Origin of the sequence: Vitreimonas sp. (assembly GCF_035627415.1) — a bacterium.
Taxonomy (GTDB): Bacteria; Pseudomonadota; Alphaproteobacteria; order Caulobacterales; family Aquidulcibacteraceae; genus Vitreimonas.
In genome coordinates this window covers 221,408-273,604 of sequence record NZ_DASPLU010000006.1, presented here as the reverse complement: position 1 = coordinate 273,604, position 52,197 = coordinate 221,408, and the positions used below count along the sequence as shown (strand labels likewise).

At 66.5% G+C, this 52,197-nt stretch carries 66 protein-coding genes and 1 tRNA gene (2 of these 67 only partly in view); 27 read left to right on the top strand and 40 right to left on the bottom strand.

What is annotated here, in order from left to right; all coding sequences use genetic code 11:
• Positions 1–133, bottom strand: the beginning of a protein-coding gene (locus tag VEA80_RS04590; RefSeq protein WP_325059519.1) for a hypothetical protein. It extends 302 nt beyond the left edge of the window; 133 of the gene's 435 nt are visible here — the first part of the coding sequence; its start codon is at positions 131–133; its stop codon lies beyond the left edge, outside the window.
• Between the two features lie 11 nt (positions 134–144).
• Complete coding sequence (locus VEA80_RS04585) at positions 145–441, bottom strand: type II toxin-antitoxin system Phd/YefM family antitoxin (protein WP_325059518.1); 297 nt, start codon at positions 439–441, stop codon at positions 145–147.
• A gap of 224 nt (positions 442–665) precedes the next feature.
• Here VEA80_RS04585 and VEA80_RS04580 point away from each other — a divergent pair, with 224 nt between their 5' ends.
• Positions 666–1,145: a S26 family signal peptidase gene (locus VEA80_RS04580; RefSeq protein WP_325059517.1), complete on the top strand. Its 480-nt coding sequence runs from the start codon at positions 666–668 to the stop codon at positions 1,143–1,145.
• A gap of 278 nt (positions 1,146–1,423) precedes the next feature.
• Here the strand turns inward: VEA80_RS04580 and VEA80_RS04575 are convergent, their stop codons facing one another.
• Entirely contained in the window at positions 1,424–2,095 is a 672-nt protein-coding gene (locus VEA80_RS04575; protein ID WP_325059516.1) for a hypothetical protein, read from the bottom strand.
• Between the two features lie 12 nt (positions 2,096–2,107).
• On the opposite strand from VEA80_RS04575, the gene VEA80_RS04570 reads away from it, so the two are divergent.
• The 4 genes from VEA80_RS04570 to VEA80_RS04555 all read left to right on the top strand — a co-directional run bounded on the left by VEA80_RS04570 (position 2,108) and on the right by VEA80_RS04555 (position 5,370).
• A complete protein-coding gene (locus tag VEA80_RS04570) occupies positions 2,108–3,172 on the top strand; it encodes a DUF3363 domain-containing protein (protein WP_325059515.1) in 1,065 nt (354 codons plus the stop codon).
• A gap of 456 nt (positions 3,173–3,628) precedes the next feature.
• Entirely contained in the window at positions 3,629–3,925 is a 297-nt protein-coding gene (locus tag VEA80_RS04565; protein ID WP_325059514.1) for a hypothetical protein, read from the top strand.
• Positions 3,873–5,123, top strand: a complete 1,251-nt coding sequence (locus VEA80_RS04560) for a hypothetical protein (RefSeq protein ID WP_325059513.1) — start codon at positions 3,873–3,875, stop codon at positions 5,121–5,123. The genes VEA80_RS04565 and VEA80_RS04560 overlap by 53 nt, the downstream gene beginning before the upstream one ends.
• Positions 5,124–5,295: 172 nt before the next feature.
• Positions 5,296–5,370: transfer RNA gene (locus tag VEA80_RS04555), tRNA-Gly, on the top strand.
• A gap of 12 nt (positions 5,371–5,382) precedes the next feature.
• On the opposite strand, the gene VEA80_RS04550 is transcribed toward VEA80_RS04555, so the two are convergent.
• Positions 5,383–6,159, bottom strand: coding sequence for a sterol desaturase family protein (locus VEA80_RS04550; RefSeq protein ID WP_325059512.1), 777 nt, complete (start codon positions 6,157–6,159; stop codon positions 5,383–5,385).
• A gap of 4 nt (positions 6,160–6,163) precedes the next feature.
• A complete protein-coding gene (locus VEA80_RS04545; protein ID WP_325059511.1) occupies positions 6,164–7,705 on the bottom strand; it encodes an FAD-dependent oxidoreductase in 1,542 nt (513 codons plus the stop codon).
• A 121-nt stretch (positions 7,706–7,826) separates the two neighbouring features.
• Between VEA80_RS04545 and folE the strand changes: the two genes are divergently transcribed.
• On the top strand, positions 7,827–8,465 hold the full coding sequence (gene folE / locus VEA80_RS04540) for a GTP cyclohydrolase I FolE (RefSeq protein ID WP_325059510.1): 639 nt from the start codon (positions 7,827–7,829) through the stop codon (positions 8,463–8,465).
• A gap of 58 nt (positions 8,466–8,523) precedes the next feature.
• Entirely contained in the window at positions 8,524–9,216 is a 693-nt protein-coding gene (locus VEA80_RS04535; protein WP_325059509.1) for an RNA polymerase sigma factor, read from the top strand.
• Between the two features lies 1 nt (position 9,217).
• Here the strand turns inward: VEA80_RS04535 and VEA80_RS04530 are convergent, their stop codons facing one another.
• The 3 genes from VEA80_RS04530 to VEA80_RS04520 form a co-directional block, all read right to left on the bottom strand.
• Positions 9,218–10,102, bottom strand: a complete 885-nt coding sequence (locus tag VEA80_RS04530) for a hypothetical protein (RefSeq protein WP_325059508.1) — start codon at positions 10,100–10,102, stop codon at positions 9,218–9,220.
• A 112-nt stretch (positions 10,103–10,214) separates the two neighbouring features.
• Complete coding sequence (locus tag VEA80_RS04525; protein WP_325059507.1) at positions 10,215–11,198, bottom strand: lipid A deacylase LpxR family protein; 984 nt, start codon at positions 11,196–11,198, stop codon at positions 10,215–10,217.
• 23 nt (positions 11,199–11,221) lie between these two features.
• Entirely contained in the window at positions 11,222–11,461 is a 240-nt protein-coding gene (locus VEA80_RS04520; RefSeq protein ID WP_325059506.1) for a YdcH family protein, read from the bottom strand.
• Positions 11,462–11,677: 216 nt separating this feature from the next.
• On the opposite strand from VEA80_RS04520, the gene VEA80_RS04515 reads away from it, so the two are divergent.
• The 4 genes from VEA80_RS04515 to VEA80_RS04500 all read left to right on the top strand — a co-directional run bounded on the left by VEA80_RS04515 (position 11,678) and on the right by VEA80_RS04500 (position 13,514).
• Complete coding sequence (locus tag VEA80_RS04515) at positions 11,678–11,857, top strand: YdcH family protein (RefSeq protein ID WP_325059505.1); 180 nt, start codon at positions 11,678–11,680, stop codon at positions 11,855–11,857.
• A 120-nt stretch (positions 11,858–11,977) separates the two neighbouring features.
• Positions 11,978–12,268 (top strand): hypothetical protein, encoded by a 291-nt coding sequence (locus VEA80_RS04510; protein ID WP_325059504.1) that lies wholly within the window; start codon positions 11,978–11,980, stop codon positions 12,266–12,268.
• A gap of 33 nt (positions 12,269–12,301) precedes the next feature.
• Positions 12,302–13,138 carry a TIGR02587 family membrane protein gene (locus VEA80_RS04505; protein ID WP_325059503.1) on the top strand — a complete coding sequence of 279 codons (837 nt, stop codon included), beginning with the start codon at positions 12,302–12,304 and terminating at the stop codon, positions 13,136–13,138.
• Positions 13,131–13,514: a hypothetical protein gene (locus VEA80_RS04500; protein ID WP_325059502.1), complete on the top strand. Its 384-nt coding sequence runs from the start codon at positions 13,131–13,133 to the stop codon at positions 13,512–13,514. The genes VEA80_RS04505 and VEA80_RS04500 overlap by 8 nt, the downstream gene beginning before the upstream one ends.
• 3 nt (positions 13,515–13,517) lie before the next feature.
• Here the strand turns inward: VEA80_RS04500 and msrB are convergent, their stop codons facing one another.
• Positions 13,518–14,039, bottom strand: coding sequence for a peptide-methionine (R)-S-oxide reductase MsrB (gene msrB, locus VEA80_RS04495; RefSeq protein ID WP_325059501.1), 522 nt, complete (start codon positions 14,037–14,039; stop codon positions 13,518–13,520).
• Positions 14,040–14,129: 90 nt separating this feature from the next.
• Here msrB and msrA point away from each other — a divergent pair, with 90 nt between their 5' ends.
• Positions 14,130–14,738 (top strand): peptide-methionine (S)-S-oxide reductase MsrA, encoded by a 609-nt coding sequence (gene msrA, locus VEA80_RS04490; protein WP_325059499.1) that lies wholly within the window; start codon positions 14,130–14,132, stop codon positions 14,736–14,738.
• A gap of 10 nt (positions 14,739–14,748) precedes the next feature.
• Here msrA and VEA80_RS04485 read toward each other — a convergent pair whose 3' ends face one another.
• The gene (locus tag VEA80_RS04485) at positions 14,749–15,375 is read right to left on the bottom strand and encodes a cell cycle transcriptional regulator TrcR (protein ID WP_325059498.1); all 627 of its coding nucleotides are present in this window, start codon (positions 15,373–15,375) and stop codon (positions 14,749–14,751) included.
• 240 nt (positions 15,376–15,615) lie between these two features.
• Between VEA80_RS04485 and VEA80_RS04480 the strand changes: the two genes are divergently transcribed.
• Positions 15,616–16,128 (top strand): translation initiation factor 2, encoded by a 513-nt coding sequence (locus VEA80_RS04480; RefSeq protein WP_325059497.1) that lies wholly within the window; start codon positions 15,616–15,618, stop codon positions 16,126–16,128.
• Positions 16,129–16,232: 104 nt separating this feature from the next.
• On the opposite strand, the gene VEA80_RS04475 is transcribed toward VEA80_RS04480, so the two are convergent.
• Complete coding sequence (locus tag VEA80_RS04475) at positions 16,233–16,577, bottom strand: hypothetical protein (RefSeq protein ID WP_325059496.1); 345 nt, start codon at positions 16,575–16,577, stop codon at positions 16,233–16,235.
• A gap of 14 nt (positions 16,578–16,591) precedes the next feature.
• Positions 16,592–17,602: an SDR family oxidoreductase gene (locus VEA80_RS04470; RefSeq protein ID WP_325059495.1), complete on the bottom strand. Its 1,011-nt coding sequence runs from the start codon at positions 17,600–17,602 to the stop codon at positions 16,592–16,594.
• A 100-nt stretch (positions 17,603–17,702) separates the two neighbouring features.
• Between VEA80_RS04470 and VEA80_RS04465 the strand changes: the two genes are divergently transcribed.
• Complete coding sequence (locus tag VEA80_RS04465; protein WP_325059494.1) at positions 17,703–17,885, top strand: hypothetical protein; 183 nt, start codon at positions 17,703–17,705, stop codon at positions 17,883–17,885.
• A gap of 77 nt (positions 17,886–17,962) precedes the next feature.
• Here VEA80_RS04465 and VEA80_RS04460 read toward each other — a convergent pair whose 3' ends face one another.
• Complete coding sequence (locus VEA80_RS04460) at positions 17,963–18,940, bottom strand: NAD(P)H-quinone oxidoreductase (RefSeq protein WP_325059493.1); 978 nt, start codon at positions 18,938–18,940, stop codon at positions 17,963–17,965.
• 60 nt (positions 18,941–19,000) lie between these two features.
• Between VEA80_RS04460 and VEA80_RS04455 the strand changes: the two genes are divergently transcribed.
• Positions 19,001–19,201 carry a DUF1192 family protein gene (locus VEA80_RS04455; RefSeq protein WP_325059492.1) on the top strand — a complete coding sequence of 67 codons (201 nt, stop codon included), beginning with the start codon at positions 19,001–19,003 and terminating at the stop codon, positions 19,199–19,201.
• 82 nt (positions 19,202–19,283) lie between these two features.
• Positions 19,284–19,778, top strand: coding sequence for a DUF1465 family protein (locus VEA80_RS04450; protein WP_325059491.1), 495 nt, complete (start codon positions 19,284–19,286; stop codon positions 19,776–19,778).
• 115 nt (positions 19,779–19,893) lie between these two features.
• Here VEA80_RS04450 and rpmE read toward each other — a convergent pair whose 3' ends face one another.
• Both rpmE and VEA80_RS04440 read right to left on the bottom strand, forming a co-directional pair.
• A complete protein-coding gene (gene rpmE, locus VEA80_RS04445; protein WP_325059490.1) occupies positions 19,894–20,127 on the bottom strand; it encodes a 50S ribosomal protein L31 in 234 nt (77 codons plus the stop codon).
• A 67-nt stretch (positions 20,128–20,194) separates the two neighbouring features.
• Complete coding sequence (locus tag VEA80_RS04440; protein ID WP_325059489.1) at positions 20,195–20,359, bottom strand: hypothetical protein; 165 nt, start codon at positions 20,357–20,359, stop codon at positions 20,195–20,197.
• 87 nt (positions 20,360–20,446) lie between these two features.
• Here VEA80_RS04440 and VEA80_RS04435 point away from each other — a divergent pair, with 87 nt between their 5' ends.
• On the top strand, positions 20,447–20,851 hold the full coding sequence (locus VEA80_RS04435; RefSeq protein WP_325059488.1) for a hypothetical protein: 405 nt from the start codon (positions 20,447–20,449) through the stop codon (positions 20,849–20,851).
• Here the strand turns inward: VEA80_RS04435 and VEA80_RS04430 are convergent.
• A complete protein-coding gene (locus tag VEA80_RS04430) occupies positions 20,848–22,074 on the bottom strand; it encodes a cation:proton antiporter (protein ID WP_325059487.1) in 1,227 nt (408 codons plus the stop codon). The genes VEA80_RS04435 and VEA80_RS04430 overlap by 4 nt on opposite strands.
• Before the next feature lie 138 nt (positions 22,075–22,212).
• Between VEA80_RS04430 and VEA80_RS04425 the strand changes: the two genes are divergently transcribed.
• A complete protein-coding gene (locus tag VEA80_RS04425; protein WP_325059486.1) occupies positions 22,213–22,698 on the top strand; it encodes a hypothetical protein in 486 nt (161 codons plus the stop codon).
• Here VEA80_RS04425 and VEA80_RS04420 read toward each other — a convergent pair.
• Complete coding sequence (locus VEA80_RS04420) at positions 22,690–24,024, bottom strand: AarF/ABC1/UbiB kinase family protein (RefSeq protein ID WP_325059485.1); 1,335 nt, start codon at positions 24,022–24,024, stop codon at positions 22,690–22,692. The genes VEA80_RS04425 and VEA80_RS04420 overlap by 9 nt on opposite strands.
• Before the next feature lie 250 nt (positions 24,025–24,274).
• On the opposite strand from VEA80_RS04420, the gene VEA80_RS04415 reads away from it, so the two are divergent.
• Positions 24,275–25,768: a sigma-54 dependent transcriptional regulator gene (locus tag VEA80_RS04415; protein WP_325059484.1), complete on the top strand. Its 1,494-nt coding sequence runs from the start codon at positions 24,275–24,277 to the stop codon at positions 25,766–25,768.
• 3 nt (positions 25,769–25,771) lie between these two features.
• Here VEA80_RS04415 and VEA80_RS04410 read toward each other — a convergent pair whose 3' ends face one another.
• The 5 genes from VEA80_RS04410 to ykgO all read right to left on the bottom strand — a co-directional run bounded on the left by VEA80_RS04410 (position 25,772) and on the right by ykgO (position 28,283).
• Complete coding sequence (locus VEA80_RS04410) at positions 25,772–26,143, bottom strand: hypothetical protein (RefSeq protein ID WP_325059483.1); 372 nt, start codon at positions 26,141–26,143, stop codon at positions 25,772–25,774.
• Positions 26,144–26,229: 86 nt separating this feature from the next.
• Positions 26,230–26,511: a DUF2312 domain-containing protein gene (locus VEA80_RS04405; protein ID WP_325059482.1), complete on the bottom strand. Its 282-nt coding sequence runs from the start codon at positions 26,509–26,511 to the stop codon at positions 26,230–26,232.
• A 45-nt stretch (positions 26,512–26,556) separates the two neighbouring features.
• A complete protein-coding gene (locus VEA80_RS04400; RefSeq protein WP_325059481.1) occupies positions 26,557–27,516 on the bottom strand; it encodes an alpha/beta hydrolase in 960 nt (319 codons plus the stop codon).
• Positions 27,513–28,079: a tetratricopeptide repeat protein gene (locus VEA80_RS04395; RefSeq protein WP_325059480.1), complete on the bottom strand. Its 567-nt coding sequence runs from the start codon at positions 28,077–28,079 to the stop codon at positions 27,513–27,515. Before VEA80_RS04395 ends, VEA80_RS04400 begins: the two co-directional genes overlap by 4 nt.
• Before the next feature lie 78 nt (positions 28,080–28,157).
• The gene (gene ykgO, locus VEA80_RS04390; protein ID WP_322810119.1) at positions 28,158–28,283 is read right to left on the bottom strand and encodes a type B 50S ribosomal protein L36; all 126 of its coding nucleotides are present in this window, start codon (positions 28,281–28,283) and stop codon (positions 28,158–28,160) included.
• A 143-nt stretch (positions 28,284–28,426) separates the two neighbouring features.
• On the opposite strand from ykgO, the gene VEA80_RS04385 reads away from it, so the two are divergent.
• Positions 28,427–29,890: a lytic murein transglycosylase gene (locus VEA80_RS04385; protein ID WP_325059479.1), complete on the top strand. Its 1,464-nt coding sequence runs from the start codon at positions 28,427–28,429 to the stop codon at positions 29,888–29,890.
• An 87-nt stretch (positions 29,891–29,977) separates the two neighbouring features.
• On the opposite strand, the gene VEA80_RS04380 is transcribed toward VEA80_RS04385, so the two are convergent.
• Positions 29,978–31,258 carry an MFS transporter gene (locus tag VEA80_RS04380; protein ID WP_325059478.1) on the bottom strand — a complete coding sequence of 427 codons (1,281 nt, stop codon included), beginning with the start codon at positions 31,256–31,258 and terminating at the stop codon, positions 29,978–29,980.
• A 189-nt stretch (positions 31,259–31,447) separates the two neighbouring features.
• Between VEA80_RS04380 and motA the strand changes: the two genes are divergently transcribed.
• From motA to VEA80_RS04360, 4 genes are all read left to right on the top strand, one after another.
• The gene (gene motA, locus VEA80_RS04375) at positions 31,448–32,314 is read left to right on the top strand and encodes a flagellar motor stator protein MotA (protein WP_325059477.1); all 867 of its coding nucleotides are present in this window, start codon (positions 31,448–31,450) and stop codon (positions 32,312–32,314) included.
• 146 nt (positions 32,315–32,460) lie between these two features.
• Positions 32,461–32,697 (top strand): hypothetical protein, encoded by a 237-nt coding sequence (locus tag VEA80_RS04370; RefSeq protein ID WP_325059476.1) that lies wholly within the window; start codon positions 32,461–32,463, stop codon positions 32,695–32,697.
• 71 nt (positions 32,698–32,768) lie between these two features.
• On the top strand, positions 32,769–34,655 hold the full coding sequence (gene mnmC, locus VEA80_RS04365) for a bifunctional tRNA (5-methylaminomethyl-2-thiouridine)(34)-methyltransferase MnmD/FAD-dependent 5-carboxymethylaminomethyl-2-thiouridine(34) oxidoreductase MnmC (RefSeq protein WP_325059475.1): 1,887 nt from the start codon (positions 32,769–32,771) through the stop codon (positions 34,653–34,655).
• A 22-nt stretch (positions 34,656–34,677) separates the two neighbouring features.
• On the top strand, positions 34,678–35,445 hold the full coding sequence (locus tag VEA80_RS04360; RefSeq protein WP_325059474.1) for a WecB/TagA/CpsF family glycosyltransferase: 768 nt from the start codon (positions 34,678–34,680) through the stop codon (positions 35,443–35,445).
• Here VEA80_RS04360 and VEA80_RS04355 read toward each other — a convergent pair.
• The 4 genes from VEA80_RS04355 to VEA80_RS04340 all read right to left on the bottom strand — a co-directional run bounded on the left by VEA80_RS04355 (position 35,379) and on the right by VEA80_RS04340 (position 38,734).
• Entirely contained in the window at positions 35,379–36,761 is a 1,383-nt protein-coding gene (locus VEA80_RS04355; RefSeq protein ID WP_325059473.1) for an MFS transporter, read from the bottom strand. The genes VEA80_RS04360 and VEA80_RS04355 overlap by 67 nt on opposite strands.
• 73 nt (positions 36,762–36,834) lie before the next feature.
• On the bottom strand, positions 36,835–37,623 hold the full coding sequence (locus VEA80_RS04350) for an inositol monophosphatase family protein (protein ID WP_325059472.1): 789 nt from the start codon (positions 37,621–37,623) through the stop codon (positions 36,835–36,837).
• Positions 37,624–37,717: 94 nt separating this feature from the next.
• Positions 37,718–37,996: an Atu4866 domain-containing protein gene (locus tag VEA80_RS04345; RefSeq protein ID WP_325059471.1), complete on the bottom strand. Its 279-nt coding sequence runs from the start codon at positions 37,994–37,996 to the stop codon at positions 37,718–37,720.
• 9 nt (positions 37,997–38,005) lie between these two features.
• Positions 38,006–38,734, bottom strand: a complete 729-nt coding sequence (locus VEA80_RS04340; protein ID WP_325059470.1) for an SDR family oxidoreductase — start codon at positions 38,732–38,734, stop codon at positions 38,006–38,008.
• Between the two features lie 190 nt (positions 38,735–38,924).
• Between VEA80_RS04340 and VEA80_RS04335 the strand changes: the two genes are divergently transcribed.
• Positions 38,925–39,830 (top strand): AraC family transcriptional regulator, encoded by a 906-nt coding sequence (locus tag VEA80_RS04335; RefSeq protein ID WP_325059469.1) that lies wholly within the window; start codon positions 38,925–38,927, stop codon positions 39,828–39,830.
• Here VEA80_RS04335 and VEA80_RS04330 read toward each other — a convergent pair.
• The 3 genes from VEA80_RS04330 to VEA80_RS04320 are packed head-to-tail and all read right to left on the bottom strand — an operon-like array spanning position 39,804 to position 42,084.
• Positions 39,804–41,006 carry a TIGR03862 family flavoprotein gene (locus tag VEA80_RS04330; RefSeq protein WP_325059468.1) on the bottom strand — a complete coding sequence of 401 codons (1,203 nt, stop codon included), beginning with the start codon at positions 41,004–41,006 and terminating at the stop codon, positions 39,804–39,806. The genes VEA80_RS04335 and VEA80_RS04330 overlap by 27 nt on opposite strands.
• A complete protein-coding gene (locus VEA80_RS04325; protein WP_325059467.1) occupies positions 40,999–41,397 on the bottom strand; it encodes a VOC family protein in 399 nt (132 codons plus the stop codon). Before VEA80_RS04325 ends, VEA80_RS04330 begins: the two co-directional genes overlap by 8 nt.
• Before the next feature lie 9 nt (positions 41,398–41,406).
• Positions 41,407–42,084 carry a dienelactone hydrolase family protein gene (locus VEA80_RS04320; RefSeq protein WP_325059466.1) on the bottom strand — a complete coding sequence of 226 codons (678 nt, stop codon included), beginning with the start codon at positions 42,082–42,084 and terminating at the stop codon, positions 41,407–41,409.
• An 84-nt stretch (positions 42,085–42,168) separates the two neighbouring features.
• On the opposite strand from VEA80_RS04320, the gene VEA80_RS04315 reads away from it, so the two are divergent.
• A complete protein-coding gene (locus VEA80_RS04315) occupies positions 42,169–43,140 on the top strand; it encodes a retroviral-like aspartic protease family protein (protein WP_325059465.1) in 972 nt (323 codons plus the stop codon).
• Here the strand turns inward: VEA80_RS04315 and VEA80_RS04310 are convergent.
• From VEA80_RS04310 to VEA80_RS04265, 10 genes are all read right to left on the bottom strand, one after another.
• On the bottom strand, positions 43,137–44,369 hold the full coding sequence (locus VEA80_RS04310) for a multidrug effflux MFS transporter (RefSeq protein ID WP_325059464.1): 1,233 nt from the start codon (positions 44,367–44,369) through the stop codon (positions 43,137–43,139). The genes VEA80_RS04315 and VEA80_RS04310 overlap by 4 nt on opposite strands.
• Positions 44,370–44,411: 42 nt before the next feature.
• Positions 44,412–45,416 carry a DUF2167 domain-containing protein gene (locus tag VEA80_RS04305; RefSeq protein WP_325059463.1) on the bottom strand — a complete coding sequence of 335 codons (1,005 nt, stop codon included), beginning with the start codon at positions 45,414–45,416 and terminating at the stop codon, positions 44,412–44,414.
• A 44-nt stretch (positions 45,417–45,460) separates the two neighbouring features.
• Positions 45,461–46,279: an alpha/beta hydrolase gene (locus tag VEA80_RS04300; protein ID WP_325059462.1), complete on the bottom strand. Its 819-nt coding sequence runs from the start codon at positions 46,277–46,279 to the stop codon at positions 45,461–45,463.
• Positions 46,272–47,369, bottom strand: a complete 1,098-nt coding sequence (ychF, locus tag VEA80_RS04295; RefSeq protein WP_325059461.1) for a redox-regulated ATPase YchF — start codon at positions 47,367–47,369, stop codon at positions 46,272–46,274. Before ychF ends, VEA80_RS04300 begins: the two co-directional genes overlap by 8 nt.
• 22 nt (positions 47,370–47,391) lie before the next feature.
• Positions 47,392–48,258, bottom strand: a complete 867-nt coding sequence (locus tag VEA80_RS04290; RefSeq protein ID WP_325059460.1) for an NAD-dependent epimerase/dehydratase family protein — start codon at positions 48,256–48,258, stop codon at positions 47,392–47,394.
• On the bottom strand, positions 48,258–49,001 hold the full coding sequence (locus VEA80_RS04285) for a hypothetical protein (protein WP_325059459.1): 744 nt from the start codon (positions 48,999–49,001) through the stop codon (positions 48,258–48,260). Before VEA80_RS04285 ends, VEA80_RS04290 begins: the two co-directional genes overlap by 1 nt.
• Entirely contained in the window at positions 48,998–49,609 is a 612-nt protein-coding gene (pth, locus tag VEA80_RS04280; RefSeq protein ID WP_325059458.1) for an aminoacyl-tRNA hydrolase, read from the bottom strand. Before pth ends, VEA80_RS04285 begins: the two co-directional genes overlap by 4 nt.
• 42 nt (positions 49,610–49,651) lie before the next feature.
• Positions 49,652–50,287, bottom strand: a complete 636-nt coding sequence (locus VEA80_RS04275) for a 50S ribosomal protein L25/general stress protein Ctc (RefSeq protein WP_325059457.1) — start codon at positions 50,285–50,287, stop codon at positions 49,652–49,654.
• A 70-nt stretch (positions 50,288–50,357) separates the two neighbouring features.
• Positions 50,358–51,260: an alpha/beta fold hydrolase gene (locus tag VEA80_RS04270; protein ID WP_325059456.1), complete on the bottom strand. Its 903-nt coding sequence runs from the start codon at positions 51,258–51,260 to the stop codon at positions 50,358–50,360.
• Between the two features lie 43 nt (positions 51,261–51,303).
• The gene (locus VEA80_RS04265; protein ID WP_325059455.1) at positions 51,304–51,786 is read right to left on the bottom strand and encodes a TIR domain-containing protein; all 483 of its coding nucleotides are present in this window, start codon (positions 51,784–51,786) and stop codon (positions 51,304–51,306) included.
• A 319-nt stretch (positions 51,787–52,105) separates the two neighbouring features.
• On the opposite strand from VEA80_RS04265, the gene VEA80_RS04260 reads away from it, so the two are divergent.
• Positions 52,106–52,197, top strand: the 5' end (the start) of a protein-coding gene (locus VEA80_RS04260) for a DVUA0089 family protein (protein ID WP_325059454.1). The gene runs 2,143 nt beyond the window's last position; only the first 92 of its 2,235 coding nucleotides appear in the window; the start codon lies at positions 52,106–52,108; its stop codon lies beyond the right edge, outside the window.

The window sequence follows — 52,197 nt, the reverse complement described above, 5'->3', positions numbered from 1 at the left end:
CGCCATCCGCCAGGAGCACCAGAACGACGACCGGACGATCCTTCGCGCCCTCTTCCTGACCGCGCTTGGCCTCATGCTTCCAGAGGAAGCTGTAATGCAGAACCATGCCGGCTTGCGGCGCCTTCGGGATCATCTACGCAGACGTCACGAGCCCGGGCGGGCGTCGTCATCCATCAAGTGGTCGAGCGCCTGCGCTTCGGGCGAGGGGGGCGCATTAGCAAGCGCTTGGAAGAGCTCCGCGGCCTCGTCGGGCGTCGTCTCGTTGATCACCACAACTCGCCGGAAGGAGGCCCGCATTCGCTGATACTCAGCGGCCGAAAGCACCACGAGTTCGTCGCGGCCATATCGGGTGACGACGATCGGCGCCTGTTTGGCGGCGTCGGTGTAGCGACCGAAATTGTTCTGGAATTCTGCCGCCGAGATTTTGGTGGTCGCGCTCATAATCCCTAAGTTAGCTAATATCCCCAAAAAGTCAAGCATATCCGCTCCGCTCGGCGAGCCGCCAACCCCCCAAAAAAAAGGCGACGCCATATAGCTGTTCTCGTGGGACTTTTCCTTTGGGGATCCGGAACCCCAAGCGCCCCAAAGCAGTCCGCGGCGTGGAACCTGCTTGAGTCGGCCCGATGAGCAAACGAGCCCGATCGGTCCTGCTGCTGGGCGGCGGCGTGGCCGCCGCGCTGGCGGCTGCCGCGCTCGCGGCGCCGCGCGACCTCTTGATTTACAATCACAGCCCGTCCGTGCCGGAGGGTTTTTACGTGCGCACAAGCGCGCCTATCGCCGTGGACGCCTTCGTCACCGTCCGGGCGCGAGACGTGGCGCCGCAGGAGGCTCATCGGCGTGGTTTCGACGACGCCTCCGATCGCTTCATTAAGCGTGTCGCCGCCGCCGCCGGCGCTCATGTGTGCGGTGATGGTCAGCGTCTCACGATAACAGGCGACGATCGGGGTGGTCGTGAGCACATTGCTGTCCGCGTCATCCTTCAGGATCGCGACGACGATACTCGCCGTCCCGTTGGTTGGCGGGGCTGCCGCACATTGGCTGCCAGCGAAGTTCTCCTCTTGGGCGATTCCGATGACAGCTTTGATGGACGCTACTGGGGGCCTGTGAGCGTTGATCTGATCGAAGGCGTGTGGCGCAAACTCTGATCGAGTTGCGCACATGAGATAACGGCGTGCAACACGGTGCTACACGCGCCGGCGTTACGTGCGACCGAAAAAGCGACTCTGCAAATGAAGAGGAGATCGGGGTCGCGGCAATCAGGTGGTGGAGAGCAAGATAAAGGGCGCGGCAGGTTTTCGTCTGGAGCTTGCAACGCCTGGCGTTTTCATGCGGCAAGGCGGACTCTGGCGCCGCGAAAAGCACCGCATCGGTGCGATTCCAATGACGAACGCCGCCGCACATGCCGAAGGCATCGATTTCAGAACTATTGGCTGCTTCGCCGTTGATGCGGCCCAACGAACGCGATCACCAGCTGAGCGCGGCGCGCGAACTCAATGTGTTTCGCGACGACGACATTCTCAACGGCAAGGTGCACAAGCGCGCGTCTTCGCAGCAAGCACGCAGCGGAGGGCTCGGCGCCAAGCTCTCCAAGCTCATGTCGGAGCGCAAGGGGAGCGGTCGCCGCGCTCGCCTTCGAGGCGGAAAAGCAGCATTCGCATCGGATCCTCGGCAACGCGTCATCGCCACTGTCTTCTACCAAGGCCACGGCGGAGCTGCGGCGGCTCGCCTGATCGCCCACGGCAAGTATCTTGAGCGCGACGGCGCAGGCCCTGATGGCGACAAGGGCCAGTTCTATGACCGCGATCGCGACGAGGTCGATGCGAACCCGCGCTTGGAGGAATGGGCGCGGGAGGACAAGCGCCACTTCCGCCTGATGCTGGCGCCCGAGAGTGGAATCCGCATCGAGGGCCTCAGGGATTTCACCCGCGCTACCATGGCGCGGATGGAGCGCGATCTTGGTGCACCGCTCGATTGGGTTGCGGTTGATCACCACAACACCGACAACCCGCACGTCCACATCATCTTGCGCGGTCGCCGGCGGGATGGAGCCGATCTCCTGCTGCCTCGCGATTACGTCGGCCGCGGCTTGCGCCATGCCGCGCGGGACGTGGCCACCGAGATGCTCGGCAGTCGCGGCCCGGATGACGAGCGTCTAGCTCTGGAGCGCGAGACGCGGTCAGCCCGGCACACCCGGCTGGACCAACTTCTCGAAGCCGAGATCAAGAGCAATGCCGACATCCGCATCCAGGCGGTTGGACGCAAGTTGGAGCCAGTACTTCGCGCGGCGCTGCGCAACCGCGTTCGCGAATTGGCGCACATGGGACTGGCGTACGAGCGAAAGCGTGGTCGCTTCCGGTTCGAGCCGGATTGGAGCGTGCGATTGCAGGAGATCGGCCGCGGTCTCGACATTCGCCGCAGGCTGGGGCGCGAACTGGCCCCGGGCGAGGGGAAGCTGCGTCTCTACCGGCCTTCAATGGGCCGCTTCGCCGGGGAGGTGATGGAGGTCGGACGGCGTGGCGATGGGCCAGGCAAGGCTTATGCGATCGTTCGCAGTCCGGCGCATGGACCCGTCTTCATCAACGTCCGCGCACGAGCCGTCGCTGGCGTCGAGCGCGGCGGACTCGTCGCGATCGAGCCGCACCCACACAGCGGACGCGGCAACCGCCTGAAGGTTTACACCCTCTCGGCGCTACCGCTCGAAGTACAAATCTATGCCCGCGCCGAGACTGAACTTGATCGCGAACTGGCGAGGGGGATCGCGGGCGCCGCCGGCCAACTGCCATCGACGCCAGCCGTGAGACACGCGCTGGCGCAACGGATCGCCTGGCACGAGCGAGAGAAAAGCGGCGGCAGGGATTTAACTGGCCGATTCGAGTTTGAGCCAGGCGCGCTAAAGCGCCTGCGCGAGGGCGAACTTGCGCGGGAAACGCATGCCTTCGCGAATGCCCTGGGCAAGCGCGTGATCGCCATAGACGACGGACTGGAACGCGAATGGACAGTGCGCGGCTTCAAAATGCTTCACCAAGGGCGGTTCGCCATGCTTGAACGCAACGATGGAGTCGCACTGGCGCCGCTTGTGGCGGGGCAACAACTCGCGATCGGCAAGAACTATTCGATCTCAATCGCGAGCGGAAAGGCCAAGGCCACGCCTTCACTGGGGCTTGAGCGCTAATTCGCGATTCTTCTCAGTGGCGAAACAAGGCAGTCGCGCCGACGCCACAAGGGGACACACCGGGCAACGCCAACGACGTCGGACGGAAACTCGAGGTGACGGCGTGAAAGACCGGCCTACACGGTCTGGTGCGATGCAGGGTTCGATGGCTTGCAGCGTCGATTAAACGCCAATCAACTGCACGGATAATTGGTTTGATGCGAACACCTTCCCGCTGGACCATCGACTTAGGTTGAGTGCCGACGGTGCGCATGAGGACCGGGTCATGGCTTCCAGAAAAGCATCTGCAAGCGCACGCGCTAAGTGTAGGGGATCGCGTCAACTCGAAATACCTTGTGATGCGCTCCCGGCGACGCTGCCTGTCTTCGAGGAGTCGTTGAAGCCCGCTCCTTGTGCGATTGGAGCTCCGAATTTCTCCGTGATCCGCCTCGACACGCACCGGCTGAAGGCTGGAGAGTGGTTCAGCTCGCGCCCGCCCACCCGGTTTTACGACACCGCTGTCGCGCGATGACCGAGCACCGCGCTCTCCGCCGCGCGCGTGCGCGCTACGCCAGCGATGCGTTGGCCGAACGCGCGGCCTCGCTGGCGCTGAAACTCGGCGTCAAACTCAAATTGTCTGCCGATGGCAGCGTCGAAATCACCGGTAAGCTTGACACGCAGGCATCCGATGCGCTGGCGTTGGGCCAGGAGGGCGGCGCCGATGCCGACGACTACGAAGCGTGGAAGCGGGAGCACTTCGCTGCCGGGCGTTAACAAGATCTGGCGCGCGCTGCCGGGCGGGCGTGTCGCCCGCGATTGGTACGCCTGGCGCGGCAAGGGCGCCCCGGCGATCGCGCGCTTCGAAGCCGCAACACGCGCCGCCGTGATCGAGCAGGAGAGCAGCGTCGAGGGCGCCAAGCTGATTGCGCAAGGCTACGCCGAAGCGACCCATCCGAAGGTCGACACCAGGACCTTGGGGGGCATTCTGACCGCGTGGGAAGGCAGCCCCGCCTTCATTCATCGCGCGCATTCGACAAAGCGCAATGAACGCAACGCGCTGAAGCAGATCGGTAGCGCTGGCATCGCCAAAACGCCGGCGAAATTTCTGACGCCGAAATCGGTGAAGGCGGTGCGGCGCGACATCCGCACCTGGCTTCAGAAGGTTGCCGACGAGCAGGGCCCGCGCGCGGCCGACGTGCGCAAGGAGATTCTGTCGAAGGCGCTGAACTGGGGAATCGACGAAGGCTATTGCGAGGCGAACCCGGCCGATGGCATCGAAGATTTCAGCTACAGCGACCGCTCCGACATTATCTGGCTCGGTGGCGAGCTGATGGGCTTTGAGAGCGCCGGCCGCGCCGCGCGGCGCAAGCTGATGAAGAAGGATGCGCCGGAACCGGAAGAGCCGCCGGACACGACGCTGGCGCTGTTGCTGGCCTGCTATAGCGGGTTGCGGCGGGAGGATCTCTGCCGCTTCGCCGATCCGCATATAGGCGAACACGCGATCGCGCTGAAGCCGCTGAAGGCGCAGCGCCGCGCGCGCACCGCCGGCAAGAAGGCGCCGGCCGACATCATCATTCCCCGCACCCCCGAGCTCAACGCGGTGATCGCGCTCTGCCGACAGGTGCGGGCCAAATGGGAGGAGAAGGACAAGATCAAGCGCGCGCATCTGTTGCTGAACAGCCGCGGACGGCCGTGGACGCCGGCAGGCCTCACCTCGAGCTTCATCAAGGTTCGCGACGCCGCGAAGATCCTCCACGTCTACGACGACGGCCGCAATCCCGAGCCCAAGAGGCTGCACGATGCGCGCGGCACCTTCGTGACGCACATGCGCTGCCTGGGATACACCAAGGAGGAGGTGGCCGAGATGGTCGGCTGGGACACTGACGACGTCGATCGCGTCGCCAAGAAATACGCCGACGCCGACCGTATAGCGTTAGCTTGGCTCGAGCGGTTGAAACGGAGAGCGGGATGAGCGCGGTCGCGCCGCCACTGCTGTTCATCGGCCTCGCCGGCGTCCGCTACGCGCTGGTCACAATCGCCGTCGTGGTCAGAACGTCCGGCGCACATCCTGCAACAGACGCTGCAACAAGCGTCGATAGTTCCGCTTGTGGGTCGTGGAAAAAGTCTGCTAAATCACCAACATCGCGGGCGTAGTTCAGAGGTAGAACGTCAGCTTCCCAAGCTGAATGTCGGGGGTTCGATTCCCCCCGCCCGCTCCAGCTTCTCCTAGCTCAGTGCGCTTCGGGCGGGGCCAGCGCGCGCCGGAGCGCCGCTGGCGCTGTGGGCGCGGCGCGCATGCGCGACCAGAGCCGTTCCCAGGGCGCGGCGAATGTCGCCCAGGCGCCGCCGCGGATCGGGTGGACGAGGCCGTAGCGTTGCGCGCTGCCGCCTTTGGGCTCTGCAGTGAAGGTGCCGAAGAGACGGTCCCAGACAATGAGGACGCCACCGAAATTGCGGTCGAGGTGCGCAGGATCTGTCGAGTGGTGCACGCGGTGGTGCGAGGGCGTGTTGAAGATGTATTCGATCCAGGCGGGAAGTGTGCGCACGCGCTCAGTGTGAATGAGGAAATGATGCACGGCGCGCAGCGTCGCCGATGCGGCGACGAGCACGGCGGGCGCGCCGAGCCCAAGCAGCGCCACAGGCGCCGCCGCCGCGGGAGTCAGCAGCCAAGTGGGCGGCTGCCGGAGGCCGGTGAAGAGATTGTAGCGCACCGGGGAGTGATGCACCGCGTGCGAGGCCCAGAACAGGCTGACTCGGTGCGAGAGGCGGTGGCTCAGATAATAAAGGAAGTCATCGGCGATGAAGACCGCGAGCGCCAGCGCGAGACCGCCGCTCCAGGCGGGCCCTTCGCGCGCCGGCAGCGCCAGTTCGATCAACAGTGCGGCGGCGCCCAGGAGCAAACTTATGCGCACTTCGTTGCGCCATTGGGCAGCATCGTCGTAGGCGCTGCGGCGCGCTTCGATGAAGGCCAGCGCCGCGGCGATCGCGAAGACAAGAAGCGCAAGCATGATGTTAGAACGCCGTTGCGGCCTCGGTGTTCATCTGCTCGTGGAGCGCGAGCGTCTCGCGCGGCCTGCCGAGCGAGACGGCCGCGAGCAGACGATTGTTGCGCAAGAACCGGGCGGTGAAGTCCGCGGCCCCGATGGAACCTTCGATGGCGACGTGGTCCCAGCTGCTGGCCTGGCCGACATAGTGCAGGCTGTGCTCGTAATGTTTGCTCCAGAAGAATGGGGTGTCGGCGAAGACCGCATCGGCGCCGAGCATGTTGAGCGCGGCGGTTTGTCCTTGCCGTTCGGCCGCCACCCAGTGCTCGATGCGGATGTGCTCGTCGAGCCTTGGGTCGCGATAGCGGGCGATGTCGCCGGCGGCGAAGACGCCCGGCGCGCTCGTGCGCAGGAAGCCGTCGACCAAAACGCCGTTGTTCACGCTCAAGCCCGCCGCTGCGGCGAGCTGAACATTGGGCGCAACGCCGATGCCGACGACGATGAGATCGGCGTCGACGGCGCCGCCGTCCGAAAGGCCGAGCGTCCGCCCGTCGAACGAATCTGCGGTGCGGCCGAGATGGAAGCGCACGCCTTGGGACTCGTGCAGGCTTTGCACGAAGCGGCCGATCTCGGGCCCGAGCACACGCTGCAGCGGCACGTGATCCGGTGCGATCACGTGCACGTCGAGTCCGCGCGCACGCAGGGACGCGGCGACTTCGAGGCCGATGAAACCGGCGCCGACAATAGCGGCGCTGCGGCTTTGCTGCGCGCGTGCGATGATGGCGCGCGCGTCGGCGACGCTGCGCAGGACGTGGACGTTCGGAAGATCGAAGCCCGGCGAAGGGAGCCGGATCGGCGAGGCGCCCGTCGCCAGCAGCAGCGCGTCGAATGGGAAGGTTTCGCCGGCGCGCGTGGCCACGTGGCGGGCGCCGAGATCGATCGTCTCGACTTCGGTCTCGAGCCGAAGATCGATGGCGCGATCTTGATAATAGGCGTCGTCCTTCAACGGGATCCAGTCTTCGGGCGCCGTGCCGGCGAGATAGTCCTTGGACAAGTTGGGACGATCGCAGGGCGGCGAGGCGTCGGCGCTGAGCATGGTGAGCGCGCCGGAAAAGCCGCTGCGGCGTAGCATGTCGGCGGCGGCAAAGCCCGCGGCGCCGCCGCCTAAGATGAGGATGCGGTCCGGATGCCGTGACTTCGACGGCATCGCCGGCGCCGGCGCGGGTGCGCGGGGGAGTCGCTCGCGCACGAATGCGCGCTCGCCCTCGATGTCGACGCGCCAGCGCGCCAGCTGCTGGAAAGCAGGCGCGGCGATGGCTTCGCCGGTGCGCAGATCGAAACAGGCGTGATGCCAGGGGCAGCGCACGTGATCGCCGGCGACAAGCCCTTCGCCGAGCGGCGCGCCGTAGTGCGTGCAGGCGCCGGAGAGGGCGTAGAATTGGCCGCCGCGGCGCGACATCAGGACAGGTTCGTCGCCGACACGGCCAGCGAGGGTCGTCCCTTCAGGAAGCTCCGCGAGCGCCACGCCCAGGGCGAAATCGGGTCCGCCCGCTTGTTGTTGCGCACCCATGGTTCAGCGCCTCCTCAGCCATCAGATGCGGGCGCGCGCAGAACGTTCCCGCCGGAATGAAAAATTTCGGGAACCTCCGGGCGCGGCGCTCATCCAATTGGCGACAGACGCGAGGTGAGACATGCTGGAGACGGTTCATTCCACGTTCGAGAGCGGCGATGCCTACATCGAGGCCTCGCCGCCGGCGCCGCGGCCATCACGCGCGCAGGCCGAAGATGCGGTGCGGACGTTGATCCGCTGGGCCGGCGACAAGCCCGAGCGGGAAGGCCTGCTGCAGACTCCGGCGCGCGTGGTGCGCGCCTACGAAGAGTGGTTCGCCGGCTACGCGGCCGATCCCGCGGCGGTGCTGAGCCGCACGTTCGACGAGGTCGGCGGTTACGAGGACGTTGTCGTGCTGCGCGACATCGAGCTGGAGTCGGTTTGCGAACACCACATGGCGCCGATCCGCGGCGTCGCCCACATCGCCTATCTGCCGGTGCGGCGCGTGGTCGGGATTTCCAAACTGGCGCGGCTCGTCGATGCATTCGCGCGCCGCCTGCAGATCCAGGAACGTCTGACGTCGGAGATCGCCGACGCGCTGGAGAGCTCGCTGCAGCCGCGCGGCGTCGCCGTGGTGGTGGAGGCCCGGCACGAATGCATGTCCTCGCGCGGGGTGCGCAAGCACGGCTCGCTGCTGGTGACGCGCAGCTTCCGTGGCGTCTATCGCGAGCCCGGCCCGCGCGACGAGGTCATGGCGCTGCTGCGCGCTGCGCGCGCGTGAGGCGGATCCCTTTGCCCCGACTGCCGCATCCAATAGGCTTAAGACAACGGAGTTCGAGATGGCCGTTTCCCAAACTGGACTGCGTCCAGACTACGACGCGATGGAGGAGGCGGAGTTGGTGCGCCGCGCGCGAGACGGCGAGCGCGATGCGTTCCGCGCCATCATGCGCCGCGGCAATCAGCGCCTCTTCCGCACCGCGCGCGCGCTCATGCGCGACGAGGCCGAAGCCGAAGATGTGGTGCAGGAGGCCTACGTGCGGGCCTTCACCCATCTCGGCGATTTCCGCGGCGAGTCGAGCATCTTCACCTGGCTTACGCGGATCGCGCTCAACGAAGCCAATGGCCGGCTGCGCCGCCGCAAAGATGTGGTCGACGTCGACGCCATCGAGGCCGCGCAAAATGGCGGCGGGCACGTGATCATGTTTCCCAACGCCGATCCCGCTGCGACGCCGGAGGCCGACGTGGCGCGGGCGCAGGTGCGCCGCTTGATCGAAGCGGAGATCGACGAACTGCCCGAAGCGTTCCGGCTCGTCTTCATCATGCGTGACGTCGAGGAGTGCAGCATCGCCGAGACCGCGGCTTGCCTCGACATTCGCGAGGAGACGGTGAAGACCCGGCTTCATCGCGCGCGGCGCATGCTGCGCGCAGCTCTGAGCGAGCGGCTGGCCGCCACCTTGACCGATGCGTTTCCGTTCCTCGGCGCGCGTTGCGACCGCATTACCGAAACCGTGCTGGCGCGCCTGCCGGAATAGCTTAGCCGGCCGTGAGCAGCTGAAGCGCACAGAGCAGCACGGCCACGAACGCGCCGCCCATGGCGCCCGTCAAGCCGCCATGCAGTGCAGCCAGGGCGATGCGCCGGAGGAAGCCGCCACGCCGTCCTTTTTCGGGGACGGAGAACGCGCTCAACGTGAACCCCTTGGCGGCGCCCTGGACCGCGGCGACGCCAAGCCCGGTCCAAGAGAGGCCGCCGAATAGGGCGCCGACGGCCGCTCCCGATGCGAAGCCGCCGATGGCGCCTAGGCAAAGCGCGAGACCGAGAGCGAAGAAGAGAGCGTAGAGGGCGCTGTCGAACGAGAGCGTGTCGAAGCCGCCGTGACCGCCGGCCGCCGTTACGTGGTCCAACGCCGCCGCATAGGTTTCGGCGGAGGCGAACACGCCCAGCGCCGTCAGAATCGCGCTGACGACATACGCGGTGGCGAGATTGGTCGCGAGCAGGCGCGCGCTGTCGACGACGCCGCCAACCCAAAACTCGCGCGAAGCCACGGTCGAGGCGACCGTGCGCTTGAGGCGCGCGCCGCCAGGCAGCCAGTGCAGGCGCTGCGCCAGTGCGATCGCGAGGCCGGCGGCGACGCCCGCCGCGATCGCCGGAACGACGGCGCCTGCGAGAGCCATGGAGAATGCGGCGTTGAGGGCCCCGCCGGCCACACTGAAAGCGCTGAGCGCGCCCCATGCCGCCGTGATCGGCAAGCCGAAGGCGAAGCCCAGCAGGTTGACGAAGAAATTGCCAGGCGTGATCGCCGCCGCGGCAACGAGCAGAGCGAGCACGGCGAGGCTGGGCGCCAGGACCAGCAGCCTGATCGGCTGCGGCTTCGCATATGTTACTTGCTTGCTCGAGCCGGGCCCGACGATCTGGCTCATGCCACGCCTCGCGAGAGAGCGGAAAGGCTAGCGTTCCCGATGGTCGCCGAGAAGCGGCGCGGCGCACGCGGAGTTTGAATTGCGTACGCGGGGTTACGCCTGCACGGCCGTCCTAGAAGCGCGCGCTCAGCGACAGCGCGCCGAAATCCTGGCGCGTGGGCTGAGTTTCGAACTCTTCGGTGCGCCAGACATAGGTGTAGGCCAAGCGCAGCGAGCCGGCGCTGATCGAGAAGCCCGTCTGCATGTCGAGCACGTACGGATTGCGCTCGACCGAGGCGCTGTCTTCGAACGTATTGCCGTCGAGGAAGAGATTGTGCGCGACGGCGCGGCCTTGCACGCCGGCGAACAGCGACCAGGAGAGATTGCCGCCGCGGAAATGCTCGACGCTGGCGAGTGAAGGCCTGACGCGCGGCGGGCCGTAATCGCTGTCTATGCCCTGACCGACGCGGGCGGCGAGGCCGACGCGCGCTTCGGTGCGCAATGTGCCGAGCGAGGCGCCGGCGCTGGGCGTCAGGTCCGCTTCGAGGCCGCCGAAATAGTCGCCGAACACCCGGAGCGCGCGCCAGCGGCGGTCGAACGAGACGGCGAACGCGACTTCGTCCTCTAGCTGGCTGTCCCAGCCTTGCGGATCGGGCGCGCCGAGCCATTCGTGGATGCCGCGCTGGGCTTCCTCGCCGAGCGCGGAGGGGCCGACGATGCCGAGTTCGAGTTCGTAGGTGTCGAGAAAGCGCGGCGCCCGCCCATCGCGCCGATCCTCTTCGGCCCCGACGGAGATCTGCATGTAGAGCCAGCCCGCGTAGGGATGCTGGTCAGGCGGGGCGGGGACTGCGTTGATGTCTTCCGGCGTGAAGATCGACTGGCCGATGGCGAAGCCCCAGAAGTCCGGATCGGAATTCGAGAGCGCGCGCGTGAAGCCGCCGGCGCCGTCGAGCCAATCGGGCGCGCCTTCCGCGGGCGAGACGTAGCCGAGGCGGATGCCGGAGGTATAGTTGCGGTCGGCGCCGGAGGAGAGGCTGTCGTTCTCCACCGTGAGCGAGAACACGCCCTTGGTGTCGGCGTCCTGCGCGAACGCGGCGCCCGGAAGCGCCGTGAGCATCGCCGCGCCTGTCAGCCACCGCCTCAAGCGATGATGTCGGGCGTCAGCCTGTCTTCGATCCATTGAATCTGGTCCTTGAGCACGAGCTTGCGCTTCTTCAGCCGTGCGAGTTGCAGCGCGTCCCCGGCGCTTTGTTCCTGCAACGCCAGAATGGCGCTGTCGAGCGCGCGATGTTCCTCGCGCAGCTCTCCCAGGCGCACCTTGAGCGCCCGCTTTTCCGGGGTCTCGGTAATGTCGAATTGGTCGTCGTCGCCGGCGCTCATGCGCGCGAATTCCAGGTTCGCCGCGGGCCCCCGCTGGTCCGCGAAAAGGCGAGCTAAGCCATGGCCGAGGGGCGCTGTAAAGGCGCGACTCAGCCGGATTTCGCGGCCGCGAAGACCGCAACTGGGATTATGACTAATTTTGTGTGCGATGTAAGGAGACAACACCCAAAAAGGGGCGCATGCTCGGACTCGCCCAAGCTAAAGGAGGCGCCTTCGATGGCTATCGAGCAGCGGCTACGCGAACTCGACGCCCGGCACCGGGATCTCGACATGATCATCAGAGCTGAGGCCCAGCGGCCTTCCGTCGATATGATGCAGCTCAGCGCGATGAAACGTCAGAAACTGAAGCTCAAAGAAGAAATCGAATACCTCCGACAGGAAATGGATCATCATTAACGACAGGTTCGCTTAGCCGGCGCGAGCGTCGGCTGACGCGCGAAAATCTCAATCTCGCGGCGCGCGAGATTGAGCCTGTGGCGAGCGCGCGCTAGCGTTCCCGCTCTTGCGGGAGCGCGCATGCGGGCTTTGTTTTCTTTCGAGCAGGCGTTGACGCCTGCGGCGATGACGGTCGTGTTCCAGATCGTCTCGAGCGTCATGGCGCTCTTGGCCGTGCTCGGCGCGCTGGCCGTGCTGACCTCGATCAACACGCCGAACTTCTTCGCCGCGCTGATGAGCGCAATAGCCATCCTCGGCGCCGGCGCGGCGCTGATCCTGGTGCTGCGCCTACTGGGCGAAATCTGGATGACCTCGCTCCGGGTGCAGGATCGGCTCGCAGTGCTGGTCGAGCAGGGGAAGGACCGCCGCTAGGGAACTTCGCGCACGTCGTTACCGTTGGCTGGCGTGAACGTCAGCAGCGCCGAGTACGCCCGCGACCTCGGCCGCGCCCTGGTCGGCGCGGTGCTGTTCGCGTTGCCGCTGTTCATGACCATGGAGATGTGGTGGCTCGGCTTCACGGCGGATCGCATGCGGCTGGCGGCGCTGCTGATCGTCACGCTGCCGATGCTGGTGGCGCTGTCTTACTTCGCAGGGTTCGAGCGCGCCTTCGGCATCGTCGATCATGTGCTCGACGCGTTCGCGGCGATCGCCATCGCCGCGGTCGCCGGCGCGATCGTGCTGTTGCTGTTGGGCGTGTTCTCGCCAGGGCAGCCGCTGGACGAGATCGTCGGCAAGATTGCGGCGGTGACCTTTCCCGCCGGCATCGGCGCTCTGCTCGCAGACAAGCAGCTCGGGCGCGAGCAGCATGTCGAGGACAAGGATAGGCGGCTGCAACGCTCCTATTTCGCGCGCCTCTTCCTGATGACAATCGGTGCGTTGTTCGTCGCGCTCAATGTCGCGCCGACGGAGGAGATGATCCTGATCGCCTTTCAGCTCAGCCCTTGGCAGTCGCTGGCGTTGGCGCTCGTCTCGCTCGCGGCGTTGCACGCGCTGCTGTTCTGGACCGAGCTGCCGGGCAACGGCGACTGGCGCGGAGAGGCCGGGTTCTTCTCGGTGCTGATCCGATTCACCTGCGCCGGCTATGCGCTCTGCGCGCTGGCGAGCCTGTTTCTGCTGTGGACGTTCGGACGCACCGATCATGTTAGTTTAGCTGAGCTGACCGAGTTCGTGGTGGTGCTGTCGTTCCCTGCGGTGCTTGGGGCGGGGCTGGCGCATCGCGTTGTGGTTGAACAGCGTGACTGAGCGCAAATCCGCCGAGCAGGCGACGCCGCTGCTGGAATGGCTGGTCGGCGGGGCCGGCGCGCTATTGTTCTGCGCCATGCTCGCGGTGCTCGCCATGAACGCGACGAGCGATCCCAGCAGCCCGCCCAGCGTGGTCGTGGCGGTGGAGCGCGTCGCCAGCGTGAGCGGCGGCTATGTCGTCGAGTTCGTGGCCCGCAATGAGGGCGACACCACAGCGGCGATGGTGGAGATCAGCGGCGAGGCCGGCGGCGAAACCCGCACGGCGACGCTCGACTATTTGCCGCCGCACTCGACGCGCCGCGGCGGCCTCTTCTTCGCGCGCGATCCGCGCGGAAGCGGGCTGACGCTGCGCGCCGAGGGCTATCAGGATCCCTGAGCGCTAGCCGCCGTCGACGATGGCGACATAGCGGCCGTAACCCTGCGCTTCCATTTGGTCGCGCGGGATGAAGCGGATAGCGCAGCTGTTGATGCAGAAGCGTTGGCCGCCCGTGCCGCGCGGGCCGTCGTCGAAGACGTGGCCGAGATGGTGGTCGCCCTCGCGCGAGCGCACTTCGATGCGGCGCATGCCCATGGCGTAATCCTCGCGCAAGACGATGGCGTCGGGATTGATCGGCCGCGTGAAGCTCGGCCAGCCGGAGCCGCTGTCGTACTTGTTGGTGGATGCAAACAGCGCCTCGCCGGTGCGCGCTTCGACATAGATGCCGGGCTCATGGTGGTTCCAGTATTCGTTATCGAACGCGCGCTCGGTGCCGCCACGCTCCATCACCCAGTCGCGCAGGCGCTCAAGCGCGTTGGCCGAGCGTTCACGCGCGGCGGGGGCGTTCTGGTTCTGGGCGTAGGCGTAGACGCCGGCGCCGCCGCCGATAAGGGCGGAAGCGATCAGGGCGGGGACGAGCTTCATGGCGGGCTCCTTGCGGCTTGCCCGGTGATACGGGCGAGGGTCGCCAGCGGTTGCTTGAAACCGTTCACATGATCAGACCGTATAAAAGGCATGCTTCGTCGTTCCATCATCGCCAGCCTCTTGTTCCTGTTCGCCTGCTCGCCGCCGGACACGGCGGCGCAATCACAACGGACGACGCCGCCCTCACGCGCTGGGCTGGAAGAGGCTGTTTTCGCCGGCGGCTGCTTCTGGTGCATGGAGCACGACATGGGCGCGCTGCCGGGCGTCGTCGAAGTGATGAGCGGCTATACCGGCGGGCGCAACGCGAACCCGACCTACGAGAACCATCCTGGCCATTACGAGGCCGTGCGCGTGCGCTACGATCCGAGCGTGATCAGCTATCGCCAGCTGGTTGATCGCTACTGGCTCTTCACCGACCCGACCGACAATGGCGGCCAGTTCTGCGATCGCGGCTCGAGCTACCGGCCGGCGATCTTCGTGACGCCGGAGCAGCGCGCGGATGCGGAAGCGAGCAAACGCGCGGTGATCGAAAGCGGGCGCGTGAACGGTCGTGTGATCACGCCGATCCTGGACCTTGGACGCTTCACCGAAGCGGAGGAATATCACCGCGACTACGCGCGGCGAAATCCCGCGCGCTACGCCGCGTATCGCGCCGCGTGCGGGCGCGATCGCGTGTTGCGGCAGGTGTGGCGGCGTTAGCGGAGCGCGCTCAGCCTTCGCCCTGCTCGTACGTTTCCGGCGGCACGGTTTCTTGCGCGGCTTTCAGCGTCTTCGCTTCTTCCTTGGCGCGGCGGGCGTCCGAGCGGGCTTTGGCGGCGGCCGCTTCGGAGACGACGGCGTCCAGCTCGATCTGGGTGCAGAGGCCGATCGTGACGGGATCGACCGGCTTGATCTGGTTGGAATTCCAGTGCGTGCGGTTGCGCACCTGCTCGATCGTCGCCTTGGTGGTGCCGATCAGTTTGACGATCTTGGAGTCCGGCACTTCCGGGTGGTTCTTCAAGAACCAGGCGATCGCGTCCGGGCGATCCTGGCGGCGGGCGATCGGCGTGTAGCGGGCGCCGCGCTTCTTCACCTGCGGCAGATCGATGCGCTTCTGCTCGAGCGGCTTCAGCTTGTAGGTCTCGTCGGCCTCGCCCTTGGCGATCTCCTCGCGCGAGAGGAAGCCGCCGGCGATCGGATCGACGCCGCGAATGCCCTTGGCGACGTCCTCGTTGGCGATGCCTTGCACTTCAAGCGGGTGCAGGCCGCAGAACTCGGCGATCTGATTGAAGGCGAGCGAGGTGTTTTCGATCAGCCACACGGCGGTGGCCTTGGGCATGAGGACGTTCGAGGTCATGACGGGCTCCAGATATGCAAAAGCGCCCGGCGTCGTCGCCAGGCGCTCAGGCCATCTGGTGCAACGGGCTGACGCATCCGGGCGCGGACGAGGTCAGTTGTGGCGGATATAGCGCGGCGGCGGCTGAAAGAAAACGGGCGCGCAGCCCTAATTGTGCGGCAGCGGGAACTTTTTCCTTGCCAGAAGCGCAGCCCTCGTTTTGGGATGGCGCCGGGGGAGGAACCTACAATGAGATTGGCAATGACGACGCTCGCACTCGTCCTGAGTGCGGCTGCAACTGGTTGTGCGACCATTACGCGTGGCACAGCCCAGGATTTCACCGTGGAATCGACGCCGAGCGGCGCTGCGATCGAAACCAGCAACGGCTTCCAGTGTTCGGCGACGCCATGCACTTTCCGCATGCAGCGGAAGCACGGCTTCACGGTCACTGCGACGCTGGACGGCTATCTGCCGGCGCAGGCGACGGTCCAGAGCGAGTTCTCCACCGCGGGCGGTGCGGGCATGGCCGGCAACGTGCTGATCGGCGGCCTGATCGGCGTCGGCGTCGACGCGACGAGCGGCGCGACCAACGATCTGCGGCCCAATCCGCTGCACCTCGCGCTGACGCCCGTTCCGCCGCCGGCGGAGGCGACCGTGGTCTCGTTGCCAGCGGATGCGGCGGCTACGGCTGACGCTCCCGCGGCTTCGCCCGAGGCCGAAGCGCCGGCGGAGGCCGCGCCTGCGGAAGCCGCGGCGCCAGCGCCGGCGAACTAGGAGACTTTCCGGCGAGTTCGGTCGTAAGCGTCTTCCGGCGCATCAACAGGGGGCCGGCGTTCAGTGCGCCGGCCCTTTTGCTTGCGCGATCATTGAGGACGGGATCAGCCGTGCGCGAGCGGGTGGCGGGGCTGGTAGAGCCCCAATTTGCCGCCGCCGGGGAGGGTGAGCGCGGTGACTAGGCCGTACCCTTGATCTTGGATCGGATCGCAGGCGACGCCGGCGGCCTCGAGGCGCGCGGTTTCGGCTGCGACGTCGTCAGTCATCAAATGAAGCTCGTGCACATCGTTGCGCTCGTGCGGGTGCACGCCAATTTCCGCCGGCGGCAGCGCGAAGATCAACCAGCCATCGCCGGCGTCGACATGGTCGAACTTCAGCACGTCCCGCAGAAAGGCGCGATCGGCCTCGGCGTCCTTGGAATAGAGGATGGCGTGCGCGCCGATGATCATCTCGCTCTCCGCGCTCAGTATCCGCCGATCACCGGCAGGATCTCGCCGGTGATGTAGCTCGACATTTGCGGGCTGGCGAGGAAGACAAAGGCCGGTGCGATTTCTTCCGGCTGGGCCGGGCGTTTCATCTTCGAATGGGCGCCGAATTCCTTCACTTTCTCTGCCGGCTTGTCGGCCGGATTGAGCGGCGTCCAGACCGGGCCGGGGGCGACGGCGTTGACGCGGATGCCTTTCGGGATGAGGTGGCCGGCGAGCGACTTTGTGAAGGCGTGGATACCACCCTTGGTCATCGCATAATCGATCAGATCCTTGTTGCCTTCGATGCCGGTGACGGAGCCGCAATTGACGATCGAACCACCTTCCCGGATGTGCGTCGCCGCGGCTTGGGCCATGTGAAAATAGCCGTAGAGATTGGTCTTCAGCGTCTCATCGAACTGCTCGTCGGTGATTTCTTCGAATTCGACCGTGTGGATCTGGAAGGCGGCGTTGTTGACGAGGATGTCGAGCTGACCGAACTCGTCGACGACGCGCTCGACCGCGTCGAAGCAGAAGTCACGGTCCTTCACATCGCCGTCGATCAGCATGCAGCGGCGGCCTTCCGCTTCGACCGCGCGCTTGGTCTCTTCCGCGTCTTCGTGCTCTTCGAGATAGACGATGGCGATGTCCGCGCCCTCGCGCGCGTAAAGCACCGCGACGGAGCGGCCGATGCCGCTGTCGCCGCCGGTGATCAGCGCCGTCATGCCGTCGAGCTTACCCGACCCCTTGTAGAACGGAGCGTCGTACATCGGCTGCAAATCCAGAACCGCTTCCTTGCCGGGCTTCTGCAGATGCTGCGCCGGCATTGGCGGCTCGGGGTAGCGGCGCGCACCCGCCTGCATTGGCTTCTCTTCGGCGCTCTTGCCGTTTTTCTTGCCCTTGCCGGCGGCTTTCGCGCTCTTGGTAGCCGTCTTCGCATCGACCTGGCGTTGGATCGCGCGCTGTTTCGCGCCGGTCTTCTGCGGCTTTGCGCTGCTCGCTTTCGGCATGAGGCTCTCCCGTGTGCGACATGAACGGAGAGCGCGGCTCCGCGTTCCGGAACATCATGGCGCGCGGGGCGGTTTGTCCTGATTGCAGAGGAGTTCCCCCATGGCTGAACCCCGCCAGCCCGAACCGGCGCCGAGTGCGAAGACCGGCGTCAAATCCGGCCAGACGCGCAGCACGGATGCGACGCGCAAACCCAAACGCCCGATCGAGGAAGAGGACGTGTTCGGCGGCGCCGAGCGCACGAAGAAGAACGAGGACGTGGAGTCGGGCGGGGCTAAGCCTTGAACGAGGGAATAGGGAGTTGGGAATTGGGATTAGGGGTTGCTGCGAACCCAACCCCCTATTCCCAACTCCCAACTCCCCTAAGTAGTCAGCACGATCTTCCCGGCGTGTTCGCCGCTTTGTAGGCGCGCGTGGGCGGATTCGGCTTCGTTCAGGGTGAAAGTTGAGTCGATCACCGGCTTCACTTTGCCAGCCTCGATCCAGGGCCATACGCGCTCTTCCACCGCGCGGGCGATGCGCGCCTTCTCCTCCACGGAGCGAGAGCGCAGCGTCGAGCCCGTAAGCGTGAGACGCTTCAGCATCAGCCGCATCAGGTTGAGTTCGACTTGTGGGCCCTGCAGGAAAGCGATGATCACGCAGCGGCCGTGATCGTTCAGCACGTTGAGGTTTTTCTGCACGTAGGGGCCGCCGACCATGTCGAGCACAACGTCGGCGCCGTCGAGATCGCGCACGATCGGCTCGAAATCCTCGGTGCGATAATTGATGGCGCGGTCGGCGCCGAGCTTGAGACAGAGCTTGCACTTGGCGTCGTCGCCGGCGGTGGCGATGACGCGGCTGCCGTGCGCCTTCGCCATCTGGATCGCCGTCGTGCCGATGCCGGAGGCGCCGCCGTGTACGAGTAGCGTTTCCGCCGGCGAGAGGGCGGCAGTGTCGAACACATTGGCCCACACCGTCATCACGGTTTCCGGCAGCGCCGCCGCTTCGACCAGCGAGAGCCCCGACGGGATCGGCAGCACGGCGCCCTCGTGCGCCAGCGCGAACTCGGCGTAGCCGCCGCCCGCGAGCAGCGCCGCCACCTGCTCGCCGACGTGCCAGCGGGTGACGCCCGAGCCCAGCTCCACGATCTCGCCTGCGACTTCGAGACCGAGCGTCGAGGGCGCGCCGGGCGGCGGCGGATAGTGGCCGGCCCGCTGCGTCAGGTCCGGCCGGTTGACCCCAGCGGCGGCGACGCGGATCAGTACTTCATGCGGGCCGGGCCGGGGAACATCGTCTGTGACAAGAGTGAGCGGCCGATCGGGCGCGTGCGCGACACGTCGCATCGTCTGCGGTTTCAGCACACGCGCCTCCCTTAAACTCCGGGCCGATCCGGGTTATGCTATCCCCAGGAGGTTGGCCCCATGATCGACGACGATCCCTTCGCTGCCGCGGTTCGCAAGCCGCTGTCGCTCGAGGCGCAGCTCGAAAACGCTTCGATCGATGATCTGGAGGATCGCGTCGAACGTCTCAAGGCCGAAATTACGGCTTGCGAAAAAGCCATTCAGGCAAAGCGGGCCCAGCGCGCGGCCGCGGACTCCGTCTTCGGCGCTCGGCCGTCTTAAGCATAGGAACTTCCGCCCCGGGCAGGCGGCCCGCTCTTTGCGATTTCACGGGCCCATGACCGATACGATGCAAGCTTCCCCAATGAGGAGCGGTTTTGACCCGCAGCGGGCGCTGGATTTCGCCCGTAGCGAGCTGTTCGACCGCACCTTCAAAGAAGGCATGGCCATGGTTGAGGAAACCGCGGCCTATCTCGACGGCCCGGGTCGCGCCGCTTCGAAGCGCCTCTCGCGCGCCGCCGCACTGGCCTATGCGGGAGAGAGCATGCGGCTGACGACGCGGCTGATGCAGGTGGCCTCCTGGCTCCTGGTGCAGCGCGCTGTGCGGGATGGCGAGATCCAGATGGCGGAAGCGGCGAGCGAGAAATATCGCCTGATCGCCCGCGATGCGCAGCCGGGCGCGACGTTCGCCGGTTCGGACGACCTGCCCGAAGCGCTCAAATCGCTGATCATCCGTGGCGGCGCGATTTATGAGCGCGTGCGCCGGCTGGACGAGAGCATGTACGAAGGCGGCGCGGCCGAGACGGCGAATCCGGTCTCGGACCAACTCGCCAAGCTGCAGGCGGCGTTCAAGCGCTAAGAGCGCCAGTCGGCAATCGGCTGTCGGCAATTGGAATGCGAAAAGGGCGCTGGACCAACCAGCGCCCTTTGAATTTGCTGCGTCCGGCTGCCGCTTGCCGACTGCCGGGAAGGCCTCAGCCCTCTTTCTTCTTCATGAAGCCGCCGAACTTGTCGTTGAAGCGCGAGACGCGGCCGCCGCGGTCGAGCATCTGCTGGCTGCCGCCGGTCCAGGCCGGGTGGGACTTCGGGTCGATTTCCAGCGCCAGGGTGCCGCCTTCCTCGCCGTAGGTCGAACGGGTCTTGAAGGTGGTGCCGTCGGTCATCTGGACGGTGATGAAATGGTAGTCGGGATGGCCTTCGGACTTCATGACCGGGTTCCTGGGGAAAAATTGAAGCGGCGCTGATAGCGGAAAGCGCCCCCGAGGGCAAGGCGGCTTACTGGGCCTCAAGCGGCCCATGCTCAGGCTGGCGGTGGTGGAGGACGGCCGCCAGCTCGCGGCTATCGAAGCCCTGTCCGCAGTGGGGGCAGGTCTCGAGCGCGTCGAGATCGCCATCCGGCTCCTCGAACAGAACGCGGATGGTTACCGGATCCTCGTCCATCGGGCGTGCTCCCAAGGTCGATGGGAAACCGTGGTCGAGAGAGGCCGGTTCCCGTACACCGTCGCGCGTCGCAGGAGGAGGGCTGCAATGCCGGCTGGTTACGCAGGGACGCCGCTGGCGAAGAAGCTGGGCTTCAAGCCGGGGGCGCCGCTTTGGGTCTCGGGCATGCCAACTGCGGTGAAGGCGGAGCTCGATGCGCAGGTGATGCCGCGCTACCTGGCGCGGCCGACGAAAGCGCTGGCGGCGGCGCACATCTTCCACACCAGGGCGGCCAAGCTTGCGGCGGAGCTGGAGGGCCTGCGCGCCAAGCTCGCGCCCGATGGCGTGATCTGGGTGTCGTGGCCGAAGAAGGCGTCGAAGATGGAGACCGACATCACCGAAGACGTGATCCGCGCCATCGCGCTGCCGCTGGGCTTGGTCGACGTGAAGGTGTGCGCGGTGGACGAAACCTGGTCGGGCTTGAAGCTCGTGATCCGCAAAGCGCTCCGTTAGGCGACGCTTTCGCCCGGCGCCGGTTCGGGCGCGCGCTTCTCGACTGGAATCGGCGGGGCTAGCCGCAGCAGGAACGGGTTCAGAGCGATCGAGATGAGCGCGGCGGCGAGGATCAGATTGTAGGTCTCGCGCGACATCACTTCGAGTTGAAGCCCGAGCCCCGCCAGCACGAACGAGAATTCGCCGATTTGGGCGAGGCCCATCGCCAGCATCACGCTGGCGTGCGGCGGCTGATTCATCCAGCGCATCAGCACGTAAGCGAGCCCGGCTTTGCCGGCGACGACGATGGCGACGATCGCCGCCACCGCCAGCGGCTGGCGTAGCAGCACGCCGGGGTCGAACAGCATGCCGACGGCGACAAAGAACAGCACCGCGAAGGTGTCGCGCAGCGGCAGCGAATCCTCCGCCACCTTGTGACTGAACTTGGTCCCGTTGAGCGCCAGGCCGCCGAGGAAGGCGCCCAGCGCGAAGCTGGCGTCGAACCAGAAATAGGCGGCCCACGCGACGCCCAGCGCCAGCGCCAGCGTGCCGAGCGACAAGAGCTCGCGCGACTTGGTGTGCGCGATCTGGATGATGAGCCAAGGGAAGACGCGCGCGCCAATGACGAGGATCAAAGCGATAAAGCCGGCGATCTTGGCGAAGGTGACGCCGAGCGCGCCGGCGATGAGCCACGGCGAGAGGCTCGCGCCTTGCGCCGACATCGCCCAGACGAGCGCCGGCAGCACGACGATCGCAAGGACGATCAGCAGATCTTCGATCAGCAGCCAGGACACACCGATGCGGCCGGTCTCGGTCTTCAGCAGCTTGCGGTCCTCCAGCGCGCGCAGGAAGACGATGGTGCTGGCGATGGAAAGCGAGACGCCGAGGATAAGACTCTCGAGCCAGGGCAGGCCGAGCGCGACCCCGCCGCCAAAGCCGAGCGCGCCCGAAGCGATCGTGTGCACGACCGAGCCCGGCACGGCCACCCAGCGCACCGACCAGATGTCGTCGACCGAGATTTTGAGGCCGACGCCGAACATCAGCAGGATCACGCCGATCTCGGAGAGCTGCAGCGCGAGTTCGACATTGCCGGTGAAGCCCGGCGTGTACGGGCCGACGAAAAGTCCCGCGAGCAGGTAGCCGACGATGGGGGAGAGGCGGAAGCGCTGGGCGATCATGCCGAGGACGAACGCCAGCACGATCGCGCCCACGAGGGTCGTGATCAGTGCGTATTTTGCTTCCACGTCGCTGCGCCCTCCTGTGAGCCATAACGCACATCGAAGCGCGTTCGCGCAAGGCGAGCGGCGATTTCCGGAACAACAAAAGTCGCAAGTCGTTCTTGTGCCCGAACAGGGATCGCGCTTCGGCGCGGGCTGAGGACGATGGCTCACGAAACGATCTTGCCGCTGCAGCGCGTGGAGCCGCCGGCGCGCCCGCCGCGCGCCAATTTTTTGCGTTCGGAACGATTGGTCTTTCTGGTCGGAGCCGCTGGGCTCGGCGGCTTGATCGGCTTCGTCATGGCGGTGGCCATGGGCCGTCAGGACATGTGGAGCCAGCTGCTTGCGGGCGCTCCCGTGCTGGCGCTGGCCTTGTTGCTAGCGTGCGCGACCTTCGTCGAGGCCCAAAGGCGCGCGGCCTACGGCTGCAGCGTGATGGCGGCGGCGCACGGGATGTCGTTGATCGCCTGGCCGCTGTTCATTCCGCTGCCAGCCGCGTTCTGGGTCGCGCCCGCGCTCGCGCTCGGCAGCGTCGCACTGCTGGCCTCATGCTGGAACGGCTCGTCGTCCGTCATTTATCGCGCTGGCGCGCAGGCCTCGCTGGTTGCGGCGCTGGCGGCGTATCAGGGCGTGCTAATCGTCCTAGGCTAGGCCGACCTGCCGCAACGCCTCCGCCTGACGCTGCGCCAGCGCGTCGGGGGTGAAGCCCTCGACGCTTTCTGCGAACATGCGGCCGAAGTTCAGCTCCGCGTGCAGGTGCAGGAAGGCGGCGCCGAGGCCGATGGCGGCGCGGTCCATGAACACGAATTCGCGCGGAATGAGGACGGGGCCGAGCGTCTTCAAGCGCTTGCGCACCTCGAACGCTTCGCGCCGGCCGTACATGGAGGGCGGCACGTCGTCGGCGATGGTGCGGACGCGATCGTCGAGCAGCGGGCCGTAGATGAAGCGCGCCCACATCGTCAGCGCGTCGATCAGCTCGGCGTTCAGATTCTTGAAGCCCCAGATCTCATAGGAGTGGGCGACTTGATCCATGTCCTCGGCTTTGAGACCGCGCCATAGGCCGACCACGCCTTCTAGGAAGCGCGATGGGAAGATGCGAACGCAGCCGAAATCGAGCAGATGCAGCCGTTCGGCGTTGTCGGTGAGGGCGTAATTGCCGAGATGGGGGTCGCCATGGATGACGCCATAATGCGTCATCGGTCCCCACCAAGCCTTGAACAGCAGCTCGGCGATGCGGTTGCGGACCTCCTGTGGCTCTTCGAGCCAATGCATCAGGCCGCGGCCTTCGAGCCAGGTCATGGTGAGCAGGCGCTTGGAGGAAAGCTCTTCCAGCGGCTCGGGCGTTCGGATGCGCGGCTCGTCCGCCAGCATCAGCGCGAACAGTCGCATGTGCTTCAGCTCGCGATCGTATTGCAGCTCTTCACGCAGCCGTTCGCCGACTTCTTCGATCGCTTCGGTGCTGTCGATGGTCTTGTCCATCGACTTGAACAGATTGAGCAGGGTCTTGAGCTGGCTCAAGTCGGCTTCGACTGCGCTCGCCATGTCGGGATATTGCAGCTTGCAGGCGAGGGCGCGCGCGTCGTGGGCGACGGCGCGGTGCACTTGGCCCAACGACGCCGCAGCGGCGGCGTCGCGTTCGAACGAAGCGAACTTGGTTTCCCAGTTCTCGCCGAGTTCGGCGCGCATGCGCCGCTGCACGAATGGCCAGCCCATAGGCGGGGCGTGCGCCTGCAGTTTGCGGAATTCTTCGGCGTAGGCTTCGGGCAGAAGGTCCGGGATGGTCGAAAGCAGCTGCGCCACTTTCATCAGCGGGCCTTTGCTTTGCCCTAGCGCCTTGCGCAGCGCGCGCGCCAGCGCCGCCTGATCCGCGCCGGTCACGCGCGCGGCGACGGCGCCCGACATGTTCGCGCCAACTTTCGCCACGCGCCCGATGCGTGCGGTAATACGGTTGCGCTCGGGGTCCTTCGCTTCGCTCATGGCGAGTGGCGAATAGCGAATAGCGAATAGGGACGACCCGACCCTACGCGACCGATTAAACCCCTATTCGCCATTCGCTATTCGCCACTCGCTTCTTGGTGAACACCGCGTTCATCTAAGGCCTACGAAGGCTTACGAAAATCGCGCCTGAGTGTGCCATTTTAACGCGACCTGAACATCTCGTGGTTATGGTCCCGCCAACGATCAGCGTTTCCGTCAGAGAAACGCGGCGAAAAACGGTGGGTATGACATGGGTAAGACGATCCTGATCGTCGATGACGATCCGGCGCAGCGCCGTCTGTTGCAGGCGGCTGTGGAGCGCAACGGTTTCCTGACACGCGCGGCCGAGAACGGCCAACAGGCGGTGGAGGCGGTCGATAAGCACGCCGACATTGACATCGTTTTGCTCGATCTCGTCATGCCCGGCATGAGCGGCCAGGAGGCGCTCAAGGAAATCCGTATGCGCCGCGGCGATCTGCCGTGCATCGTGCTGACCGCCTCGGGCGGCATCGACACGGTGGTGCAGGCGATGCAGACCGGCGCGACGGACTTTTTCGTCAAGCCTGCCTCGCCGGAACGGATCATGGTGTCGATCCGCAACGCACTCGAAATGTCGAACCTCAAAACCGAAGTCGTGCGCATGAAGAAGCGCGCCTCGGGCCAGATGGGATTCGACGACATGGTCGCCAATGCGCCGGTGATGGGGCCGGTGGTGCGCATGGGCAAGCGCGCGGCGGCGTCGAACATTCCGGTGCTGATCACCGGCGAGAGCGGCGTCGGCAAGGAATTGCTGGCGCGCGCGATCCAGGGCGCGAGTGAGCGCGCGGGCCGTCCGTTCGTGACGGTCAATTGCGGCGCGATCCCTGAGAACCTGGTCGAGAGCATTCTGTTCGGTCACGTGAAGGGCAGCTTCACCGGCGCGACCGACAATCACGCGGGCAAGTTCGTCGAAGCGCACGGCGGCACGCTGTTCCTCGATGAGGTCGGCGAACTGCCGCTCGACATGCAGGTGAAACTGCTGCGCGTGCTGCAGGAAGGCGAAGTCGACCCGGTCGGCGGCAAGCGCCCGGTGAAGGTCGATGTGCGGATCATCAGCGCCACCAACAAGGATTTGGCGAAGCTGGTCGCCGACAACGCGTTCCGTGAAGATTTGTATTATCGCCTCAACGTTTTCCCGATCGAAGCGCCGCCGCTGCGCGAGCGGAAGGAAGACCTGGGTTCGCTAGTGCAGCGCTTCATCGCCCGCTTCAACGCCGAAGAAGGCCGCAATGTGCGCGGCGCCTCCGCTGCGACGATGCAGATGCTGCTCGACTATGACTGGCCGGGCAACGTCCGCCAGCTCGAGAACAGCGTCTTCCGCGCCGTAATCCTGTGCGAAGGCGACCTCCTGCAGCCGGAAGACTTCCCGCAAATCTGGGGCGGCAAGCCGCTGACGGCGGCGAACGATGCGCTGCCGGTCGAAGTGTCGCCGCCGGCCAACGATCATCACGTCACCGCCGCGCACGCTGCGTTCACGCAAGCTGTGGCGGAAGCCGCTGCGACGCCGACGCCGCCTGTCGCTGTGTTCGACGGCGAAGGTCACCTGCGCCAGCTCGAACAAATCGAGCGCGACCTGATCGAACTCGCGATCGATCACTATGCCGGGCACATGAGTGAAGTGGCCCGGCGCCTCGGCATCGGCCGGTCGACGCTCTATCGCAAGCTGCGCGAATACGGACTGGAAGAGCGCGCGGCGGCTGGCTGAGCGCTATTCATCGTCCGACCGATTGGGCCGCTGGCGTTGCTTCCAACCCAGCGGCTTTTTCGTCGTCAGGCCTTTGCGCGGCTTTCCGCGCGCCTTGGCGGCGATTTCCTTGAGCTTCACGGTTTGCAGCGCCGAGAGGGCGTCTTCCTTGCGGCCTTTGCTGAGGTCGGCGAACGCGGAGCCGTATTTCTCCAGCCGTTGATCGACTTCGGTGAGAAACTCGTTCTCCCACGACGAATAATCGACCTTGCCTTCGCCCGGCTTCATTTCGCCGGTCTCGGGATCGATCGTCTCCGGCGCGCTGCCTTTGGCGGCGAGCTTGCGGATGATCCGCAGCGCCTTGCGCGTCTGCTTGCGATCAATCTCGCGGGGCATTGTAGGGACTAGGTTCTAGGGACTGGGCGCTAGGGGCGCAATCGCAGCCGCTGCGATCCTAGTCCCGAGCACCGAGTCCCTAGCCCCTAAATCTCGCCCAGCGCGTGCAGATAAAGCTCGCGGATCTGGTCCTGCTCCTCCCGCTCTTGGCGGTCCTGCTTGCGGATGCGGATCACTTGGCGCAGCACTTTGCTGTCGAAGCCGACCGCTTTCGCTTCGGCGTAGCTTTCCTTGATGTCGTCCGAGATCGACTTCTTTTCTTCCTCGAGCCGCTCGATGCGCGCCACGAGCTGGCGCAGTTTTTCCTGCGCGGTTTGCGTCAGCGATTGCGTCGCGACGACCGTATCCGTCCCACCAAAATCCGGCATGGCGCCCACCCTCAATCGTTTCGAGAATCGAATCGTTGAGAAAGGTTAGCCTTCGGCCGGCGCTGCCGTCAGCTCGTTGACACGCCGAATCGCGGCGATGACTAAGTCTGTCCTCAGGCGGTGCGGCATATGCCCGGCGTCGGGCGCGATCACCAGTTCAGCGGCGGGTAGATCGGCGGCGAGGGCGCGGGCGTGGCGCTTCGGCGAGACGATGCGGTCCTTCTCCGCGGTGATGATGACCGTAGGTGTGAGCAAGTCGCCGTAGCGCGGCTGCTGCGCGCCGAACTCCACGTTGCTGGCGCAGACATCGAGCGCGCTGGCCTTGAACGCCGCCGGGCGGAAGATCAGCGGCACGGCGGCTTCGTCGAGGTAATTCACAGGCACCGGCTGCGGCCAGAAATTGTTGGCGACAGCGGCGGCGCTGCGCATGGGCCCAAGCCACGGAATGAGCAGCGTGAAGAGATCGCCGATCAGCGGCGTGGATGCGAGGCGCGCCCACCAGGCCGGTTTGCCGGGATAGGGATGGCTCGCGGGCGCGACGAGCACGAGGCCGATGACGAGGTGCGGATGATCGAGCGCGAGCCGTAGCGCCACCGCAGAACCGAGCGAGTGCGCGACGACGAGCGCGGGCCCGCCGGTCTGCTTCAGCACTTCCGCAGCGACGAGCGCTTGCGAGGCCATAGTGTGCGCGCTGCGGCGCGGGCGCGTCGAATGGCCCATCCCGGGGCGATCGTAGGCGACGACGCGGTGGATCGGCGAAAACTCCTCCGCCAACGGTCCCCACAATTCGATCAGGTTCGAACTCGCGCCATGGATCAGCAGCAGGCGCGGGCCGTGCTCAGGGCCAACTTCGCGCACATGAATGCGCGCGCCTTCCGCCTCGACGAAGCGGCCGCGTGCGGGAAAGCGCGCTTCGGCTTTGCGGGTGTAGGCGCCTGCATTCGCTGCAAGCGCAATCACTGCAAGCGCCGCCGCGAGCGCGGCGGCGGCGAGCCAGAAGATCATGCGTCGCGGCCGTCGACGCGCGGCTCCAGCCGGCGCACGCCTTCGAGCGCGACTTCGTAGTGCGGATGCACGACGAGCGCGGCGCGGAAGGCTTCGAGTGCGGCGCGGTGCTGGCCCAGCTCTTCGTAGATGAGCCCCAACCCCGCCATGGCGCCGAAATGGCGCGGCTCACGCTTCAGTGTTTCTTGGATGGCCTCGATCGCGCCGGCATAATCCTCGGCGCCGTAAGCGATGTTGGCCCGCAGCCGCCACGGTTCGGCGTAGTCGGGCGCGAGCGCACTAGCCTGATCGAGGAAGCCTTCGGCCATTTCTGCGTCGCCTTCGGCGGCGGCGGCGGTGGCGCGCTCGATCAGCACGTTGACGGTTGGCGAGCCGGAGTCGGACCATTTCGCCATAATCGCCTGCTGGATCGGCGCGGCGGTTTCGGCGTCCGGCGCCTGTTCGAGCTGGACGAACAACCGATCGAGCTCGGGATCGTGGCGCGCGGCGCGCTCGTTCGCGCCGCAGGCGGCGAGCGCCAACGCTGCGGCGGCGGCAAGGATGAGACGGCGCATCGCGATCATGAACCGCGTCAGGTTTAACTGATTTTCACTACGCCCGCGAGGGGCGACGGCGCCTATGGGCTCGAATTACGGCCCAATTCAGCCCTGCTTGGCCTTATAACGCGGGTCCACCTTGTTGATGATGTAGACCCGGCCCTTGCGGCGCACCACCCGGCAGGCCCGATGGCGGGCCTTCAGCGACTTGAGAGACGACTTAACTTTCATGACCGAAATGTCCGGGCGGAAATTGAAGCGGGGTCAATAAGGGCGGGTTCTGCGTAAGTCAATGCGCGGGGCTGGCGCGGAGATTGCCTGCGGCGCCCGACGCACCCTAGAGGCGTTCTGGGGCTATGAAGAAGAGGTTGCGGATGGCGCGTGCTGTGATCCTGGCTGCGGCGGTATCGCTGGCCATTGCCTGCGGGCCGACCAGTGTCGGCGCTCAGCAGACCCCGCCGCCGCCCAGCTTCCAAAGTTCGGGGAACGCCGCGTTCGACGCCTGGCGCGACGATTTCGCCCGCCGGGCGGTGGCGCGGGGCCGCGATCCGGCCGTCCTCGCCCGGCTGCTGCGGGGCGTCAGCCCGGACGAGCGGGTGATCGAACTCGACCAGCGCCAGCCCGAATTCGTCAGCCCGGTTTGGGACTACGTGAACAACCGGGTCACAGAGCGCCGGATCGACGACGGGCGGGCGTTGAAGGCGGGCCTGGGCGACACGCTGACCGGGGTCGAGCAGCGGTACGGCGTGCCGAGCGGCATCATCCTCGGCATCTGGGGGCTCGAGAGCAATTACGGCGATGCGGCGCTCAACTGGAATGCGCAGACGGCGCTGTCGACGCTCGCCTACGAAGGCCGCCGCCGGGCGCAGTTCGAGGGCTATCTGCTAGCGCTTGCGGAGATGGTGGAGCGTGGGCTGGCGAGCCAGGAGCAGCTGTCTTCGTCCTGGGCGGGCGCGCTCGGGCAGCCGCAATTCATGCCGGACGTCTATCTCACCACGGCCGTCGATTGGGACGGCGACGGTCATCGCGACATCTGGAACAATCGCGGCGACGTCGCCGCTTCGATCGCGCACTATCTGCAGGATCGCGGTTGGCGGCGCGGCGAGCCGGTGTTCGACGAAGTGCGGCTGCCCAATCAGTTCGACTATTCGCTCGCCGACGGCACGATGCGCTCAGTCGCGGACTGGGCCGCGCGAGGCGTCACTCGGATCAATGGCGAGCCGTGGGCGGGCAGTGAGAATTTGCAGGCGCAGCTATGGCTTCCGGCGGGCGCGCAGGGCCCCGCGCTCCTGCTGCATCACAACTTCGGTGTGATCCGCCGCTATAACAATTCGGATCGCTATGCGCTGGTCGTCTCGCTGCTGGCGCGGGCGATGGACGGACGCGCCAGCGCGCTGGTGCGGCCGTGGCCGACGCAGATTGGCTCTTTGAACCGTGAGCAGACGCTCGAACTACAGACGCTGCTGAATGGCCTCGGCTACGACGCCGGCGCTGTCGACGGCCTGTTCGGCAGCGGCACGCGGCGCGCCGTGCGCGCGTTCCAGGCGGCGCAGAACCTGCCGGCGGACGGCTTCCCGACCGCGTCGCTGCTCAACGAAGTTCGTGCGCGCGCCGGCGTCGCGACCGAGCCGGAGCGCGAACCGCGCGGTCTCGACCGGCGCGGCGTGCGCGAACTGCAGCGCACGCTCAATCGCCTGGGTTACAGCGCCGGAACGGCGGACGGCGTCATCGGCACGCGCACGCGCAATGCGATTCGCGCGTTCGAGCGCGCGCGCGGCATGGAAGTGCGCGGCCGCGCGACAGATATCGTCCTGGAAGCGGCGCGGGCGGCTCTGTAGGGTCTGGGTTCTAGGAGTTAGGGGTTAGGGGTTAGGTTCGGGCGCCATCCTGCCGTGCGCGAACGCGCGGGTCCTCATCGCTAGCACCTAACTCGGCGGCGGCTCGCTTGGCGGCGTGTCCAGCGCGGCGGCGTTGCGCAGGCGCCGGCTCCGCAGCGCGAACGCCATCATCGCCAGCAGCAGAACCAGCATGATGATCAGCGGCGCGTTCATGTCGACGGTTTCGTAGACGACGCCGCCGATCACGGGCGAGAACACGAAGCCTGCGCCATTGGCGGCCACGACGAGTCCGGCGGCGCTGCCTTGCTCTTCCGGCTTCACGGCGACCGAGGCGCCGCCGGTGAAGCCTGGCCGCGCCAGCCCTGCGCCCAAGCCCTGCACCGCCTGCGCCACCAGCAAGGCCGCGAGGGTGTCGGCGATAATCTGCACGCCGACGCCGAGCGCGAGCAGGCCCGCGCCCCACGCCATCAATCCACGCGGACCGAGCTTCAGGCGCGGCAGGATCGCCATCTGCGTGGCGAGCAGCGCCAGCGCATTGACCATGAACCCAGCGGCGGTGAGCTCGGCGCCGCGTTCGCCGGCCGCGTTCAGGCGGTCCATGGTGAAGAGGCCGAACACCTGCACGGTGACGCCGGCGACCACTGAGAGCGCGAAGCCGTAGAGCAGAAACGCCGAGAGGCGCCGGTCGGTCACCAGCGCGAGCGACTCGCGCCATTCGCCTTTCGGCCGTTCGCTTTTCGGCGGCGTGTTTTCCGGCAGGAAGCGCCAGATCATGAATGACGCGATCGCAGCCAGCACTGCGACCAGCCAGATCGGAAATACGAGTCCGAACTTCGCCGCCAGCGCGGCGCAGATGGCGGGGCCGAAGGCCTGGCCCAATGCGAACGCCGCAGTGAGGCCGGCGAGCTGCTCGGTGCGTTCGAGGCGCGTGGTGCGGTCGGCGATATAGGCTTGCGCGGCGGGGGAGGAGGCCGAGCCGAACGCGCCGAAGATCGCGCGCGCCAGCATGAGCCACGTGAATAGCCAAGCGCCTGCGATGAAGCCCGCTTGCCCGAACATCACGACGACGCCGAACGACGCCATCGAGACGGCGTAGGCGCCGAGCCCGAGCGCGGCGACGGGCTTGCGGCCGATACGGTCCGAGAGCCGGCCCCAGCCCGGGCTCATCACCACCCACAGCAGTGCCGAGAGCGAGAAGATCCAGCCGACGCTCGAATCGGGCAGCTTGAGTTCGCGCACGAGCGGCGGCGCGACCGCGAGCAGCATCGAATTGCCCGCGCCGATGACCAGCAGGCAGATGAACAGCAGCCGGAATTGGCGGTTGCGTCCGATCGGTGCGCGCGGATCGGCGCGCGCAGCTTCAGGCAAGGGTGGCTGGGTGTCTGGCATGAGCCTTGTGCGCGGCCTTGCTACGCTGGCCCGGCGTCGCGGGAAAGGGCGTTGACGAAGCGGAAATCAGCAAACGAAGCAGAAAGGCTAACAGCCGAAACGGCGCGTTAAGCGCGGTCGGGCATAACGCGATGTCGGCAGAACGCCTTCGGTAAACGCGCGTTATCCATGTTTCCTATTATCGGCCTCGTCGTGGTGTTCGGGATGGTGTTCGGCGGCTTCATGCTCGCCGGCGGCCATTTCGAAGTCATCATCGAAGCCGCGCCGATGGAGTTCATGATGATCTTCGGCGCCGCCGTCGGCGCCCTCATCATCTCCAACGACATGGACGGCCTCAAAGGCGTTATGGGCGGCTTCGGCAAGGTCATGTCCGGGCCGAAGTGGAATAAGAAAGACTACCAGGATCTGCTTTCGCTGCTCTTCCAGCTGACCAAGCTGATGAAGACGAAGGGCATCGTCGCGCTCGAAGCGCACATCGAGAAGCACGAAGAGAGCCCGATTTTCCAGAAGTATCCAAAGCTCTGCAAAGACCACTTCGTGGTGCATTTCATCTGCGACACGCTGCGGATGATGACGATGAACCTCGACGACCCGCACCAGGTCGAGGACGCGATGGAAAAGCAGATCGAAAAACACCATCACGAGAGCCTGCATCCCGCGCATGCGCTGCAGACGATGGCGGACGGCCTTCCCGCGCTCGGCATCGTCGCCGCCGTGCTCGGCATCGTGAAGACGATGGGCGCAATCAACGAGCCGCCGGAAATCCTTGGCCTCATGATCGGCAAGGCCCTGGTCGGCACGTTCTTGGGCGTGTTTCTGGCCTACGGTATCGTCGGCCCGATGGCCGCGCGCCTCAACGCCGTGACCGAACACGACGCGCAGTTCTACAAAATCATCCGCGACGTCCTCGTTGCGCATCTGCACGGCAACGCGGCGCAGGTTTCGGTGGAAATCGGGCGCGGCTCGGTGCCCACGCACATGCAGCCGAGCTTCGCGCAGCTCGAAGAAGCGTTGGCAGCCGCAGCGGAAGGCTGACAGTAGACTTGAGTTCCCTGCCCGAACCTATGCGTAATTGCATGGTCATTCGGGCCCGTACCGCTTGCCAATGCGGTTAATCCTTGGCATGGAGTCGCCTCCCGCGTTGGGGGTAGACCCCGACGCTGAGACGAGGGGTAGAACCTATGACGAAGTTCAAGTTGGGCATGGCGGCGGCTGCCGCTGCCGTTCTCGCCTTCGGCGTCGCGGCCTGCGGCCAAACGACGACGACCACGGAAGAGCCGGCTGCGGCGACCGAAACGACGGAACCGGCGGCTGATCCGGCTGCGGCTCCGACCGATCCGGCTGCGGCGCCGACCGACCCGGCTGCGGCTCCGGCTGACCCGGCTGCGACCACCACGCCGCCGGCGACCACTCCGTAATCGAACTACGGACGTAGTTATCGCGATGAGCCGCCCGAAAGGGCGGCTCATTTGCGTTTAGGCTTCCGCCAATGTCCCGTTTGCCGCCGCAGCCCGAACTCGACTGGAGCGAGGAAGCCGCCCCGCGCGCGCGCGCGTTCGACGACGTTTACTTCTCCCGCCGTGGCGGCTTGGCCGAGAGCGAAGCCGTTTTCTTGGCGGGGTGCGGCTTGCCCGAAGGCTGGCGAAACAAGGATCGTTTCGCTCTCTGCGAGCTCGGTTTCGGCACGGGACTGAACGTTTTGGCCGCGTGGCGAGCCTGGAAAAACACCCGGCTACCCCATGCGCAATTGCATATCTCCAGTGTGGAGGCATACCCGCTCGCAAAGGACGACGCGGCCCGCGCGCTGGCGCAGTTTCCCGAGGTGTCGGAGCTTGCGGCGCAGCTGTTGGCGCGTTGGCCCGTGCGCGCGTACGCGCCGCAGCGGCTCTGGTTTCCCGCGGACGGCCTCAGCCTGACACTGCACATCGGCGAGGCGGCCAAAATCCTGCCGACGCTCAGCGGCGCGTTCGACGCCTGGTTCCTGGACGGCTTCGCGCCGGCGCGAAATCCGGCGATGTGGTCGGCGGATCTATTCCACCAGATCGCCCGCCTCAGCGCTCCGGGCGCCCGGCTGGCGACTTTTACCGTCGCCGGCGATGTGCGCCGCGGCCTCGCAGCCGCTGGGTTCGAGGTCGAGAAGAAGCCCGGCTTCGGCGCCAAGCGCGAGCGGCTCGAGGCGACGCTGCCTGCAGGCGAAGCGCGGACGAATCGCCCCGCAACCGCCGGCGCGGCGACTTATCCGTACGCCGCCGTCCAGCCGAAACGCGTCGCGATCATCGGCGCTGGGATCGCAGGCGCTTCGATCGCGCACGCGCTCGGCCTGCGCGGGATCGAAACCATCGTGCTCGAGGCGGCGCGCACGCTGGGCGCCGGCGCCAGCGGCAATCCAGCGGGGCTGGTGATGCCGCGGCTCGATCGCGGCGGCGTGCTGCAGAGCTTCCATCTCGCGGCGTATCTCCACGCTGTCGCGGCTTACGAAGACCTGGGCGTGTTCGAACGCTGCGGCGTCGAACAATTGCCGGACGCGGACGGAGAGGCGCTGGCCGACCTCATCGCCGATCCGCCGCTGCCGCACGATTGGTTCAGCGGCCTGGCGCATGGCGCGGCGCTGCACGCGCGCGCCGGTCTGGTGCGCCCCGTCGCCGCCGCCGCGGCGATGCTTGCGCGGGCGCACGTTCTGTTCGAGTCGCCGGCGCACGCCATCGAGCGCGCTGATGGCGGCTGGATCCTGCGCGCGCCGGATGGGCGGGCGCTGATGAAGGCGGACGCTGTCGTGCTCGCCTGCGGCGCAGCGCTTCGGCAGTTCGGGCCGGCGCAGTTTCTTCCGCTGCAGCTCTCGCGTGGCCAAGTGGAATGGGGCGAGGGGCCGGCGCCGGCGCACGCCAAGGTGCGCGGCAGCTACGTCGCCCCGTTCGAAGGCCGCGTGCTGTTCGGCGCGACGTTCGACAAGGCCGAAGATGCAGCCGCTTCGGCGCCGGACGAAACCTCCCGCCGCCGCAATCTGGCGGCGCTGCGCGAGCTGGCCCCGGAGATCGCCGCGGGTGTCGATGTTTCCTCGCTCCGCTCCCGCGCCGCGCTGCGCGTGACGACGCCGGATCGCGCGCCGATTGCGGGTCTGTTGCCCGACTCGGAGAGGTGGCTCGCCCAGTACGCGCCGCTCGCGCACGGAGGCAGGATCGAGATGGACGCCGCGCCGCCGGCGCATGACGGCGTTTACGTTATCGGCGGCCTCGGCGCGCGCGGGCTCACCAGCGCGCCGCTGCTGGGCGAGATCATCGCTGCGGAAATGTGCGGCGAACCGGCGCTGTTGCCGCAAAGCGCGCGCGACGCGATTCATCCGGCCCGGTTTCTGCATAGGGCGCTCAAACGAAGTTAAAGCAACGTTTGGGTTAATCGACATGGCCTTCGACGGCGGCGCGCTCGCAACGCGCGGAGTGGACTTTCTCGACCTTCAATTCAGCGGCTTGGACCTTGACGCGGCGGTGGACGCCGTGGCCGCGCGCGCCAGCCTCGATCTCCCGTTCGCTTACGTGGCGACGCCGAATGTCGACCATGTCGTCGGCCTCTCGAACGAGCCGGCGCGCCGGGCGCTCTACGATCGCGCCTGGCTGTTGCTGAACGACAGCCGTATCCTGGAAAGGCTCGCCAAACGCGCTGCGCTGACGCTGCCGGTGGCGACGGGCGCCGATCTAGCCGAACGCCTGCTCGACAGTGTGATCGACCGTCACGAGCCGGTGACCATCATTGGCGGCGACCGCGAGCAGATCGAAGCTTTGAAGGATCGCTATGGCCTCACTGACGTGCGCTGGCATAGGGCGCCGGCGGGTCTGCGCAACAAGCCGGAGGCGATCGTCGCCGCCGCCGCTTACGCGGCGCAGCAGCCGTCGCGCTTCACCTTCGTTTGCGTCGGCGCGCCGCAGCAGGAGCTGATCGCTTACGCGATGAGGCAGCATGGCGGTGCGCGCGGCGTCGGCCTCTGCGTCGGCGCGGCGCTCGACTTTCTCTCCGGCCGCGTCCAGCGGGCGCCGCTTTGGATGCGCCGGGCGGGGCTCGAATGGCTGCATCGGCTCGCCAGCGAGCCGAGCCGCATGTGGAAACGCTACTTGGTCACCGGACCCAAAGTGTTCTCGCTGTTCGCCGCGTGGCGCGCCTCGATGGCGGCGTGAAGCTCGGCCTGGGCTTTCTCGTCGAGCGGATAGCCGTTCAAGGAAAGCGCGGATGCGAGGTAGAGCGCGATCGGAACGCCGATGAACAGGAAGCTCAGCATGCCGAGCGCAGTGGCGCTGTTGTCGGCGCCCAGCGCGGGCGCGAAACCGACCAATCCGAGCACCGCGTAGGTAAGCGGGCCCGCCGCCACGCCTAACTTCGAGGTCGTGAGCATCACACCGAAATAGAGCCCGGAGCGGCGCGCACCGGTGCGCAGCTCGTCTTCATCGACGACGTCCGCCATTAGCGCGCGCGTCAGCAAGACGCCGCCGCCTTGCGCCAAGCCGGCGATCGCCATCAACGGCGCGACCACGGCAAAATTTCCCGCCGGCAGGAACAAGAGTCCCGCGGTCGTCACACTGCCGAACACCAGCGCGCCCTGTAGCGCGATGTGCTTGCCGAAGCGACGGGCCGCCCACCACCAGATCGGCACGCCGACGAGGCCGGCGATGAAATAGATCGCCAGCAGAGTCTGCGCCTCGCCTTCGAAGCGGAGAACGAACTGGAAGTAGAACAGGAAGAGCCCGCCCGAGGCGCCTTGCGCGATCCCCAGCAAAAGATCCGGCAGCAGCACGCGCATGGCGAGTTTGTTGGCGAACAATGTGCCAAGCGTATCGCGCAGCGACATGTGCGGTTGTGGCGGCCGGTAGGGCTCGCGGACAAACGTCAGCGCCATCCAAGCGGTGATCGGCGCCAGCGCAAGCAGCGTCCAGCCCATCGCGTGGACGGCGTCGGCGTTGGAGCCGTTGAATCCCTGCGCGACCACGCCGGCGATCACCAGCATTAGCACCTGGCCGATCATGCCGGCAGTTTGCACAGCGCCCAGCACATGCGTTCGGCCGTGATACGTCGGCTGCAGCTCGCCAGCCCAGCCGAGGTGCGCGATCATCATGCTGGCGTAGGCGATGTACATCACGAACACGGCGAGCCCGGCCGCCAGCGGGGGCACGCCTTGCGGCAGGCCGAGGAAGACGAGCCAGAGCAAAACCATCAAGAATGGCGTGCTGAGGCCGAGCCAGAAGCGGCGCCTCCCGAAACGTGACTCGGTGCGGTCTTGCAAGCCGCCGAGCCACGGATCGATCAGGAGATCGAACACGCGCGCGCCGAGGAATATTGCGGAAACCGCCCAGAGCGGCAGGCCGAGATGCTCGGCGAAGTGCGGCGGCAGGAAGATGATCACCGGCAGCGAAAGCGCCAGCAGCGGCGCCGCGGGCGCAGCGAAAGCCGCGATCTCCCAATAGGAAATCTTCCGTTCAGCGCCCTTGGATGTGGTCAAGCGTTTCCTCCGCCCCGTCCCCGGGCGGGGCGAGCCTTATGAGCTGCCAGTGTTCACGACCAGAGCCTCGCGATCAACTGCCGCGAACGGCCTGCGTCAGCGCCGGCAGGAGGCGTTCGTTTGCCGCTACGACAGCGCCGGTCTTCATGAAATCGTCGCCGTCGATCTCGGTCACGACGCCGCCGGCTTCGCGCACCAGCACAGCGCCGGCAGCGATGTCCCAGGCGTTAAGGCCGCGCTCCCAATAGCCGTCGAAACGACCCGCCGCGACGTAGGCGAGGTCGAGCGCGGCCGCCCCGAAGCGGCGCATGCCGGCGCTCTTTGCGATCACGCGTTCGATTTCGCCAAGCGCCTTGGCGTGACCCGGCTTGCCGTGGAACGGCGTGCCGGTCGCGAACAGCGCGTCGCGCATGTCGCTGCGGCCGGCGACGCGCAGGCGGCGATCGTTGAGATAAGCGCCCATGCCCTTCTCGGCCCAGAACAGCTCATCGCGCACCACGTTGTAAACGACGCCCGCTACGAGCACGCCCTCGCGCTCGAGCCCGATCGAGATGGCGAAATGCGGGATCGCGTGCAGAAAGTTGCTGGTGCCGTCGAGCGGGTCGACCAGCCAGCGATTGGTCTTGTCGGTGCCTTCGACGACGCCGCGCTCTTCCATGACGAAGCCGTAGCCGGGGCGCGCCTTGGAGAGTTCTTCGAAGATCGTCTTCTCGGCCTTGATGTCAGCGGAGGAAACGAAGTCGCTGGGGCCTTTGCGCGAGACCTGCAGGTTCTCTACTTCGCCAAAATCGCGCGCGAGCGCCCGCGCCGCTTTGCGGGCGGCGGCGATCATCACGTTCATCGTGGCGGAAGCTTGCGGCATGACGGTCCTGCGGGAAGGCGCGCTTGCTAGCAGGGGCCCCCCGGCGCGGCAAGGGCGGGCGCTGCCCAGGTGAACGCCCACCCTGCCGCTGGGTTCAATTGACCTTGTAGAAGGTCATTCCCTTGTAAATCAGGGCGCCATCCCGGAATGCGCCGCCTATGACGCCGCCTGCGTCGTTTTCGAACGCGATGCGCGCCCCTTCGACGCGGTAATTGCCTTCGCTGGCGTTCCTGCGTTCGCCGCGCATCTCGACGAAGCGGCCGTCCGGGAGGAGCTTGCGGCCGAAATAGCCGCTCGCGCTTTTCCAGAGCCCGACGAAGGTGCCCGGATCGCCGCCGTCGACGACCGTGTGCGTGGGTTTAGGGACGAGCATCGGCGCTCCTCAGTTCGCAGCGGTGGGGCGGACGACGATCTCATTCACGTCGATGCCGTCGGGCTGTTCGATGGCGTAGGCGATCGCACGGGCGATGGCGTCGGCCGGGATGATGGTCTTGCGATAGTCGTCGATGAACTTGGCTGTCGCTTCATGCGTGATCGTGTGCGCCAGTTCAGATTCCGTCACGCCCGGCGAGATGATCGTAGTGCGGACGTACTTGTTCTCTTGGCGCAGACCTTCGGTGATGAAGTTCACCGCAGCCTTTGTGGCGCAATAGACGGCGCCGGTCGGGATCGCGCGATAGGCGGCGATCGAGGACGTGTTGATCACGTGGCCGTAGCCTTGGCGGGCGAACACCGGCAGCGCCGCGGCGATGCCGTAGAGCACGCCCTTGATGTTCACGTCGACCATCTGCTCCCATTCGTCGACCTTCAGCGCCTCGAGCGGCGAGAGCGGCATGACGCCCGCGTTGTTGACGAGCGCGTCGAGCTTGCCGAAGCGCTCTGCGGCGAAGCGGACGAAATCTTGAACGCTGTCGCGGCTGGTGACATCGAGCGCGGTGAACTCCGCCGTCGCGCCTTGCGCGCGCAGATCGGCGACGAGTTTCTCGAGCCGGACGGTGCGGCGGGCGCCGACGACGACGGTTGCGCCGCGTTTGGCGAGTTCGCGCGCGGTCGCTTCGCCGATGCCGCTCGAAGCGCCGGTGATGGCGACGATTTTGCCTTGGATGGACATTGCGGATCTCCGTGGATTTCGGGAGCCGGCGGAGCGCGCCGGCGACACGGGAGAAGATGCGGGATGAGGCGGCGCCAGCGGTAGAACAGGCCTCCGCCATGATTGCCTATTTCTCCAAACCTGCATTGTCATCGCTCGTTATCGTGCCCAGATCTGTTAGCGTCAGATTGCCCAAAACAGGACCTGCGCCATGGATCGGTTCACCGAACTCATTGAGCTGATTGCGAAATGTGCCGGGCCCGCCGATGGCGCAGTCCAAACCGCGATCCCGCGCGTGAAGCTGTTCCGCTTCTCGACGCCGACGCAACCGCTCCATTCTCTACACGAACCGGCCATTTGCCTCGTCGTGCAGGGCAAGAAGCGCGTGCTGATTGGCGAGCAGTCGCTCGATTACGATTCGAGCCGCTTTCTCGCCGCCTCGGTCGACGTGCCGGTGATCGGGCAGGTGATCGAGGCGAGCGCGGAGAAGCCGTATCTCTGCTTCAAGCTCGAGATCGACCGCGCCATGCTCGCGGCGCTCGCGCTGGAGATGGGCCCGGCCGATGCGGGCGATCCCGCGCCCGGCGTGGCGCTCAGTCCGGTGACGCCGGAGTTGCTCGATGCGGCGCTGCGTCTGCTGCGCTTGGCGGATACGCCCCGCGACATTCCGGTGCTCGCGCCGCTGGCGGAGCGCGAACTGCTCTATCGTCTTTTGGCCGGCGAATACGGCGCGCGGCTGCGCCAGCTGGCGCATGCCGATTCCAAGCTCAGCCAGGTCACCCGAGCGATCAACTGGATCAAAACGAACTATCGCGAAGCGTTCTCGATCGAGACGCTCGCGTCCGAAGCGCGCATGAGCGCCTCGGCGCTGCATCTCCACTTCAAACAAGTGACCTCGCTCAGCCCATTGCAATATCAAAAGCAGATGCGGCTGCAGGAAGCGCGGCGCCTAATCTTCGCTGAGTCCATGGATGCCGCGAACGCTGCGCACGAAGTCGGCTATGAAAGTCCATCCCAGTTCAGCCGCGAGTATCGGCGCCTGTTCGGCGCGCCGCCGGTTCAGGACGTGACGCGGCTGCGGGAAACCGCCCTAACGATCGGCGCCGCCGCGCCGTAGTATGGCGCGGGCGGCCCAGACGCCGGTCGCGAACGAGGCTTGCAGCAGATAACCGCCGGTGGGCGCCTCCCAGTCCAGCATCTCGCCGGCGACATAAGCGCCGGGGATCGCGCGAAATTGGAGGTCCTCGTCCACGGCAGCCCACCGCACGCCGCCGGCGCTCGAAATCGCGCGATCGAGCCCTTGCGCCGCGACGAGGCGAACGGGAACGGCTTTGATCAGCCGGGCGAGATCCTCCGCTCCACGCGGCGGCGGACCGCTTTCGTGCAGCAGCGCGATCGCAAGCGGCGAAAGGCCGAGCGTTTTGCGCAGGGTGGAGGAGAGCGTGTCGCCGCGTTTGGCGCGCGCCAGCTTGACAGCGATCTCTGTCGACGTAAGCGCGGGGCGCAGGTCGATCGCGATCGTCGCCGGAACGTTGTCGCGGAGCTCGGACGACAGCGCATAAATCGCGCCGCCTTCGATGCCGTAGTGCGTGATCATGGCTTCGCCGCGCGCTTCGCGTTCGCCAAACCGGATGGCGATGGTCTTGAGCGGCTGGCCGGCGAAGCGGGAGCGCAAGTGTTCGCTCCAAGCAACGCAGAAGCCTGCATTGCTCGGCCTGAACGGCGCCAGCTCGACGCCGCGCGCCTCGAGCGTCCTCGTCCAGGCGCCGTCGGAGCCGAGCTTCGGCCAACTCGCGCCGCCCAGCGCAAGCAATGTCGCACTCGCGTCCAATGATGGCGCTGCGCCGCCAGCGGCGAGGCGCAGCGTCCCATCGCCATTCCAACCGAGCCAAGTCGTGTTGGTGTGGATGACGACGCCCCGATCAGCCAAGCGCCGCAGCAGCTCCCGCAGCAAGGGCGAGGCTTTCATCGCCTTCGGAAAGACGCGGCCGCTGGAGCCGACGAACGTCTCCTGTCCAAGTCCCTCCACCCACGCGACCAAATCCGCTGGCGTGAACGCTTCGAGCATCGGCGCAAGCCGCGCCGCGGCTGCGCCATAGCGGGTCATAAAGCGCTCGAACGGTTCCGAATGCGTGAGGTTAAAGCCGCCGCGCCCAGCCATCAGGAATTTGCGCGCAACACTCGGCATGCGCTCGCAAACGACGACGCGCCGGCCGGCCGCGCTCAGCACGTCCGCCGCAATCAATCCTGCAGGGCCCGCGCCAATGATGGCGACGGGCGCGTCGTCATTCATGCGCGTGGCTGACGGCTTCGATCTTGTTGCCGTCCGGATCGCGGACGAAAGCGCCATAGTAGTCGGGGTGATACTCGGTGCGCAGGCCGGGGCGGCCGTCCTCGATGCCGCCTTGATCGAGTGCGGCGAGGAAGAACGCGTCGACGGCCGCGCGCGTCTCCGCACGGAAGGCGATATGGACGCCGTTGCCCATGCTCGCCGGCTGGCCATTGATCGGCAGGCCGATCCAGAACGCCGGCTTGCCGGGCTGACCGTATCCGACGGCGACGAGCTGGCCGCCGTACTCCACCGGCATAACCGGCTGCATGCCGAGCGGCGCGAGTGCAGCGTCGTAGAACGCTTTGGAGCGCTTCATGTTGGTGACGCCGACGGAGACGTGATCGATCGCCATGAACCCTCCTCAGCGCCAGCGCGCGAACCAGTCGAGCGTGCGCGAGAGCGCGAGCTCCCGTGACGTCGCGTGGAAATCGTTGCTGCCGGCGCGGCAGAAGCCGTGCCCGGCGTCGTAGAGATAGAGAGGCGCATCGGGCGCCGCCAGCCGCACGCGCTCGTAATTCTCCGGTGGGATCGAGGCGTCATGCGCGCCGTAGTGCAGCATCACCGGAACTTGTGGCGGGATGTCGAGCAGGTCGGCGATCAGGCGGCCATAGAAGCAGGTTGCGGCTTTGAGCCCGGCGCATCTCGCCGCCGCCATCCAGGTCGCGGCGCCGCCGTAGCAGAAGCCGGTGACATAGACCGGTTGCGGCAGCGCATCGATGGCCGCCTGAATGTCCGAAACCACCTGCGGCCAGGGCGAGGCCTTCACGGCGGCTGCGCCTTTCTTGACGCCCTCCGGATCGTGCGCGGCGTGGAAATCGCGTTCGATGCGATCGAACAGGCTTGGCGCGACGCACGCGTATCCCGCATCTGCGAACACGCGGCACATGTCGCCGATGTGCTCGGTCAAGCCGAAGATTTCCTGGATCACCACAACGCCGCCGACGGGGTTGGTTTTCGGCTGCGCAATCAGCGCCGCGACCTCGAAGCCGTCGATTTTGCTGGTAAGGGTGGTCCGCTCGATCATGGCCTTCCGTCGCATGGCCGGCGCTTTTCGTCGAGCCTCGCAAGAAGTTGAGCGGATCGTCACTGGCGCGGGGCGGCGCACCGGATCAAGGTCGTCGTCATGGGAGCGTTCGCCCGTTTCGTCGCGATGGTCGTCAGCGCGGTCGCGGCCGCCACCGCCGCGTCGGCGGAGTGTATCGACGCGCCTGATCTCGCCGCCTATCAGGACGCCCGTCCCGAAGATTTCGCGCTCGGGCCGACGCGATCGGATCGGCTCGGGCGCGTGGTCGCGCCGGTCAGCGTCAACGGGCAGGGCCCCTATCGATTCATCGTCGACACCGGCGCGAACCGATCCGTCGTGTCTCAGGCGCTGGCGGAACAGCTCGGCCTGGCGCCGGTCGGCTCAGGCCAGGTTCACTCCGTGCATGGCGTCTCTACCGCGCCGCTGGTCGAAGTGGATTCGCTTCGTTACGGCGAGCTTTCGCTTGCCGGTTCGGCGATGCCGATGCTGCACGGCGCTGTGCTCGCGGGCGAGCAGGGGCTCTTGGGCGTTGACGGCATGCGAGGGCGCCGGCTCAGAATGGATTTTGAGCGTAACTGCATCGAAATCGTTCCCTCGGACGAAGCGCGGCGCCTGCGCGGTTGGGCCACCATTCGCGGGGAGTTGCGCTTCGGTCACCTCGTCGTCGTGCGCGGTCACATCAACGGCGTGCGTGTCAATCTGCTGATCGACACCGGCTCGGACTCCTCCCTCGCCAACAATGCATTGCGCGACGCCTTGAACGCGCGGGTTCGCGACAACCGGCGCCAGATCGATTACGCGATCGCCTACACCGCCGGCGATCGCGTAATCCTGAACCGCGCCATGCTGGTGCAGCGCCTCAGCATCGGCGAATTGGAGGTCCGCAATATCACCGCCTTCGTCGGCGACTTCCACATTTTCAGTTTCTGGGGGCTGCAGGACGAGCCGACGCTGCTGGTGGGCATGGACGTGCTCTCGCAAGCGCGCGGGCTCGCCATCGACTACGGCCGCAGCACCGTGCATGTGCGCCCGCGCGACGATCTGCGCTTCGGCAGCCGGGTGCAGAACTAGGGCAGGCGCGGGCTGGCGTCGAACAGGCGCCCGCGCTCCGTCCATACGATCGTAACCAGAGTGGCGAGGCCTGAGAGCGCAAGTCCAAGCGCGAACGGCGCCGGCGTGCCGTCGAAGGCGCGCGCGATCAGCCCGCCGGCAATGGCGCCGCCGGTGGCGGAGACCGCGCCGTAAAGCGCCGAGGCGGAGCCGGCGATACGGCCGACCGGCTCCATCGCGAGGGCGTTGAAGTTGCTCGAGATCAGCCCGAACATGGCGAAGGCCAGCGCCATTAGGCCGAAGAACACCCAGAACGTCGCGAGGCCGAGCGCCGCCAGCGCGCCGATCACGGCGGCGATCAGCGTGAAGGCGATCAACGTGACGTGCGAAAGCCGGCGCATGCCGTGCTTCACCACGAGGCGTGAGTTCAAGAAGGTGCCAGCAGAGATAGCGATCGCGATCGCGCCGAAGGCGAGCGGAAACGCCGCGCCGAGATCATAATAGTCGACGAAGATCTGTTCAGACGAGGTGATGTAGCCGAACAGGCAGCCGGTGACGAAGGTGGTGGCGAGCATGTAGCCGACGGTCTGACGCTCGCGCAGGACGGCGAGATAGTTGGCGGCGATCTCGCGCGGCCGAAAGGGTGCGCGATACTCCGGCCTCAGCGTCTCGGGCAGTCGGATCAGCGCCCAGGCGAGCACGACCAGCGCGTAGATCAGCAGCGCGCCGAAGATCCAGCGCCACGGCGCGACAAAGAGAATGAGCTGTCCCAGCCCCGGCGCGACGATCGGCACGATCATGAACACGGTCATCGCCATCGACATGACTTGCGCCATGCGCCGACCTTCGGTGAGGTCGCGCACGACGGCGGTGGCGATCACGCGCGTCGCGGCGGCGCCGACACCCTGCATCGCGCGCGCGGCGAGGAAGAGTTCGAAGTTCGGCGCGACAACGCAAAGCACCGAGCCGACGATGTAGATCCCGAGGGCATAGATCAGCACGCTGCGCCGGCCGAATGTGTCGGCGAGCGGGCCGTAGACCAGCTGCGAAACCCCGAACAGGGCGACGTACGAGACGACTACAAGCTGGCGGTCGTTGTCGTTCGCGAGCGAGAAGTCGCGTGCAATGTCCGGCAGCGCGGGCAGCATGATGTCGATGGCAAGCGCGTTCAACGCCGAAAGCGCCGCCACCATGGCGACGAGTTCAAGCGTAGAGAGCGCCTTTGGCGCCGTGGTTTCCGGACTGCGCATCCGGCCTTGTAGCGCCGCCTTGGCGGCCGCGCGAGCCGCCGCTTAGGACGCTGGCGGGTCGCGCCGGAACATGCGCATCACCGCTCCGCCGAGCGCGACGATTCCGGCGATGATAAGCACGATGAACTTCTTGCCGAACGCAAGGATCATGGCGAGCAGCCCGGTCTTCTGGGCGACGGCCGCCAAGGCGCCGCCAGCGATCAGGCCGCCAATGCCATAAGCGGCGCGTTGATCGACGCCTTCGACATAGTCGGCATAGGTGTTGCCGGCGGTGAAGTTCGCCATCTCCATCACCGCTGGCGCAGCGGCGCGGATGGTCTCGAGCTGATCCATCGTCGAGACGAAGCTCACCACCAGATGGCCTTCGCGGCCCAGCACGCGGATGTCGTAGTTGAGCGAATGGACGCTCTCGCCGCCGAACAGCAGGTCCTTCGCCCAATAGAGCTTGTGCGTGGCCGGATCGTAGTGCGGCGCTTCGGCCCAGCCGACCAATGTGACGGTGGGATAATTGTTCTCGCGCCGCCAGGCGTTCTCCTGCTCCGCGCCAGTCTGCATGTCGCGCAGCAATTGGTTGTAGTCGATCGTGCTGGCTTCATCGTCCGGCACGTGGCCTTCGTTGACGTACTGGACAATCGCGCCCCATGAATCGAGCGCGGGATTGGCGCCGGCGGGGAAGATGATGCCCTCGACGCCCTGGGCCGAGTTCGGCGGATTGCCCCAGACATCGACAATGATGCGGCGCGCGTCCGCAGCGCCGACGAAATAGTGCGTCTCGGGCACATTGAGGCTGACGCGCCCCTCCGCGATGGTCACGACGCCAGTCTGACGATCGAGGCTGTCGTAAAGCGCCTGCGCCTGACGCAGGTACTCCTGCTCTTCGGCCGTCATCTCCGGCGGCGCCGCGGCGGGGGCGGCTTCGACGGGCGCGCCCTCGGTCAACGCTGGGGCGGTCGGCGCTGCTTCTTGCACCGCGGGCTCGCTCTGCGCCCACGCCAAAGCCGAACTCGCGACCAGAGCCGCGCATGTGATGAGAGCAGTACGACGCATCTTCCCCTCCGCCCAAGCCAGTCTACGCGAGGCGGTAACGCCTGTCACGGCGAGTGCGCGCCGTGGGGGTCAAGGCCGAAGAGCGCCTCGGTCGCTCTGCTTGCGGCCGGCGCAACCATGCTATCGTGGGTCTCTCCCGCCAGGATGGCGGCGGAAACGACCAGACCGGGTCGGCCCGCTAAGAGCTCTGAGAGGCGCACCATATCGCTCGCCATGGCGCTCCGTTCGCCAGGCGGCGTGTCAGCGGCGAGAAAGACCGCTCTCAAGCGGTGGCTTTCCGCGAAAGTTTGCTGAAAAATCTTGCCGTCGTCGAACCAGAGCGCAGGACTGAGGATCGCGTAACGGTCGAACAAGTTGGGCGCACGCTGGAGTGCGTACGTGGCGAACAGACCTCCATATGAGTGGCCGGCAATGGCGCGGCGTTCGCGAGTGATCGGCAGGCGCGCCTCCGCATATGGGATGATTTCATTTCGCAGAACATCGAGGTACGCCTCCGCGCCGCCCGTCCGGTTAGGCGTTCGGCCGAAGGGCGGCGTGAAGTCGTGCTTGCGCCGTGCCGCCGTGCCAACGATATCGCGATAGCCGACGCCGACTATGACGACGGGCTCGATGCGATGCGTGCGCGCGCCTTCGTCGACGATCCGGGCAAAAGTCGGCAGCCAGCGTTCGCCGTCGAGCAGGTAAAGAGCTTGGCACCCGCCGCGGCGGCACGCGTCGGGAACGTGAATGTAGAGAACGTACTCGACGCCGTTGGATGCGCGTGGCGGCAGCAAGACATGGCTGCGCGGCGCAATCAAATGATACGCCGCAAAACTCATAACGACGAGCGCCAGAGCCGCAGCGATCAGCCAACGCCTACGCATTGAAACGGAAGTGCATCACGTCGCCTTCACGGACGACGTAGTCCTTGCCTTCGAGCCGCATCTTGCCGGCTTCCTTGGCGCCTTGCTCGCCGCCGAAGGTGATGAAGTCGTCGTAGGAGATGGTCTCGGCGCGGATGAAGCCCTTTTCGAAGTCGCCGTGGATGACACCGGCGGCTTGCGGCGCGGTCCAGCCCTTCTCGATGGTCCAGGCGCGCGCTTCCTTGGGACCGACGGTGAAATAGGTCTGCAAGCCGAGCAGATCGTAACCGGCGTGGATGAGCTTGGTGAGGCCGGGCTCCTGCAGTCCGACCGTTTCCAGAAATTCCGCCTGCTCTTCGTCCGAGAGCGCGGCGATCTCGGCTTCGAGTTGGGCGCAGATGATGACGCAGGCGGCGTTCTCCTCCTTCGCGCGTTCTTCCACGCGCGTGGTATGGGCGTTGCCCGCAACTGCATCATGTTCGTTGACGTTGCAGACATAGAGCACCGGCAGCGCCGTCAAGAGCTGCAGCATCTCGAACGTCTTTTGCTCTTCCGGCGCGCGCTTCACGAGACGCGCCGGCTTGCCGTCTTCGAGCAGCGCCTTGGCGCGCTGCACGAGATCAAGCGTGAGCTTCGATTCTTTGTCGCCGCCCTTCGCCTTCTTTTCGAGATTGGTTACCCGCTTCTCGAGGCTTTCGAGGTCGGCCAGCATCAGCTCGGTCTCGACCGTCTCCAGATCGCGGATCGGATCGACGGAGCCTTCGACATGGGTGATGTCGTCGTTCTCGAAGCAGCGCAGAACGTAGGCGACGGCGTCGCACTCGCGGATGTTGGCGAGGAACTGGTTGCCCAAGCCTTCGCCCTTCGAGGCGCCGCGGACGAGTCCGGCGATGTCGACGAAGTTCATCCGCGTCGGGATGATTTCCTTCGACTTCGCGATCTCGGCGAGCTTCTTCAACCGCGGCTCAGGCATCGCCACCTCGCCGACGTTCGGCTCGATCGTGCAAAACGGATAGTTCGCCGCTTGAGCCGCGGCGGTCTTCGTCAGCGCGTTGAAGAGCGTCGACTTGCCCACGTTCGGCAAGCCCACGATGCCGCATTTGAAACCCATAATGTCCTCTTTGATCGTCGCGTTAGCGCACGAGCCCAACGCGGTAATTTGTGTAGAACGGCGCCCAGTTCAACGCCGCGCGGGCGCGCCGATTGCTGACGCGGAACGACGGAAAGCCGGCGCGCCCGCCCGCCTCCGGCGCCGGCGCACCCGCAGATTGGGCGATGAAGCTGAAGACGTCCTTCCACCGCGCCGGCTCATCGTCGGCGATGATCAGCGTTTGCCGGGACGGCCATTTTTGCACGGCGGCAAGCGTCGCCGCCGCCATGTCGGCGATGTGGAGCAGGGACACGAAATCCGAGCCGTCGCCGGGCAGGCGCAGCTTGCCGGCGCGGGCGCGCGCAAACCAGTCGTCGTCGAAGCCCGTGCCCGGACCGTAAAACAGGCCGCCGCGCAGAATGAGCCAATCGAGATCGGAGGCGCGGATCGCTTTCTCCATTGCTGCCGACGCTGCGAGGGCGCGGCCGGTCACGCTGTCGTCAGCAGGAAAGATCGTTTCCTCATCCGACCATTCATCCGTGCCGGACGCGCTGAGCATCGCAATGCTCTGTTGGATGACGCGCTGAACGCCGGCTTTGCGGCAGGCGGCGGTCCAGATCGGCGTGCCTTCGCTGCGGACGCGGTCGTTGGCTTCGTACGTGCCGCGCCCGCTGGGTCCGGGCAGGGAAGTCGCGAGATTGACGCCGAGGTCGCAGCCCTCGAGACCGGCGACGAGAGACGCTTCGTCGAAAATGTCCGCCACGCGAATATCCGCGCCGCACCCGGCAGCGACGCCGGCCGCTTCCGGACGGCGCACCAACGCGCGCACGGCGTAGCCAGCGGCGACGAGACGCGGCGTCAGCCAGCGTCCATAGACGCCATTCGCGCCCAGGATGGCGATCGTCTCCATCAGGCGCGCCCCAACGCTTTCGCCGCCATGTCGCGCCAGATCCGCGCTTCGGGACGCAGCGGCGGGGCGATCTTCTGTAAGCGGCGATCGAGTTCGGCGAAGCCGATCTCGGCGTCTTCGCGGCGGCCGGATTTGGCCATGAACGCCACGTAGCGCCCGCCGGCTTCAAGCCCGGGCACGCGGTCCGCGGCGAAGCGATAGGCGTCGTCCGCTTCCTGATTGCGGCCGAGGCCTTCATACGCGCGCGCGAACGCGAGCGCCGTCGTCGGCGACGCGGCTTCGCGGCCGCCGAGCGCCTTCAGTTGTTCGAGCCGCGTCAGTGCTTCCTGCCAGCGGCCGAGTTCGAGCAGCGCGTTGGCGTGGCCCATCAGGATCGCAGGGTCTTCGGCCCAGTGGCCTTCGAGGCATTGCGCCCATTGCGCCTCGGCGTCGCTCCAGCGCCCGAGCGCTGCGGCGGCCTGCGCCACGCGCATGCGGTTGCCGACCGTCGGCGTCTCTTCGAGCGCGGCTTTGGCGTTGCGATAATCGCGCTCCGGATCGAGCGCTTGGCGCGCCGCCTTGCCGACGCCGCGCGCGGTGCGTCCTCCCATCCATTCCGGCACGATGATGGCGAGTACGTAGAACGCGGGCGCGAGCAGCGGCGCGATAATGAACAGCAACAGCCAGAACATCTCGCGCCCGGTGCGCACGACATGAACGCCGCAAAGCAGCGACGGCAGATAGGTGAGGATCAGAATGATCATGCGTCCCCGCTCGCTTGCTGCCGCGGATTGGCCTTTTCCGCCGGCGCCAGGCGCATCACCTCGCCCTGGTATTTTTCGTCCTCGCCCTTGGCCAAGAGCGGGGCTGCTTTCGCACACGCCTCGAGCAGGTTCGACACCCATTCGGCGTCGGCTTTGTGAAAGTCGCTCAGCACGTGGTGATGCACGAGCTCCTTCACGCCGGGATGACCCACGCCCATGCGCGCGCGGCGAAAGCCTTCACCGACCGACGACGCGATGATCGAGCGGATGCCGTTATGGCCCGCCGCGCCGCCGCCCTTCTTCATGCGGAAGCGGCCGGGGGCGAGATCGATCTCGTCGTAGAAGGCGACGATGTCGGTGGGCGAGAGCTTGTGGAAGTTCGCCGCTTCGCCGACGGAGCGGCCGCTCTCGTTCATGAACGTCTGCGGCTTCAGGAGCAGCGTGCGCACGCCGTCGATGTGGCCCTCAGCCAGCTCGCCCTGGAATTTCTTCTTCCACGGACCGAACCCATGTGCGCGCGCGATCGCGTCCACGGCCATGAAGCCGATATTGTGCCGGTTGCCCGCATATTTCGCGCCCGGATTGCCGAGGCCGACGAGGAGCAGCATGAACGCCTTCTAGTCTTCCCGTTCGCGGGAAGGGAAGGCGGATCAGCCTTCCTTCTTCTCGCCTTCAGCCGGAGCGGCCGCGCCTTCGGCCGGCGTTTCGGTCGTTTCGACTTCGGCCTTGCGGCCGGCGATGGTGGCCACGGTGAAGTCGCGGTCGCGGATCACCGGGCGCGCGCCTTCCGGCAGCGCGATCGAGGAAATGTGGATCGAGTCGCCGATTTCCTTGCCGGTGAGGTCGACGACGATCTCTTCCGGAATCTTGCTGGCCTTGCAGCGCAGCTTGATGGTGTGGCGCACGATGTTGAGCGCGCCGCCGCGCTTCAGGCCCGGCGAAGCTTCGTGGTTCTTGAAGTGAACGACCACGTCGATGTCGATTTCGGAATTTTCTTCGACGCGATAGAGATCGATGTGGATCGGCTCGTCCGTCACCGGATGGAACTGGATCGCGCGCGGGATCACCGGTTGCGTCTCGCCCTGGTGGTTCAGCTCCACCATGTGCGACACGAACTTGCCCGAGCGCAGCGCCATCTGGACGTCCTTGGCGTTGATCTCGATCGGCACCGCGCCGCGCGGGCCGCCATAGAGCACGCCTGGGATGAGGCCGGAATTCCGGGTGGCGCGGGCGCCGCCCGTACCGGTGCGCTCGCGCTTTTCAACGTTCAATACAATGCCGGCCATGGGCCCGTGCCCCTTCGAATTTCCGTCAGGCGGGAAAAATGGAAGCGGGGCTTCTAGCCGAAGGCGGTTCTCACCGCAAGGCGGGGCCGCCAGCCGGATCCGGATCGCTGGCAGGCGGCGGCGGGGCGGCCGCTGCCCGGCCCTCGGCCTCGGAAATGGCCTGCTCCATGGCCGCTAGAAGGGCCGGCACACAGCAGGCGTTGAGGAAGTGGTCGCCCTCCGGGACCGTGATCAAGGTGTGGCCGTACTCGTTGGCGATGCGCTGATCGGCCTCGATCGGCACGAACGTATCGGCGTCGCCATGGATGAAGACGATCGGCTGGTCGAGCCCGCGCAGCGCCGCCCAGACCGCGGGCAGCTGGTCAGCTTGGGCGCTCATCTCGGCGATGGAGTTTCGGAAGTCCCGCGGCAACACCCCCTGAAACAGGCGGCCCGTCCCGAACAGACGCCGGGCCGTGGGACCACGATCGCCGAAATAGGCCGAGACCAGCACCATGGCGTCGACTCGGTCGGGGTGGCGCGCGGCCATCAAAGTCGCCACCGGCGCGCCAAAGCTCTGGCCGACCAGCAGCACGCGCTGGCCTTCGCGCGCCTCCAGCATGGGCGAAAGCGCCTCCGCCTGTTTGGCCAAGTCCCGCACGGCGTCCTCCGGCTCCGACGTCCGGAAGCCTGGCCGGTCGGCCACGATCAGCTCGCGGTCCTGCGGCAGGCCCGCGATCGTGGGGGCCCAATATTCGCTCCATGACGGCGTGCCGGTGATGATGACCACCTTCCAGTCGGCGTCCGGCCGCTCGGGGGTCCGCAGCGCCGAGATGCGCCAGCCTTCCGCCACCCCGGCTGTGAACTCGATCCGCTCCATGGTTCCGGGCGGGTATGCCGACGAGGTTGGAAAGCGGCTGCTGTCGTCCTCGGACGTGCCGATGGCGCAGGCGGAAAGAAGGAGGACGCCAATCAGGCCGCGGAGGGATCGCATGGACCCGATGCTAAGCGCATCCTGTGACGGTTGCCCAGTCCGTTCAGGCGATCACGGGTTCAGCCTTGGGCGCTTCGGCCGGAGGTGCGGCAGCCGCAAGGCTGGGCTCGGCCGCCGTCTCCTGGGCGCGCCAACGGCGGCGGCCGCGTTCCAGCGCCTCGAGAGCGCCGAGGAAGCGCTCGGGCGCGCCTTGCTCCTGCGCGCGCAGGCCTTGGTGGCGGGCAAGATAGAAGAGGTACTGATCCGGCGGCAGCTGATCGTCGAGATAAACCGGCAGGATCGCTTTGCCGCCGCGCACTGAGAGCACCAGGTCCTTGTAGATCGCGCGTGACGCGAACGCCTCGGCCGAACAGAAGACGATGACGGCGCGCGCGGCCCGCAGCACCGCGCCGAGATCCATCGGCGCGCGGTCCGCGTCGATGCGCTCGGTCCAGATCAAATGCCCCGCCGACCGCGCCGCTTCGACCAGCGATGCGATCTTCGCCGCGTCTTCCGGCGCGTAAGCGGCATAGAAAAAACGGCGCATGCCGCGCAGGCGCCGCGTCACGATCGGCGACGGCCGCGCAAGCTGAACCTGCCGCGCAAGCCCCGCCCAGCGGACCGGCCTCGCGCGCAGGCGTTCGATAACAGGCTCAAGTCTCACATGGCGCTAACGGCAACGGGCCGGCGCCGGTTTCATCACGTCGCTGCGGCGTGGTCATTCGAATAGCGAGCGGACGTCGTCGACCTGACGCGTGCTACCGCCTCGCGCTTCAGCACTCGACGACCGAAGTTTGCGCGCTCCCGCGACGCACGCTACAGCACCTGAGCTCGACAGTTGGGCGAACGTTCTGGGGGGAGCGTCCATGCGCGCGTGTCTTACACTCATCGCTCTTGTGCTCATGACGGCAAGCGCCGCTGGACAGACGTCCGCGGACCGCAGTCTGTCGGGCCATAT

Bases quoted from the DNA above. Each gene is read 5' to 3' on its own strand.
- VEA80_RS04440 (WP_325059489.1), bottom strand. From the start codon at position 20,359: ATGGACGAGGATCCGGTAACCATCCGCGTTCTGTTCGAGGAGCCGGAT.
- VEA80_RS04285 (WP_325059459.1), bottom strand. From the start codon at position 49,001: ATGATCATTCTGATCCTCACCTATCTGCCGTCGCTGCTTTGCGGCGTT.
- VEA80_RS04435 (WP_325059488.1), top strand. From the start codon at position 20,447: ATGCCGGCTGGTTACGCAGGGACGCCGCTGGCGAAGAAGCTGGGCTTC.
- VEA80_RS04265 (WP_325059455.1), bottom strand. From the start codon at position 51,786: ATGCGCCGTTTTTTCTATGCCGCTTACGCGCCGGAAGACGCGGCGAAG.
- msrB (WP_325059501.1), bottom strand. From the start codon at position 14,039: ATGAAGCTCGTCCCCGCCCTGATCGCTTCCGCCCTTATCGGCGGCGGC.
- msrA (WP_325059499.1), top strand. From the start codon at position 14,130: ATGCTTCGTCGTTCCATCATCGCCAGCCTCTTGTTCCTGTTCGCCTGC.
- folE (WP_325059510.1), top strand. From the start codon at position 7,827: ATGCTGGAGACGGTTCATTCCACGTTCGAGAGCGGCGATGCCTACATC.
- VEA80_RS04335 (WP_325059469.1), top strand. From the start codon at position 38,925: ATGGATCGGTTCACCGAACTCATTGAGCTGATTGCGAAATGTGCCGGG.
- VEA80_RS04300 (WP_325059462.1), bottom strand. From the start codon at position 46,279: ATGCGTAGGCGTTGGCTGATCGCTGCGGCTCTGGCGCTCGTCGTTATG.
- VEA80_RS04465 (WP_325059494.1), top strand. From the start codon at position 17,703: ATGGCTGAACCCCGCCAGCCCGAACCGGCGCCGAGTGCGAAGACCGGC.
- VEA80_RS04560 (WP_325059513.1), top strand. From the start codon at position 3,873: ATGCCGACGACTACGAAGCGTGGAAGCGGGAGCACTTCGCTGCCGGGC.
- VEA80_RS04395 (WP_325059480.1), bottom strand. From the start codon at position 28,079: ATGATCGCGATGCGCCGTCTCATCCTTGCCGCCGCCGCAGCGTTGGCG.
- VEA80_RS04475 (WP_325059496.1), bottom strand. From the start codon at position 16,577: ATGATCATCGGCGCGCACGCCATCCTCTATTCCAAGGACGCCGAGGCC.
- VEA80_RS04410 (WP_325059483.1), bottom strand. From the start codon at position 26,143: ATGCCCCGCGAGATTGATCGCAAGCAGACGCGCAAGGCGCTGCGGATC.
- VEA80_RS04575 (WP_325059516.1), bottom strand. From the start codon at position 2,095: ATGGCGCAAGCCGCGGCCGACGTAATCGCGAGGCAGCAGGAGATCGGC.
- VEA80_RS04330 (WP_325059468.1), bottom strand. From the start codon at position 41,006: ATGAATGACGACGCGCCCGTCGCCATCATTGGCGCGGGCCCTGCAGGA.
- rpmE (WP_325059490.1), bottom strand. From the start codon at position 20,127: ATGAAGTCCGAAGGCCATCCCGACTACCATTTCATCACCGTCCAGATG.
- VEA80_RS04340 (WP_325059470.1), bottom strand. From the start codon at position 38,734: ATGTCCATCCAAGGCAAAATCGTCGCCATCACCGGCGCTTCGAGCGGC.
- VEA80_RS04520 (WP_325059506.1), bottom strand. From the start codon at position 11,461: ATGAGCGCCGGCGACGACGACCAATTCGACATTACCGAGACCCCGGAA.
- VEA80_RS04470 (WP_325059495.1), bottom strand. From the start codon at position 17,602: ATGCCGAAAGCGAGCAGCGCAAAGCCGCAGAAGACCGGCGCGAAACAG.
- VEA80_RS04275 (WP_325059457.1), bottom strand. From the start codon at position 50,287: ATGGCCGGCATTGTATTGAACGTTGAAAAGCGCGAGCGCACCGGTACG.
- VEA80_RS04545 (WP_325059511.1), bottom strand. From the start codon at position 7,705: ATGGGTGCGCAACAACAAGCGGGCGGACCCGATTTCGCCCTGGGCGTG.
- VEA80_RS04370 (WP_325059476.1), top strand. From the start codon at position 32,461: ATGACGAAGTTCAAGTTGGGCATGGCGGCGGCTGCCGCTGCCGTTCTC.
- VEA80_RS04385 (WP_325059479.1), top strand. From the start codon at position 28,427: ATGGCGCGTGCTGTGATCCTGGCTGCGGCGGTATCGCTGGCCATTGCC.
- VEA80_RS04320 (WP_325059466.1), bottom strand. From the start codon at position 42,084: ATGCGACGGAAGGCCATGATCGAGCGGACCACCCTTACCAGCAAAATC.
- VEA80_RS04350 (WP_325059472.1), bottom strand. From the start codon at position 37,623: ATGCCGCAAGCTTCCGCCACGATGAACGTGATGATCGCCGCCGCCCGC.
- VEA80_RS04455 (WP_325059492.1), top strand. From the start codon at position 19,001: ATGATCGACGACGATCCCTTCGCTGCCGCGGTTCGCAAGCCGCTGTCG.
- VEA80_RS04530 (WP_325059508.1), bottom strand. From the start codon at position 10,102: ATGAGCCAGATCGTCGGGCCCGGCTCGAGCAAGCAAGTAACATATGCG.
- VEA80_RS04585 (WP_325059518.1), bottom strand. From the start codon at position 441: ATGAGCGCGACCACCAAAATCTCGGCGGCAGAATTCCAGAACAATTTC.
- VEA80_RS04550 (WP_325059512.1), bottom strand. From the start codon at position 6,159: ATGCTTGCGCTTCTTGTCTTCGCGATCGCCGCGGCGCTGGCCTTCATC.
- VEA80_RS04270 (WP_325059456.1), bottom strand. From the start codon at position 51,260: ATGCGATCCCTCCGCGGCCTGATTGGCGTCCTCCTTCTTTCCGCCTGC.
- VEA80_RS04310 (WP_325059464.1), bottom strand. From the start codon at position 44,369: ATGCGCAGTCCGGAAACCACGGCGCCAAAGGCGCTCTCTACGCTTGAA.
- VEA80_RS04425 (WP_325059486.1), top strand. From the start codon at position 22,213: ATGGCTCACGAAACGATCTTGCCGCTGCAGCGCGTGGAGCCGCCGGCG.
- VEA80_RS04305 (WP_325059463.1), bottom strand. From the start codon at position 45,416: ATGCGTCGTACTGCTCTCATCACATGCGCGGCTCTGGTCGCGAGTTCG.
- pth (WP_325059458.1), bottom strand. From the start codon at position 49,609: ATGCTGCTCCTCGTCGGCCTCGGCAATCCGGGCGCGAAATATGCGGGC.
- VEA80_RS04290 (WP_325059460.1), bottom strand. From the start codon at position 48,258: ATGGAGACGATCGCCATCCTGGGCGCGAATGGCGTCTATGGACGCTGG.
- VEA80_RS04420 (WP_325059485.1), bottom strand. From the start codon at position 24,024: ATGAGCGAAGCGAAGGACCCCGAGCGCAACCGTATTACCGCACGCATC.
- VEA80_RS04525 (WP_325059507.1), bottom strand. From the start codon at position 11,198: ATGCTCACGGCGCTTCCGGGCGCCGCGTTCGCGCAGGACGCCGACACC.
- VEA80_RS04515 (WP_325059505.1), top strand. From the start codon at position 11,678: ATGGCTATCGAGCAGCGGCTACGCGAACTCGACGCCCGGCACCGGGAT.
- VEA80_RS04510 (WP_325059504.1), top strand. From the start codon at position 11,978: ATGCGGGCTTTGTTTTCTTTCGAGCAGGCGTTGACGCCTGCGGCGATG.
- VEA80_RS04535 (WP_325059509.1), top strand. From the start codon at position 8,524: ATGGCCGTTTCCCAAACTGGACTGCGTCCAGACTACGACGCGATGGAG.
- mnmC (WP_325059475.1), top strand. From the start codon at position 32,769: ATGTCCCGTTTGCCGCCGCAGCCCGAACTCGACTGGAGCGAGGAAGCC.
- VEA80_RS04415 (WP_325059484.1), top strand. From the start codon at position 24,275: ATGGGTAAGACGATCCTGATCGTCGATGACGATCCGGCGCAGCGCCGT.
- VEA80_RS04405 (WP_325059482.1), bottom strand. From the start codon at position 26,511: ATGCCGGATTTTGGTGGGACGGATACGGTCGTCGCGACGCAATCGCTG.
- ykgO (WP_322810119.1), bottom strand. From the start codon at position 28,283: ATGAAAGTTAAGTCGTCTCTCAAGTCGCTGAAGGCCCGCCATCGGGCC.
- VEA80_RS04450 (WP_325059491.1), top strand. From the start codon at position 19,284: ATGAGGAGCGGTTTTGACCCGCAGCGGGCGCTGGATTTCGCCCGTAGC.
- VEA80_RS04400 (WP_325059481.1), bottom strand. From the start codon at position 27,516: ATGATCTTCTGGCTCGCCGCCGCCGCGCTCGCGGCGGCGCTTGCAGTG.
- ychF (WP_325059461.1), bottom strand. From the start codon at position 47,369: ATGGGTTTCAAATGCGGCATCGTGGGCTTGCCGAACGTGGGCAAGTCG.
- VEA80_RS04485 (WP_325059498.1), bottom strand. From the start codon at position 15,375: ATGACCTCGAACGTCCTCATGCCCAAGGCCACCGCCGTGTGGCTGATC.
- VEA80_RS04480 (WP_325059497.1), top strand. From the start codon at position 15,616: ATGACGACGCTCGCACTCGTCCTGAGTGCGGCTGCAACTGGTTGTGCG.
- motA (WP_325059477.1), top strand. From the start codon at position 31,448: ATGTTTCCTATTATCGGCCTCGTCGTGGTGTTCGGGATGGTGTTCGGC.
- VEA80_RS04325 (WP_325059467.1), bottom strand. From the start codon at position 41,397: ATGGCGATCGATCACGTCTCCGTCGGCGTCACCAACATGAAGCGCTCC.
- VEA80_RS04315 (WP_325059465.1), top strand. From the start codon at position 42,169: ATGGGAGCGTTCGCCCGTTTCGTCGCGATGGTCGTCAGCGCGGTCGCG.
- VEA80_RS04345 (WP_325059471.1), bottom strand. From the start codon at position 37,996: ATGCTCGTCCCTAAACCCACGCACACGGTCGTCGACGGCGGCGATCCG.
- VEA80_RS04360 (WP_325059474.1), top strand. From the start codon at position 34,678: ATGGCCTTCGACGGCGGCGCGCTCGCAACGCGCGGAGTGGACTTTCTC.